Annotated in this window: 52 protein-coding genes, 3 tRNA genes and 1 pseudogene (1 of these 56 running past the window's edge); 25 read left to right on the plus strand and 31 right to left on the minus strand. The window is 57.2% G+C overall.

Going from position 1 to position 56,405, the window contains the following annotated elements; all coding sequences use genetic code 11:
* Positions 1 to 2,439 carry the 3' portion of a hypothetical protein gene (locus ATI02_RS31110; protein WP_146166106.1) on the plus strand. 1,311 nt of this gene lie to the left of the window's left edge, so only the last 2,439 of its 3,750 coding nucleotides appear in the window; its start codon lies off the left edge, out of view; its stop codon occupies positions 2,437 to 2,439.
* 38 nt (positions 2,440 to 2,477) lie between these two features.
* On the opposite strand, the gene ATI02_RS31115 is transcribed toward ATI02_RS31110, so the two are convergent.
* The 10 genes from ATI02_RS31115 to ATI02_RS31160 all read right to left on the minus strand — a co-directional run bounded on the left by ATI02_RS31115 (position 2,478) and on the right by ATI02_RS31160 (position 15,541).
* The gene (locus ATI02_RS31115; RefSeq protein WP_100848312.1) at positions 2,478 to 4,433 is read right to left on the minus strand and encodes an acetoacetate--CoA ligase; all 1,956 of its coding nucleotides are present in this window, start codon (positions 4,431 to 4,433) and stop codon (positions 2,478 to 2,480) included.
* A 153-nt stretch (positions 4,434 to 4,586) separates the two neighbouring features.
* Positions 4,587 to 5,360, minus strand: coding sequence for a 3-hydroxybutyrate dehydrogenase (hbdH, locus tag ATI02_RS31120; RefSeq protein ID WP_095187288.1), 774 nt, complete (start codon positions 5,358 to 5,360; stop codon positions 4,587 to 4,589).
* Between the two features lie 7 nt (positions 5,361 to 5,367).
* Positions 5,368 to 6,759: a GntP family permease gene (locus ATI02_RS31125; RefSeq protein WP_100848313.1), complete on the minus strand. Its 1,392-nt coding sequence runs from the start codon at positions 6,757 to 6,759 to the stop codon at positions 5,368 to 5,370.
* 286 nt (positions 6,760 to 7,045) lie between these two features.
* A complete protein-coding gene (locus ATI02_RS31130; protein ID WP_095187286.1) occupies positions 7,046 to 8,461 on the minus strand; it encodes a sigma-54 interaction domain-containing protein in 1,416 nt (471 codons plus the stop codon).
* Positions 8,462 to 8,628: 167 nt separating this feature from the next.
* Positions 8,629 to 10,203: an ABC transporter ATP-binding protein gene (locus ATI02_RS31135; RefSeq protein WP_100848314.1), complete on the minus strand. Its 1,575-nt coding sequence runs from the start codon at positions 10,201 to 10,203 to the stop codon at positions 8,629 to 8,631.
* Positions 10,204 to 10,212: 9 nt separating this feature from the next.
* Complete coding sequence (locus ATI02_RS31140) at positions 10,213 to 11,235, minus strand: ABC transporter permease (RefSeq protein WP_100848315.1); 1,023 nt, start codon at positions 11,233 to 11,235, stop codon at positions 10,213 to 10,215.
* Positions 11,235 to 12,296 carry a microcin C ABC transporter permease YejB gene (locus ATI02_RS31145; RefSeq protein ID WP_095187283.1) on the minus strand — a complete coding sequence of 354 codons (1,062 nt, stop codon included), beginning with the start codon at positions 12,294 to 12,296 and terminating at the stop codon, positions 11,235 to 11,237. Before ATI02_RS31145 ends, ATI02_RS31140 begins: the two co-directional genes overlap by 1 nt.
* Positions 12,296 to 14,164, minus strand: a complete 1,869-nt coding sequence (locus tag ATI02_RS31150; protein WP_100848316.1) for an extracellular solute-binding protein — start codon at positions 14,162 to 14,164, stop codon at positions 12,296 to 12,298. Before ATI02_RS31150 ends, ATI02_RS31145 begins: the two co-directional genes overlap by 1 nt.
* Before the next feature lie 133 nt (positions 14,165 to 14,297).
* Positions 14,298 to 14,579, minus strand: coding sequence for a peptidylprolyl isomerase (locus tag ATI02_RS31155; RefSeq protein WP_007912303.1), 282 nt, complete (start codon positions 14,577 to 14,579; stop codon positions 14,298 to 14,300).
* A 98-nt stretch (positions 14,580 to 14,677) separates the two neighbouring features.
* Entirely contained in the window at positions 14,678 to 15,541 is an 864-nt protein-coding gene (locus ATI02_RS31160) for a lipase family alpha/beta hydrolase (protein ID WP_100848317.1), read from the minus strand.
* Between the two features lie 336 nt (positions 15,542 to 15,877).
* On the opposite strand from ATI02_RS31160, the gene ATI02_RS31165 reads away from it, so the two are divergent.
* Complete coding sequence (locus ATI02_RS31165) at positions 15,878 to 16,957, plus strand: hypothetical protein (protein ID WP_100848318.1); 1,080 nt, start codon at positions 15,878 to 15,880, stop codon at positions 16,955 to 16,957.
* A gap of 54 nt (positions 16,958 to 17,011) precedes the next feature.
* On the opposite strand, the gene ATI02_RS31170 is transcribed toward ATI02_RS31165, so the two are convergent.
* Entirely contained in the window at positions 17,012 to 18,088 is a 1,077-nt protein-coding gene (locus ATI02_RS31170; RefSeq protein WP_100848319.1) for a 3-deoxy-7-phosphoheptulonate synthase, read from the minus strand.
* A 618-nt stretch (positions 18,089 to 18,706) separates the two neighbouring features.
* Here ATI02_RS31170 and ATI02_RS31175 point away from each other — a divergent pair.
* The 7 genes from ATI02_RS31175 to ATI02_RS31205 all read left to right on the plus strand — a co-directional run bounded on the left by ATI02_RS31175 (position 18,707) and on the right by ATI02_RS31205 (position 22,916).
* Entirely contained in the window at positions 18,707 to 19,192 is a 486-nt protein-coding gene (locus ATI02_RS31175; protein ID WP_100848320.1) for a GNAT family N-acetyltransferase, read from the plus strand.
* Positions 19,193 to 19,319: 127 nt separating this feature from the next.
* Complete coding sequence (gacA, locus tag ATI02_RS31180; protein ID WP_095187277.1) at positions 19,320 to 19,961, plus strand: response regulator transcription factor GacA; 642 nt, start codon at positions 19,320 to 19,322, stop codon at positions 19,959 to 19,961.
* 2 nt (positions 19,962 to 19,963) lie between these two features.
* Entirely contained in the window at positions 19,964 to 21,787 is a 1,824-nt protein-coding gene (uvrC, locus tag ATI02_RS31185) for an excinuclease ABC subunit UvrC (RefSeq protein ID WP_100848321.1), read from the plus strand.
* A 32-nt stretch (positions 21,788 to 21,819) separates the two neighbouring features.
* Positions 21,820 to 22,380 (plus strand): CDP-diacylglycerol--glycerol-3-phosphate 3-phosphatidyltransferase, encoded by a 561-nt coding sequence (gene pgsA, locus ATI02_RS31190; RefSeq protein ID WP_095187275.1) that lies wholly within the window; start codon positions 21,820 to 21,822, stop codon positions 22,378 to 22,380.
* A 60-nt stretch (positions 22,381 to 22,440) separates the two neighbouring features.
* Positions 22,441 to 22,516: transfer RNA gene (locus tag ATI02_RS31195), tRNA-Gly, on the plus strand.
* A 44-nt stretch (positions 22,517 to 22,560) separates the two neighbouring features.
* A tRNA-Cys gene (locus ATI02_RS31200) sits at positions 22,561 to 22,634 on the plus strand.
* A 195-nt stretch (positions 22,635 to 22,829) separates the two neighbouring features.
* Positions 22,830 to 22,916: transfer RNA gene (locus ATI02_RS31205), tRNA-Leu, on the plus strand.
* A 138-nt stretch (positions 22,917 to 23,054) separates the two neighbouring features.
* On the opposite strand, the gene ATI02_RS32345 is transcribed toward ATI02_RS31205, so the two are convergent.
* Complete coding sequence (locus tag ATI02_RS32345; protein WP_167394902.1) at positions 23,055 to 23,216, minus strand: hypothetical protein; 162 nt, start codon at positions 23,214 to 23,216, stop codon at positions 23,055 to 23,057.
* Between the two features lie 129 nt (positions 23,217 to 23,345).
* A complete protein-coding gene (locus tag ATI02_RS32220; protein ID WP_157815162.1) occupies positions 23,346 to 23,534 on the minus strand; it encodes a hypothetical protein in 189 nt (62 codons plus the stop codon).
* 68 nt (positions 23,535 to 23,602) lie between these two features.
* Here ATI02_RS32220 and ATI02_RS31210 point away from each other — a divergent pair, with 68 nt between their 5' ends.
* Positions 23,603 to 24,934 (plus strand): IS4 family transposase, encoded by a 1,332-nt coding sequence (locus tag ATI02_RS31210; RefSeq protein ID WP_100848322.1) that lies wholly within the window; start codon positions 23,603 to 23,605, stop codon positions 24,932 to 24,934.
* Between the two features lie 90 nt (positions 24,935 to 25,024).
* A protein-coding gene (locus ATI02_RS31215) for an IS3 family transposase (RefSeq protein WP_095190254.1) occupies positions 25,025 to 26,247 on the plus strand; the annotation gives its coding sequence in 2 pieces (ribosomal slippage) (positions 25,025 to 25,376 and positions 25,376 to 26,247; 1,224 coding nt in all).
* Between the two features lie 41 nt (positions 26,248 to 26,288).
* Here ATI02_RS31215 and ATI02_RS33005 read toward each other — a convergent pair.
* The 10 genes from ATI02_RS33005 to ATI02_RS31265 all read right to left on the minus strand — a co-directional run bounded on the left by ATI02_RS33005 (position 26,289) and on the right by ATI02_RS31265 (position 36,707).
* Entirely contained in the window at positions 26,289 to 26,573 is a 285-nt protein-coding gene (locus ATI02_RS33005) for a hypothetical protein (RefSeq protein ID WP_100848323.1), read from the minus strand.
* Between the two features lie 263 nt (positions 26,574 to 26,836).
* The gene (locus tag ATI02_RS31225; RefSeq protein WP_095187268.1) at positions 26,837 to 27,067 is read right to left on the minus strand and encodes a hypothetical protein; all 231 of its coding nucleotides are present in this window, start codon (positions 27,065 to 27,067) and stop codon (positions 26,837 to 26,839) included.
* 120 nt (positions 27,068 to 27,187) lie between these two features.
* The gene (locus ATI02_RS31230) at positions 27,188 to 27,418 is read right to left on the minus strand and encodes a hypothetical protein (protein ID WP_100848324.1); all 231 of its coding nucleotides are present in this window, start codon (positions 27,416 to 27,418) and stop codon (positions 27,188 to 27,190) included.
* A gap of 71 nt (positions 27,419 to 27,489) precedes the next feature.
* The gene (locus ATI02_RS31235; protein WP_100848325.1) at positions 27,490 to 29,127 is read right to left on the minus strand and encodes an ABC-F family ATP-binding cassette domain-containing protein; all 1,638 of its coding nucleotides are present in this window, start codon (positions 29,125 to 29,127) and stop codon (positions 27,490 to 27,492) included.
* Positions 29,128 to 29,273: 146 nt separating this feature from the next.
* On the minus strand, positions 29,274 to 30,311 hold the full coding sequence (locus ATI02_RS31240) for a DNA topoisomerase IB (RefSeq protein ID WP_100848326.1): 1,038 nt from the start codon (positions 30,309 to 30,311) through the stop codon (positions 29,274 to 29,276).
* Between the two features lie 69 nt (positions 30,312 to 30,380).
* Positions 30,381 to 31,460: a molybdenum ABC transporter ATP-binding protein gene (gene modC / locus ATI02_RS31245; RefSeq protein WP_100848327.1), complete on the minus strand. Its 1,080-nt coding sequence runs from the start codon at positions 31,458 to 31,460 to the stop codon at positions 30,381 to 30,383.
* Between the two features lie 3 nt (positions 31,461 to 31,463).
* Positions 31,464 to 32,144, minus strand: coding sequence for a molybdate ABC transporter permease subunit (gene modB / locus ATI02_RS31250; RefSeq protein WP_100848328.1), 681 nt, complete (start codon positions 32,142 to 32,144; stop codon positions 31,464 to 31,466).
* Complete coding sequence (gene modA / locus ATI02_RS31255) at positions 32,145 to 32,912, minus strand: molybdate ABC transporter substrate-binding protein (RefSeq protein WP_100848329.1); 768 nt, start codon at positions 32,910 to 32,912, stop codon at positions 32,145 to 32,147. It abuts the gene before it with no gap.
* A gap of 166 nt (positions 32,913 to 33,078) precedes the next feature.
* Entirely contained in the window at positions 33,079 to 34,143 is a 1,065-nt protein-coding gene (locus ATI02_RS31260) for an NAD(P)H-dependent flavin oxidoreductase (protein WP_100848330.1), read from the minus strand.
* A 113-nt stretch (positions 34,144 to 34,256) separates the two neighbouring features.
* Positions 34,257 to 36,707: an autotransporter gene (locus tag ATI02_RS31265; protein ID WP_100848331.1), complete on the minus strand. Its 2,451-nt coding sequence runs from the start codon at positions 36,705 to 36,707 to the stop codon at positions 34,257 to 34,259.
* 187 nt (positions 36,708 to 36,894) lie between these two features.
* On the opposite strand from ATI02_RS31265, the gene acuI reads away from it, so the two are divergent.
* Entirely contained in the window at positions 36,895 to 37,878 is a 984-nt protein-coding gene (gene acuI, locus ATI02_RS31270) for an acrylyl-CoA reductase (NADPH) (protein ID WP_100848332.1), read from the plus strand.
* A gap of 8 nt (positions 37,879 to 37,886) precedes the next feature.
* On the opposite strand, the gene ada is transcribed toward acuI, so the two are convergent.
* The 5 genes and pseudogenes from ada to ATI02_RS31290 form a co-directional block, all read right to left on the minus strand.
* Positions 37,887 to 38,954 (minus strand): bifunctional DNA-binding transcriptional regulator/O6-methylguanine-DNA methyltransferase Ada, encoded by a 1,068-nt coding sequence (ada, locus tag ATI02_RS31275; protein WP_095187259.1) that lies wholly within the window; start codon positions 38,952 to 38,954, stop codon positions 37,887 to 37,889.
* An 87-nt stretch (positions 38,955 to 39,041) separates the two neighbouring features.
* The gene (gene alkB / locus ATI02_RS31280; RefSeq protein ID WP_100848333.1) at positions 39,042 to 39,707 is read right to left on the minus strand and encodes a DNA oxidative demethylase AlkB; all 666 of its coding nucleotides are present in this window, start codon (positions 39,705 to 39,707) and stop codon (positions 39,042 to 39,044) included.
* Positions 39,708 to 39,715: 8 nt separating this feature from the next.
* A pseudogene (locus tag ATI02_RS31285) lies at positions 39,716 to 39,991 on the minus strand (2OG-Fe(II) oxygenase); the annotation flags it as partial.
* Between the two features lie 35 nt (positions 39,992 to 40,026).
* A complete protein-coding gene (locus ATI02_RS32225) occupies positions 40,027 to 40,200 on the minus strand; it encodes a hypothetical protein (RefSeq protein WP_157815163.1) in 174 nt (57 codons plus the stop codon).
* A 28-nt stretch (positions 40,201 to 40,228) separates the two neighbouring features.
* Positions 40,229 to 40,531, minus strand: a complete 303-nt coding sequence (locus tag ATI02_RS31290; protein WP_100848334.1) for a DUF1883 domain-containing protein — start codon at positions 40,529 to 40,531, stop codon at positions 40,229 to 40,231.
* A 210-nt stretch (positions 40,532 to 40,741) separates the two neighbouring features.
* Between ATI02_RS31290 and ATI02_RS31295 the strand changes: the two genes are divergently transcribed.
* Positions 40,742 to 41,098 carry a hypothetical protein gene (locus ATI02_RS31295; protein WP_100848335.1) on the plus strand — a complete coding sequence of 119 codons (357 nt, stop codon included), beginning with the start codon at positions 40,742 to 40,744 and terminating at the stop codon, positions 41,096 to 41,098.
* 71 nt (positions 41,099 to 41,169) lie between these two features.
* Positions 41,170 to 41,400: a hypothetical protein gene (locus tag ATI02_RS31300; RefSeq protein WP_095187256.1), complete on the plus strand. Its 231-nt coding sequence runs from the start codon at positions 41,170 to 41,172 to the stop codon at positions 41,398 to 41,400.
* 2 nt (positions 41,401 to 41,402) lie between these two features.
* Here ATI02_RS31300 and ATI02_RS31305 read toward each other — a convergent pair whose 3' ends face one another.
* Positions 41,403 to 41,684 carry a hypothetical protein gene (locus tag ATI02_RS31305; protein ID WP_170947208.1) on the minus strand — a complete coding sequence of 94 codons (282 nt, stop codon included), beginning with the start codon at positions 41,682 to 41,684 and terminating at the stop codon, positions 41,403 to 41,405.
* Positions 41,685 to 41,831: 147 nt separating this feature from the next.
* The gene (locus tag ATI02_RS31310; RefSeq protein WP_007912238.1) at positions 41,832 to 42,017 is read right to left on the minus strand and encodes a hypothetical protein; all 186 of its coding nucleotides are present in this window, start codon (positions 42,015 to 42,017) and stop codon (positions 41,832 to 41,834) included.
* Between the two features lie 259 nt (positions 42,018 to 42,276).
* Here ATI02_RS31310 and galU point away from each other — a divergent pair, with 259 nt between their 5' ends.
* The 9 genes from galU (at position 42,277) to gorA (ending at position 53,520) form a co-directional block, all read left to right on the plus strand.
* Positions 42,277 to 43,116 (plus strand): UTP--glucose-1-phosphate uridylyltransferase GalU, encoded by an 840-nt coding sequence (gene galU / locus ATI02_RS31315; protein WP_095187254.1) that lies wholly within the window; start codon positions 42,277 to 42,279, stop codon positions 43,114 to 43,116.
* A gap of 433 nt (positions 43,117 to 43,549) precedes the next feature.
* The gene (locus tag ATI02_RS31320; RefSeq protein ID WP_095187253.1) at positions 43,550 to 44,983 is read left to right on the plus strand and encodes an NAD(P)/FAD-dependent oxidoreductase; all 1,434 of its coding nucleotides are present in this window, start codon (positions 43,550 to 43,552) and stop codon (positions 44,981 to 44,983) included.
* Entirely contained in the window at positions 44,980 to 45,831 is an 852-nt protein-coding gene (locus ATI02_RS31325) for a HemK/PrmC family methyltransferase (RefSeq protein WP_095187252.1), read from the plus strand. The genes ATI02_RS31320 and ATI02_RS31325 overlap by 4 nt, the downstream gene beginning before the upstream one ends.
* Before the next feature lie 21 nt (positions 45,832 to 45,852).
* Positions 45,853 to 47,118, plus strand: coding sequence for an aminotransferase class I/II-fold pyridoxal phosphate-dependent enzyme (locus tag ATI02_RS31330; protein ID WP_095187251.1), 1,266 nt, complete (start codon positions 45,853 to 45,855; stop codon positions 47,116 to 47,118).
* A 48-nt stretch (positions 47,119 to 47,166) separates the two neighbouring features.
* Positions 47,167 to 47,502 carry a chorismate mutase gene (locus ATI02_RS31335; protein ID WP_095187250.1) on the plus strand — a complete coding sequence of 112 codons (336 nt, stop codon included), beginning with the start codon at positions 47,167 to 47,169 and terminating at the stop codon, positions 47,500 to 47,502.
* Complete coding sequence (gene pabB, locus ATI02_RS31340) at positions 47,499 to 49,568, plus strand: aminodeoxychorismate synthase component I (protein ID WP_100848336.1); 2,070 nt, start codon at positions 47,499 to 47,501, stop codon at positions 49,566 to 49,568. The genes ATI02_RS31335 and pabB overlap by 4 nt, the downstream gene beginning before the upstream one ends.
* A complete protein-coding gene (locus tag ATI02_RS31345; protein WP_100848337.1) occupies positions 49,568 to 50,437 on the plus strand; it encodes a prephenate dehydrogenase dimerization domain-containing protein in 870 nt (289 codons plus the stop codon). The genes pabB and ATI02_RS31345 overlap by 1 nt, the downstream gene beginning before the upstream one ends.
* A gap of 91 nt (positions 50,438 to 50,528) precedes the next feature.
* Positions 50,529 to 52,055 carry an MFS transporter gene (locus ATI02_RS31350; protein WP_095187247.1) on the plus strand — a complete coding sequence of 509 codons (1,527 nt, stop codon included), beginning with the start codon at positions 50,529 to 50,531 and terminating at the stop codon, positions 52,053 to 52,055.
* A 106-nt stretch (positions 52,056 to 52,161) separates the two neighbouring features.
* Positions 52,162 to 53,520: a glutathione-disulfide reductase gene (gene gorA, locus ATI02_RS31355; protein WP_100848338.1), complete on the plus strand. Its 1,359-nt coding sequence runs from the start codon at positions 52,162 to 52,164 to the stop codon at positions 53,518 to 53,520.
* On the opposite strand, the gene ATI02_RS31360 is transcribed toward gorA, so the two are convergent.
* Positions 53,517 to 54,533, minus strand: coding sequence for a DNA-binding protein (locus ATI02_RS31360; protein ID WP_095187245.1), 1,017 nt, complete (start codon positions 54,531 to 54,533; stop codon positions 53,517 to 53,519). The two genes, gorA and ATI02_RS31360, sit on opposite strands and share 4 nt — an antisense overlap.
* 177 nt (positions 54,534 to 54,710) lie before the next feature.
* Between ATI02_RS31360 and ATI02_RS31365 the strand changes: the two genes are divergently transcribed.
* Together ATI02_RS31365 and ahpC are read left to right on the plus strand one after the other, a co-directional pair.
* Positions 54,711 to 55,643, plus strand: a complete 933-nt coding sequence (locus tag ATI02_RS31365) for a site-specific integrase (RefSeq protein WP_095187244.1) — start codon at positions 54,711 to 54,713, stop codon at positions 55,641 to 55,643.
* A 138-nt stretch (positions 55,644 to 55,781) separates the two neighbouring features.
* On the plus strand, positions 55,782 to 56,345 hold the full coding sequence (gene ahpC / locus ATI02_RS31370) for an alkyl hydroperoxide reductase subunit C (RefSeq protein WP_007958941.1): 564 nt from the start codon (positions 55,782 to 55,784) through the stop codon (positions 56,343 to 56,345).
* Positions 56,346 to 56,405 lie beyond the last annotated feature (60 nt).

Raw genomic sequence — 56,405 nt, forward strand, 5'->3', positions numbered from 1 at the left:
AATCGGGTGATCACTCGTGGCGAGCTTGAGCAGAAGGAGGAAGCCAGCACCCGACGTGCGATCGAAGCGTTCGAGCAGCACTCGGAGGCATTTGTCCAGATAGCCCGGGCTTTTTCGACAGCGTTACCCAGCAGGGCGAACATTGCCCGTGCCGCATTGAAAGTCGCCGCGCCGGGCTGCGACTCGCTGGATGAAAGAGCCCTCTCAGAGCAAGGTGGGCAGCGGGTCATGTCGATGGTCGATCTGCATCAGACGGGCGATATGGTCACTGGCAAATGGGACAGACGCACCTTACGCCTGCCTTCTAAGCAACCGATCAATTACAACCCTTCGGGTATCAGTCTCTACAAACGCTATCCCCAATTACTCAAGCTCACATCCTGTGAAGAGGAGATGGATCGGCAGATGGCTGTCTATCTGAAAGACCTCAACGGGGCCATGTTGTCGAGCGTAAAACTGGCGCTGGCGATGATGCCCGAGGAGGATTTGCGCGTATTCATGAGTGAGCGGATAAACTTTTTCACGGTGCGTGAATCAGCGATTTATAAGGCCGAACTGCCTCTCAGCGGTCCTCTTGGTTTAACGGTTGATAAAGAAACACAACAATCCAGAGATGCTGCCTCGGGGCGGTTTGGCCTTGTGATGTATGCGTCCTACAACAATACCTTCATCTGTTACGAGCTATTCACGTCTCGTGGGGAGTTCAGGAAAAACAAAGCGTTGGGTGACTGGATACTTCGCGAGCGGAAACTGGAACAACGTTCGAGGATGAACTGGCCGGCAGATCTGACAACCCAACTGACGGTAACTCACCCGCAAAACCTGCCGCTCAATGTGAAGTGTTATACCCATGCTGTTGCACCAGACCTGAAGGTCACCAACAGCATGGCCTTCATCGATAGGTTTGGTGCGCTGGAGGCCCCTGAAACACCTGCAAATCCCAAGCAAGGTTTTTATCAGCGGTTCAATGACCCGAGTATCGCGCGTATCGCCGAGTTCCTCGTCAACAACCGACCGTTCTTAAACGCTCAGGAACTCAGAACGCTGGTTCGCATACCTACGCCCCTTGAGGAATCCCTGGTGGAGGGCGAGCGATTGCTCACCTATTTCATCGACTTGGTGGTGCCGTTCAAGAAATGCATCGAGGACATTGCGTCCGGCGAGCGTGACAAAGTGATCGATGGGATCTATGGCTGTTTGATGGACGGTATCGGTCTGGTAGGAACGGTGGCAGGAGCAGGCTCGAAGGCGTTGAGCATTTCAGCCAAGGCCATTTCCACAACTTCAAAAGCAGCGCGTTTAACAAAACTGGCTTTCACTTCAGCGATTTCTCTTTTCAATCCGTTAGACGGCGTGCCGTCGGGCATTCAGTCGGGTTCAAAACTCGTCTACAAGGGCATGCTGCGCTTCAACGCCCATACGCACGAACTTCTCGCCCAGGCAAACAAACAGTTGCACAAGCTCAGTGGTCGCCGGCAATCCTGGGACTTGATCGAAAACGCCGGCAGCACGCATTTGGGGCTCGGCAGCTGGCGACCGCGCGGCGCCGCGAGCGACGCCGTTGCGGTTTTGGCCGCGCGCAGTGATAACAAATGGTACGCCTTGAATCGGCGCGGTAACCTGTGGGGCAAGCCACTGGATGGCTTTTCCTATAGCGCCCCCCTGCAAGTGCCTTACTCGCCGAAAACCCTGCCGGAAAGCTACACGCGAAGATTCATCGAGAAGAGTCTGCCCCGGGCTCGAGCGAAAATTGACAACGCCATTGACGCTTTTGCTCGACATGACTTCAAACGCGATTGCAGTCAGGTGATGACGACGTTATTCGGCGATACCTCCTCGGTTGCCACTGACCGTCTGGTGAATTATCTGCGCTTGATCCGTTTCGATTTTGCAGGATTTTCCCTGAGTAACATCGCGCTTGATGCCATCAAGGAACACAACACGCTCGCGGCGTTTGATGTGGACAGTTACAACCGCTGGAAAAACACGGGTGCCCGCAACGGGGCCGAGATTGCGTTTGTTGAAATCTATACAAAAAACCTCAACAAACACTTTGTCAGTCTGGGTTTCAACCACGATGTGGTGGCCGACGATCTGATCCACGAACTGTTCCACGCCAGCGCGCAAACCGACGATGTCGGCTATGCCACCGACGCAGAGATCGGCGGTGCAAACGGGCAACGACTGGATGTCACGCCATTGTTGAATATTGCATTGGGTTGCCTGCCGCTGTCAGAGGACGGGCCTGCCTGTCATGCACCGTCCAAAGCCTTTGCAAACGCTGATTCCCTGGCGGTGGCGACTTCGCTGCTGAGTCAGCTTTGCACCGATAAAGCCACCTATGACCGCAACATGGCGACCATCAGCGCAGCACTCCAGGCCAGGGGTGGCAAGGCCATTGCCCAGCCGGTAGTCATTACATTGAACAAACCGCAATGATTGTGCCGGCCTGCGGCTGACTCAATACCACTGCTGGCTCAAACCCTCAGCTCCGGCCGATCCCGAAACTGCTCCAGCGCTTCGGGATTGGCCAGCGCATCGGTATTCTTCACGGCTTGCCCGTGCACCACGTTTCTCACCGCAAGCTCCACCACCTTGCCACTGATGGTGCGCGGGATGTCGGTCACCGCGAGGATTTTCGCCGGCACATGCCGTGGCGTGGTGTTGGCGCGAACGACCTGACGGATCAGCTGTTGCAACGCTTCGTCCAGCTCGGTGCCATCCTTCAGACGTACGAACAACACCACGCGCACGTCATCCTGCCAGTGCTGCCCGATCGCCACGCTGTCGAGCACTTGCGGGACCTTCTCGACCTGACGATATATTTCTGCCGTGCCAATGCGCACACCGCCGGGGTTGAGGACGGCATCCGAGCGGCCGTGAATCAGCATCGCGCCGTGAGGCAGTTGTTCGGCGTAATCGCCTTGCGCCCATACGCCAGGAAACAGGCTGAAATAGGACTGGCGCAGGCGGCTGCCGTCGGGGTCGTTCCATAAGCCAATCGGTATGGCCGGGAAATGCCGGGTACACACCAGTTCACCTTTTTCACCGACCACTGGCTGGCCGGCGTCATTCCACACCTCAACCGCCATGCCCAGGCTTTTACCCATGATTTCGCCGCGCCGTACCGGCAGCAGCGGATTGCCATTGACGAAACACGAGACGATATCGGTGCCACCGGACATCGAGGCCAGGCACACATCCGTTTTGACGTCGCGATAGACGAAGTCGTAGCTTTGCGGCGACAACGCCGAGCCGGTACACAGCAGGGTTTTCAGGCTGCGCAGATCATGGCTGTCGCGAGGTTTGACGCCACTGCTTTCCAGTGTCGCGAGGAATTTGGGGCTGGTGCCGAACACACTGATGCGTTCATCGTCGATCAAATCGAGCAAACGTTCGTTGCCGGGGTGAAACGGCGAGCCGTCGTACAGCACCACGGCACTGCCGACGGCGAGCGCCGAGACCAGCCAGTTCCACATCATCCAGCCGCACGTCGTGTAATAGAACAGGCGGTCGCCGGGGCCGAGATCGACGTGCAAGCCGTGTTCCTTGACGTGCTGCAGCAGCACGCCGCCGGTGCTGTGCACGATGCACTTCGGCACCCCCGTGGTACCGCTGGAATACAGCACGTACAACGGATGATTGAACGGCACCGGGACGAAGCGCGGCTCATCGCCGGGCTGATAAAAATCACTCCACAGCGTCACATCGGCTGGCGTCCGGTAATCCTCGGCACGCGCCTCTTCGCGTGCGTAGGGCACGATGATCAACTGTTGCAGCGACGGCAGTTGCGCAAGGATTTCGTTGAGTTTGGCGGTCTGGTCGAGCGCCTTGCCTGCATAGCGATAGCCGGCGCAGGTGATCAACACTTTCGGTTCGATCTGACCGAAGCGATCGATCACCCCATGGGTACCGAAATCGGGTGAAGAGCACGACCAGATTGCACCCAGGCTGGTGGTCGCAAGCATCGCCACCAGGGTTTGCCAGGTGTTGGGCATGCACGCCGCCACCCGGTCGCCGAGTCCGATGCCGGCGGCTTGCAGACTGGTCTGAAAGCCGGCGACCTGATGCGCCAGTTCGGCCCACGTCAGTTGCTCGCGCTGACCGTTTTCCGCGACCGCGATGACAGCAACGGCATCGTCGCGGCGGCGCAGCAGATGTTCAGCGAAATTCAGGGTCGCGCCGGGAAACCATTCGGCACTGGGCATCTGTTGGCCTTCGCGCAGTACCGCGTCGGGCGGGCTATGAAAGCGGATATCGAAGAAATCGACGATAGCCTGCCAGAACGCTTCACGCTGCTCGACGCTCCACTGGTGCAGGGCAGGGTAGCCGTCAAGGTTCAGCGAATGACGCTGATTGATGAAGTGCCGGAACACGTCCATGCGCGAGTGGGCGATACGGTGGGCGTCGGGTTGCCAGAGGGCGTCGGACATTGCTTGCCTCTTGTTATCTGATTCGTACACACAAGCCAGGGTAGTCATCCCTTGTAGGAGTGAGCCTGCTCGCGATAGCGCTGTACCAGCCAACATCAAGATTGAATGTCAGTCCGCCATCGCGAGCAGGTTCACGCCTACAGGGATCGCAGGTTATTGCGCCAACCATCCGCCATCAATATTCCACGCCGCGCCACGTACCTGGCTGCCGGCTTCGCTGCACAGAAACAGCACCAGTTCGCCCAGATGCTGCGGCGTGACGAATTCCAGCGAAGGCTGTTTCTCCGCCAGCAGATCATGCTGCGCCTGCTGCGGATCAACCCCCGTGGCGGCGCGGTCATCGATCTGCTTTTGCACCAGCGGCGTCAACACCCAACCGGGGCAAATGGCGTTGCAGGTGACATTGCTGGTGGCGGTTTCCAGGCCGACGACTTTGGTCAGGCCGATCACCCCGTGTTTGGCGGCAACGTAAGCCGCTTTACCGGTTGATCCGACCTGGCCATGCACGGACGCAATGTTGACGATGCGCCCCCAACCTTTGCTGCGCATGCCCGGCAGGCTCAGGCGCGTGCTGTGAAACACCGAAGACAGGTTGATGGCGATGATCGAATCCCAGCGCTCGACGGGGAATTCTTCCACGGCGGCGACATGTTGAATTCCGGCGTTGTTGACCAGAATGTCGACGCCGCCGAACTCACGCTCGGCGTAGGCGATCATCTCGGCGATCTGCGCCGGGTCGCTGACATCGGCCGGGTGATGACCGACCTTGCCGCCAAACTGGCTGACCTCGGCAATCACTTTGGAGGCATCGCCGAAACCGTTGAGAATCAGGTTGGCGCCAGCCTTGGCCAGGCTCAGGGCGATACCCAGGCCGATGCCGCTGGTGGAGCCGGTAACCAGTGCGGTCTTGCCGGAAAGAGTGGTCATCAATACCTCACACAATGCCAGTGGCGTAGAAAGTGCCGATCACGACGAAAACCGCCAGGGTCTTGATCAGCGTAATACAGAAAATGTCTTTGTAGGCTTCACGGTGGGTCAGCCCGGTCACCGCCAGCAGGGTGATCACCGCGCCGTTGTGCGGCAGGGTGTCCATGCCGCCACTGGCCATCGCCGCCACCCGGTGCAGCACTTCCAGCGGAATGTTCGCTGCGTGCGCCGCACTGATGAATTGCTCGGACATCGCCGCCAGCGCAATGCTTATGCCGCCCGAAGCCGAGCCGGTGATACCGGCCAGCAACGTCACGGTGATCGCTTCATTGACCAATGGATTGGGGATTTGCTTGAGCCAGTCGGCCAGCACCAGAAAACCCGGCAACGAGGCGATCACCGCGCCGAAACCGTATTCGGACGCGGTGTTCATCGCCGCCAGCAACGCACCGCTGACCGCGCTTTTGCTGCCCTCGGCGAGCTTGCTGCGGATCGCCTGAAAGCCGAACGCCAGCACCATCACAATCCCGACCAGCAATGCGGCCTGCACGGCCCAGATCGCCGTCAGTTTGGCGATTTCGGTGGTTACCGGTGTGGTCATGCCTGGCAGTGCGAGGCTGTGGGTCTTGCCGTACCACTGCGGAATCCACTGAGTGAACAGCAGGTTCATGATGCCCACCGCCAGCAGTGGCGACAGGGCAATCCACGGGTTTGGCAGCTTGAGGTCTTCGGCGGTTTCCGGCTCGTTACGCAGTTCGGTGCCATAACCTTCACCGGCGCGCTGAGCCTTGTTGCGCTGACGCTGGAGGAACAGCATGCCGGCGCAGAACACGAAAATCGTGCCGATCACACCGAGCCATGGCGCGGCCCATGCGGTGGTATTGAAGAATGTACTGGGGATGATGTTCTGGATCTGCGGCGTGCCCGGCAGGGCGTCCATGGTGAACGAAAATGCGCCGAGGGCGATGGTCGCCGGAATCAGGCGCTTGGGAATGTTGCTCTGGCGAAACATCTCCGCCGCGAACGGATAAACCGCAAACACCACGACAAACAGCGAGACGCCACCGTAGGTGAGCAGGGCGCAGACCAGCACGATCACCAGCATGGCCTGCTTTGTGCCTAACAGGCGAATGGCCGCTGCAACGATTGAGCGCGAGAACCCAGAGAGTTCGATCAACTTGCCGAACACGGCACCGAGCAGGAACACCGGAAAATACAGTTTGATGAAACCGACCATTTTTTCCATGAACACCCCGGTAAACGCGGGAGCGACAGCGGACGGGTCGGTCAACAGGACAGCGCCGAGGGCAGCGATCGGTGCAAACAGGATGACGCTGTAGCCACGGTAGGCTGCCAGCATCAGCAGCGCGAGGGCTGCCAAGGCAATGATCACACTCATGGTGTGTCTCTCCAGGATTGTTATTTTTGTGGGTGAAACGGTTGTAGGCAAATCCGATAGCGAGATGCGTGCCAACTCATTAACTATCTGAAATATATGAATATTTTGTTATTTTTAAGAAAAAGATCGAGGTGTCTGTCTCAAATTGTGGATTTCTGTAGGCAAAAAAAGATCGCAGCCTGCGGCAGCTCCTACAGAGGGGATGCGAATTCCCATGTAGGAGCTGCCGCAGGCTGCGATCTTTTGATCTTCAATGGGGCATCTACAAGGAGAGATTGATATCTCCTTATTGAGACTCAGCAATCCCCAGCGCCACCATTTTTTTGTACAGCGTCGACCGCCCGAGCCCCAACCGAGCCGCCGCCTCCGGCACCTTACCCGCGCATTGCGCAAGCGCAGCCTGAATCAACTGCCGGTCAAAACGTTCCCGCGCCTGAGCGAATGTTTCCTCGGCCAGCGCTTCAACCAGCGGCTGCGAAGTACGCTCCACCGGGGTAAATGTGCCAATAGCCGCGCGGATGTCATGCTCGGTCAGCATCAAGTCATCACTGAGCAGCGCCGCCCGTTCCAGCACATTGCGCAACTCGCGAATATTGCCCGGCCAGGCATGCTGTCCCAGCAATGCCAACGCTTCACGGTGCAGTTCATGCTGACTGCGTAGCTCTTCAAGGATCGCTTCGCTGAGCGCGGGCAAATCGTCCAGGCGCTCACGCAGCGGCGGCACGTTGATCGGCAAGACATTGAGGCGGTAATACAGATCTGCGCGAAATTCGCCGCGTTTGATTGCCGCTTGCAGATCCGTCGACGTGGCGGCGATCACCCGCACATCGCTGTGAATCACTTCATTGGAGCCCACGGGCTCGAACTCCTTTTCCTGCAAGACGCGCAGCAATTTGCTTTGCAGTGGCAGCGGCATGTCGCCAATTTCGTCGAGGAACAACGTGCCACCCTGAGCGATCTGCAGTTTGCCGGTGCGCCCCTTGCGATCAGCCCCGGTGAAGGCCCCCGGCGCCGTGCCGAAGAACTCGGCCTCCAGCAACGCCTCGGGAATCGCCGCGCTGTTGATGCTGACAAACGCCTTGTGCGCCCGCGGCGAGGCGCTGTGAATCGCTTGAGCGAGCAGCTCCTTGCCGGTACCGGTTTCACCGAGCAGCAACACTGGCGAGTCAGCACTGGCGCTGCGCCGGGCGCGACGTTTGACTTCGAGGCTGGCGGCGCTGGTACCAATGAAGTGGGCAAAGTTGTATTTGGTCTGGCGCGCCCGCAGCAGGGAGCGGGTCGAGGCCAACTCTTCCTGCATGCTCAGGTAGCGTTTGAGCATCGGCGACAAGGTTCGCAACTCGTCGAACAGGGCAAAGCCGATGGCACCGATCACGCTGCCGGCGTCGTCGTGGATCGGCAGGCGCATGACCACCAGCGGTTCTTTCGGTGTGTCCTGCATGTCGAGCAAAATCGGTCGCCCGGTGCGCACCACTTCACGCAACAGGCTGCCGGGGATCACGCTTTCACAGGGCTTGCCGATGGCCCCTTCGGCCGACGCCAGACCAAAACGCCGGGCGTAACGCTCGTTCATCCAGACGATATTGGCGTCGCGATCAACAATCACCGTGCCTTCGCTGGACTGCTCGATGATCTCGAACAGCGAGCGGATCGCCAGGGTGCGGACTCGCTGGTAGTCCTTGAGGCTTTCGGTGGTGTTCATGGAGGCTGATCCTGATTATATGTTGCCAGTGCCGGCCTCTTCGCGAGCAAGCCCGCTCCCACAGGTTTCTCGGTTGCTCACAAAAATCGTGTACACGCGAAAATTCTGTGGGAGCGGGCTTGCTCGCGAAGGCCGCGCCGCGGTCCCAAGTCATGCGCAGATTATGCCTACCCCGGATGCGCCGCCGCCAACAGCTCTTTGGTATACGGATGCTGCGGCGAGTCAAACACCTCATGACTGGCGCCACGTTCGACCACTTTGCCGTCCTTGATCACGATCATGTCGTGAGCCAGTGCACGTACCACCGCCAGATCGTGACTGATAAACAAATAGGTCAGGCCATGTTTTTCCTGAAGCTGGCGGAGCAGGGCGACCACTTGTTTCTGTACCGTGCGATCGAGTGCCGAGGTCGGTTCATCGAGCAGGATCAGCGCCGGTTTCAGCACCAGCGCGCGGGCGATGGCGATGCGCTGGCGTTGCCCGCCGGAAAACTCGTGGGGATAGCGATGTCGGCTCTGCGGGTCGAGACCGACCTCTTTGAGCACACCGATCACTTGCTCGTCGCATTCGTCGGCAGTGGATTGGCAATGCACCTCCAGGCCTTCGCTGATGATCTGTGCCACCGACATTCGCGGGCTGAGGCTGCCGAACGGATCCTGAAACACTACCTGCATCTGCCGGCGCCAGGGTCGTAGTTGCTTCTGGTTGAGACCGTCGAGCGCTTCACCCTGAAAACGGATGCTGCCTTCGGAGTCGAGCAGGCGCAGGATCGCCTGACCCAGCGTCGACTTACCCGAGCCAGACTCACCGACGATGCCCAAAGTCTTGCCGCGCTGGATGTTCAGGCTGATGCCGTCGACCGCGCGCAGGTATTGCTTGCGCTGAAACAATCCTGCGCCGACGACAAACTCAACCTTCAGGTTTTCGACTTCGAGCACATTTTCGCGCTCATCCCGGGGCAGCGCTTCGCCTTCGGGTTCAGCGTTAAGCAGCACGCAGCTGTAAGGATGCTTCGGCTCGGTAAACAGGGTTTCGCAGGGTGCTTGCTCGACGATCTCACCCGCCTTCATCACACAGACGCGCTGGGCAATGCTGCGCACCAGATTAAGGTCGTGGCTGATCAGCAGCAGCGACATGCCCAAACGTTGTTGCAGGGATTTGAGCAACAGCAAAATCTTGCGTTGCACGGTGACGTCGAGTGCCGTGGTCGGCTCGTCGGCGATCAACAACTCTGGCTCGCAAGCCAGGGCCATGGCGATCATTACCCGTTGCCGCTGTCCCCCGGACAGTTGATGCGGATAAGCCTTGAGACGCTCCTTGGGTTTCTGGATACCCACCAGTTCGAGCAGTTCGACAATGCGCTTTTGCGCGGCTTTGCCGCCGAGGCCGCGGTGCAGCAGCAGGGTTTCGCCAATCTGCTTTTCGATTGTGTGCAGCGGATTGAGCGAGGTCATCGGCTCCTGAAAGATCATCGCGATGCGGTTGCCCCGCAGTTCACGCAAGACCTTGGGGTCGGCGCCGAGCAGTTCCTGCCCGCGATAGCGAATGCTGCCGGTGGTTTGCGCTTCGCTGTCGGGGAGCAGTTGCAGAATCGAATGGGCCGTCACCGATTTGCCCGAGCCCGATTCGCCGACCAGCGCCAGGCACTCGCCGGGGCGAATGTCCAGGCACAGGTCGCGCACCACGTTCTGGCCATGGAAGGCAACGTTGAGATTACGGATTTCAATCAGGTTGTCAGTCATGGCCACGCTTCAGGATCGAGGGTCGAAGGCGTCACGCAACGCTTCGCCGATGAACACCAGTAAAGAAAGAATCAGCGCCAAAGTGAAAAACGCTGTCAGCCCAAGCCACGGTGCTTGCAGATTCTGCTTGCCCTGGCCGATCAGTTCGCCCAGCGAGGCACTGCCGGCCGGCATGCCGAAACCGAGGAAGTCCAATGCGGTGAGGGTGGAAATCGCCCCGGTCAGAATGAACGGCAGGTAGCTCAGCGTGGCGTTCATGGCGTTGGGCAGAATGTGCCGCACGATCACTTTGCGGTCAGTCAAACCCAATGCTCGCGCGGCTTTGACGTATTCCAGATTGCGCCCGCGCAGGAACTCGGCACGCACCACGTCGACCAGTGCCAGCCAGGAAAACAACGCCATGATTCCCAGCAACCACCAGAAATTCGGCTCGACGAAACCGGAGAGGATGATCAGCAGGTACAGCACCGGCAACCCCGACCACACCTCAAGCAGGCGTTGCCCGATCAAATCGACCCAGCCGCCGTAGTATCCCTGTAACGCACCGGCGGCGATACCGATCAGGGCGCTGACAGCCGTCAGCATCAGGGCAAACAGAATTGACACCCGCGCGCCGAAAATCACCCGTGCCAGCACATCCCGCGACTGGTCGTCGGTGCCTAGCCAGTTGACTGCCGTGGGCGGACTCGGTGCCGGTTTGGTGAGGTCGTAATTCGGCGTGTCGTCGCTGAACGGAATCGGTGGAAACAGCAGCCAGCCGCCGTCCTTGCGGATCAGGTTCTGCACGTAGTCGCTGCGGTAGTCGGCCTGGAACGGTAGTTGTCCGCCGAATTCCTGCTCGGTGTAGCGCTTGAACACCGGGAAGTACCACTGGCCCTGATAGCTGACCAACAGCGGCTTGTCATTGGCGATCAACTCGCCACCCAACGTGAGGATAAACAGACCGATAAACAGCCACAGCGACCACCAGCCACGGCGGTTTTTCTTGAATCGCTCGAAGCGGCGACGGCCCAACGGCGAGAGCTTGAACATCAGGCGTTCCTCGCGGCGAAGTCGATGCGCGGATCGACCAGGGTGTAACAGAGGTCGCCGATCAGTTTTATCAGCAGGCCGAACAGGGTGAAGATGAACAACGAGCCGAATACCACCGGGTAGTCCCGGGAGACGGCGGCTTCGTAGCTCATGCGGCCGAGGCCGTCGAGGGAGAAGATCACTTCGATCAGCAAGGAGCCGGCGAAGAACACGCTGATGAAGGCCTGGGGAATGCCCGAGACCACCAGCAGCATCGCATTGCGAAACACATGCCCGTAGAGCACGCGGCGTTCGCTCAGGCCTTTGGCCCGGGCAGTGACCACGTACTGGCGAGTGATTTCATTAAGGAACGAGTTCTTGGTCAGGATCGTCAGAGTCGCAAAACCACCGATGACCAGCGCCGTCACCGGCAACACCAGGTGCCAGAAATAGTCGGCGATCTTGCCGAGGGTCGACAGCGAGTCGAAGTTGTCCGACACCAGCCCACGCACCGGGAACCAGTTCAGCGACGTGCCGCCGGCGAACACCACGATCAGAAACATCGCAAACAGGAACGCCGGCATTGCGTAGCCGATGATGATCGCCGTGCTGCTCCAGATATCGAAATGACTGCCGTGGTGCACGGCTTTGCGGATGCCCAGCGGGATCGACACCAGGTAGGTGATCAGCGTCGCCCACAGTCCGAGTGAAATGGTCACCGGCATTTTTTCCAGGATCAGGTCAGTGACCGTGGCACCGCGAAAGAAGCTTTTGCCGAAGTCCAGTTGCGCATAGTTCTTGAGCATCAGCCACAGGCGCTCATGGGCGGGCTTGTCGAAGCCGTACTGTTTTTCGATGTCCTTGATCAATTGCGGATCGAGGCCCCGGCTGGCGCGAGAGGTGCCGCTCATGGTTTCGCTCGCGCCGCCGCCGACACTGGCGCCGCCGATGCCTTGCAAGTGCGCGATGGCCTGTTCGACCGGACCACCAGGCGCGGCTTGAATAATCACGAAATTGACCAGCAGGATGATCACCAGCGTCGGAATGATCAGCAGCAGACGCCGCAGTATGTAACCCCACATCAGTGCGGCCCTCCGGGTCTGCCGCGCGAGATCTTTTCAGCGGTCATCTGTTGATTGGTCAGCGGTGTGCGGCTGATTTCCCACCAGCTCTCGATTGCCTCGTCATTGCTCGCCTGCACCGACGGAATGCCGAAACGGTTCCACCAGACGGTTGAAGTGCCCGGCGGATAGTAGTTGGGGATCCAGTAGTAGTTCCATTGCAGTACGCGGTCCAGCGCATGGGCGTAGTGCAGCATGTCGGACTGCGTCGAGGCGCGGATCAGGCCGTTGATCAAGGTGTCGACCGCCGGATTTTTCAACACCATGTAGTTGTTGGCCCCCGGATCGTTGGCCGACGCTGAACCGAAGTAGTTGAGCAACTCGCCACCCGGAGAAGTGGTGACGGGGTAGCCGGTGACGATCATGTCGTAATCGCGGCTCATCAGGCGATTGACGTATTGCGAGGAGTCGATGCGGCGGATATTCAACTCGATGCCGATCTGTTTCAGCGTGCGCTTGTATGGCAGCAGCAGGCGATCCAGGCCGTTCTGGCTGACCAGAAAGGTAAATCTCAGTGGCTCGGCTTCGGCGTTTACCAGTTGATCACCCTTGGGTTTCCAGCCGGCCTGCTCAAGCAGCTCAAGGGCTTGCAACTGCTTGTCGCGGATCAGGCCGCTGCCATCGGTTTTTGGCGCTTCGAAAACTTTTGTGAAAACTTCGTCGGGAACCTGTCCGCGCAGCGGCTCAAGGATTTTCAACTCTTGCGCATCGGGCAGTTCCCGAGCCTCGAGTTCGGTATTGGAAAAGTAGCTTTGCTGGCGGATGTACAGGTTGCGCATCATCTGCCGGTTGCTCCACTCGAAATCCCACAGCATGGCCAGCGCCTGGCGCACACGCCGATCCTGGAACATCGGCTTTTGCAGGTTGAACACAAAACCCTGGGCGGACTGCGGGGCCTCAGTCGCCAGGTGGGCCTTTTGCAGGCGTCCGTCGCTAAGGGCAGGGCTGTCGTAGCCGATGGAATAACCGGTGGCGGAGAACTCACGGTTGTAATCGTAGGCGCCCCCGCGCAGCACTTGGCGCGCAACGTCGGTGTCGCCGAAATACTCGATGCTGAAGTGGTCGAAATTGTACAGGCCGCGACTGACCGGCAGATCTTTGCCCCACCAGTCGGGATTGCGTTCGAACGTGATGCTGCGCCCCGAATCGACTTTGCCGACGCGATAGGGGCCGCTGCCCAAGGGCGGCTCGTAACCACCGCCGCCGGCGAAGTCGCGACTCTTCCACCAATGTTCGGGGAACACCGGCAGGGTCGCGATATCCAGTGGCAGGGTGCGGTTTTCGTTGCTCTTGAAGTCGAAGCGCACGGTCAATGGCGCTTCCACTTCGACGCCTTTGACGTCGGCGAACTGAGTGCGATAACGCAGGCTGCCCTGGGTCATCAACAGATCGTAGGTGTAGCGCACATCTTCAGCGGTGATCGGTTTGCCGTCAGCGAAACGCGCCTTGGGATTGATGAAGAAGCGCAGCGACAGGCCGTCGTCCGAGCGTTCCATCTTTTGCGCGACCAGACCGTAAACGGTATAGGGCTCATCCATCGAACGCTGGGCCAGCGGCGAATACAGCAAGCCGTCAACCTGGGTGACGCCGATGCCTTTATCTATATAAGGAAGGATGTGGTCGAAGTGACCGATTTCGATCGCCGAGCGGCGCATCGTTCCGCCCTTGGGGGCCTGCGGGTTGGCGTAGTCGAAGTGACTGAAGCCTGCGGGGTACTTGGCGGGTTCGCCATACACGGTCAACGCATGTTGCGCTGCAGCGTTCACACCGGCGGCGCCCGACAGCAGGGCGAGGGCGGTGAGCATCAATGTGGGGAAAACCAGTCGCATTGTCAGCCTTGGAACCGGGTAATCGATAAGCGCAAGTTGTACGCGAGAGGCGCGTCAGTCGCCAGCCGTATGTGTAACTGAAACACAACGGCCCACCATAAGGCGGGCCGTTGGACAGCAATCAGGCGACGGATCAGTCCTGACGGCTGGTGACTTCCAGCAGGTGATAACCGAACTGGGTCTTCACCGGGCCTTGCACGACGTTGATCGGCGCGCTGAAAACCACGGTGTCGAATTCCTTGACCATCTGGCCAGGACCGAACGAGCCCAGATCACCGCCCTGACGGCTGGACGGGCAGGTGGAGTTGGCCTTGGCGACTTCGGCGAAATCAGCGCCGCCTTCGATCTGGGCCTTGAGTTCGTTGCACTTGTCTTCGCTGGAAACCAGGATGTGGCGGGCAGTGGCTTTAGCCATGATGAAACTCTCCAATCTATTTCAGTAAAGTGCGGAGCCTACCGGATTCAGTGGGCGAATTCTCGGCAAAGTTCCGTTCGGTCGCTTCGAAGGTTTGTTCATAGATAAGCTGCCTGCAAGCGGGCGGCGTGCTCGACATAGAGCTCGATCGGGTCGAGATGGGCGGAACTCTTGCCGGCAGTACGACGCAGGCTGCCCAGATGGTCGAACGGATAGTCGGAGCGAATCACTGTGCCCAGGTGCGAGCTGAAACGGCCGACGAAGCCGTCATTGTGTTGCGCTTCGGTGGTGAAAAAAGCCGCCAGCCCCTGACACGCCTTCTGGATCGGATCGAGTGTTTGAGTGGTCTGCAGCGTGCCGCTCCAAGAGTAATAATAGACACCGTTGACTTCCCCGGCCCCGTTCCCGCCCCATGTGTCGGGCAATCCCTGCGGATATTTGTCGTTGAATTCGCCCACACCCTCGGTCGTCAATGCATTGAGTGCTGCCAGCGCATTTTGCGGCAAGGTCAGGTTGCCGCTGAGCAATGACAGAAAGTCGGAGAAGCGTGTTGCGACATTCTGCGCAACTACCTCTGGCAGGCGCCCGGGAATCAGCGCCTTGCGCAGGAAGTCCGCCAGCTCCGAGCCGTGGTTCGGACCGCTGACCGAAGTCACCGAGGCCACTGCGTGTGGTGCAAGCGCCGCCGCAAATCGAGCGGCCAATGCGCCTTGGCTGTGACCAATGAGATTGACTTTACTGGCGCCTGTGCCCTGCAGTACGCGATCAATCTGGGCGAGCAACTGTTCGCCCCGTACTTCATTGCTGTGGGTGGCCGAGAGGTGCGGTACAAACACTCGGTTGCCAGCGGTTTTCAACGCGTCCTTGACGTCTTGAAAAAGTTCGAAGCTGCCGATGCGTTCGAAGCCGAACAGGCCATGTACCAACAGGATGGGATAACGAGTTGTAGCATTCCGTTGCATGTTCTTACCTTTTTCGCAGAAGTTCGTCGGAGAAATCTGTTGGGCACTCTAAAACACTCATCTCGTTGAAGATGTACGAAGAGGCTTCACAGGGCAGTGGAATCCGCATTAGGGCTTGTAGGGGATTTCCGATATTTGCGAAATACGAATCGGAACTTCTGGACGTCCGCAGCTTGAATGCATGGTTTTTCGTGCCACTTGCCTACTTGAACAGATGCTTTTGCCGCGTGCCTGCGGTGCATCGAACTGACATCGATATCGCGAAGAGTGGCGTTCAATGGGCATTGCCGACGTCGTCAATGAAGACGGCGCCTTATCCAAGGAATGGAACCACTCATGACCTCTCATGAAATCGAATCCCGCTACCGCACCTGCCATCCCGTCAACCTGTGTGTGTCAGCCGATCTGCTGCCCGCCGCCACCCTCGACGCCCTTGAAGGAAGTGTCCTTGATCCTTCCCTGAGCAAAGTCGTGGTTCGCGTGGCGCCTTACACAGACATGGCGTGTGGCGATCAGTTGATACTCCGATGGGACGGCCTGGATATCGAAGGCTTTTCGTATCAGTACGAGAGTGTCCGATACGTCAGCGAGGCTCAGGTTGGCAAAGACGTCATATTCGTGATCAAAGGCCTGCACGTTGCTGCTCTGGATGGTGGTTCGCTCCAGCTCTACTGGATGCTTGTCAGTACTCGATGGCCGGAGCCGATACCGTCTGTTCGCCAGCAACTGACTGTCGGGGATGCCCGGATCCAGCTTCGCGCGCCACAGGTTGAAAGCGTGATGAGTGGCGCACTGAATCCGGACACGGTGGTCGAGGGCGCGCTGGTCACGCTTCAGCCATACGCCCGCATGGCGCCAGGAGACAAGGTGTCGCTGTTTTGGCGAGGAGAAACATCGCCCGTGTCTTTCAATGACACGTTGAGGGTTGAAGCCTTTGCCGTTGGCGAAGTGCTGTCATTCTGGATCGATCCGCTGTGTATCGTTGCCCATCTAGGCGGCGAGGTGAGCGTAAGTTATCGAGTCGAAAAAACATCCGGAACGCTTGAGGAATCCGAGGTGTCGAGGATTCTCGTTGGTCCGGTCCTGCGCGAGGAACCAGGCGCACCCGAGGTACTTGAAGCGGCGGATGGCGTGCTGTCGGTGGCGGACGCGATCGATGGGGTGACCATCGTGATCGGCAATGTACAGGCGCAAGAAGGGGAGCTGATTTATCTCAAGTGTGACGGTGAGCTTTTCAATCACCGGGACGACCGGGAAATCACCCGTGACACGGCTGGCCAGCCGCTGGTATTCATCGTGCCTCACCGATTCTGGCGTGAACATCTGAGCTCAACGATACGCGTGAGTTATACGGTGGAGCGTTTGGACGATGTCAGTCAGACGTCTGCGGTAACGCTGGTACGCGTAGACGGCTGATAACCCCATGTCCGTCCTCCGGTTTTGAATGATGCCGGAGGACGGCTGGTGGCGTCAGCCCTGTACGTTTGCGGCGAGGCGCTGCGCCGCATCCAGAAGCAAGCGCTCCGTTGCGTTGAAGCCAAGGCAGCCATCGGTCACCGAAACTCCGTAGCGCAGTGAAGCGCTCAAAGGCTGGCAGCCCTCGAACAGGTGGGACTCCAGCATCATGCCGATCAGCGAGCGATCGCCGCGCAAGCGTTGTTCGAGTACATCGTTGAAGACTGCAGGCTGGCGCAGGGGATCCTTGCCACTGTTGGCGTGGCTGCAATCGACCATGATTCGGCCCGGTATTTTCAAACGGATGAGATCGGCGTGAATCCGTTGGACGCTGACGCGATCGTAATTGGGCCCCTGATGACCGCCGCGCAATACCAGATGGGTGTCCGGATTGCCGGGAGTTTGAATGATCGCCGGATGGCCCTGGCTGTCGACGCCAAAGTGACGGTGCGGGTGGGCTGCCGAGCGCATGGCATCAGCAGCAATGGCGACACCGCCGTCGGTACCGTTTTTGAAACCGACCGGCATGCTCAGGCCGCTGGCCATTTCACGATGGATCTGCGATTCGGTTGTCCTTGCACCGATGGCCACCCAGGTCAACAGGTCGTCGAAGTAGCCGGCCGCCATGGGTTGCAACAATTCGGTAGCTACCGGCAAGCCAAGGCTGATCATTTCCAGCATCAGTTCGCGCGACAGCGTCAGGCCTGCGCCCATGTCATCACTGCCATCCAGATGCGGGTCATACGCCAGGCCTTTCCAGCCGACGGTGGTTCGTGGTTTTTCGACATAGGCGCGCATCACCAGGAGCATTTCGTTGCTGACCTGCTCGGCGAGGCGGGCGAGTTTTTCAGCGTATTCGCGGGCGGATTGCGCATCGTGGATCGAACAGGGGCCGACGATCACCAGCAGACGCTGGTCTTCGCCATTGAGAATCGCGCGGACCGCCTGGCGGTGGGCGGCGATCTGATGACTCAAGGCATTGGTCAAAGGCAATTGCTGCTTGAGTTGCAACGAGCTGGGTAGACGCAATGTCAGTGCTTCGTTGGCGCAGTCACGGGTGGTCAGTGGCAGAGCAGAAACGGACGAGTTCATATTCGGTCTTCCTGGGCTGGCGGCGGGTACTTCCCGCTCATTCGGCCGCTATTGGGATGTTCGACAATTTGCCGTATTGGCTGCGTGTGTGCGTTTGCCACCTGTGGGTGACCGATCGGAGGCGGCAGGCTGTCCCGAGCGGAGGCTGGTAAATCGCCAGGCGGTAAAAGTGTCGTAACGGTAATAAGTGGCGTAGTTCATTTCGTGATTCCTCAAAGTGTCTGGTGTCTTGCTGAAAAGTCTGGAGCCTGAAAAAACAAAACCCCCGGTCGGGAGGCCGACCGGGGGTTGAGAATTCTCTGGTAGGCGACCCGTTATCATGGCCGCCGTTTGGGTATCAGGCGCGCCAGTGGCTAAACCAATACCCAAAATAAAAGCTGACTGGAGCGCAGACGTCATTTGCCCGGGCAGCCGCAACCGAGCGCAGGGCGCTGGCGGTACGAAGCTGTGAGAGGGCGTTGAACATGATGATCTCCAATGAATGCGCCGAGCTTACTAGAGGCCGGTGCGCATCAGCAATCAGAAATTGCTATCGCGTATTCAACACAAAGCCTATTGCTTGAGTGCCTTCAGCGTTGTGACACACTCTGTGCTTTGCCTGAGCACCCAGGATCGATCATGTCGACACTGACTTATCGCAGCTGCCCGAACGCCGTGGATACAACCTTTGAGTTGCGTCGAGCCACTGCCGCTGATCTGGCATTTGCGCGCGAACTGACCTGCCAGAACATGCTGCGCTATTACATCGATCACGACTTGTTGTGGCAGGATGAGGCGTTCGACGTGGCGTGGGCCGGGCGTGAGAGCTGGCTGATTATGCGTGGCGACGCAGCAATAGGCTTTTTCAGTCTGAGTCAGGATCTTCGGGCACTGTACATTCGAGAATTGCAAGTGGCACAAACCTTTCAGGGGCAGGGCGGCGGATCCTGGGCGATCGATCAGGTTATCGCCATGAGCCACCGCTACCGCCGACCGGCGTTGCGCCTGACGGTGTTCAAAAACAATCCGGCGAAAAATTTGTATCTGAGAAAAGGAATGCGGGTACAGGGTGAGGACGAGTGTTTCCTGAGGATGCAGCTCGATTTCAGTACACCTGTGCTCTGAAAGCCACGGCCAACAAGCCCTCAATGATGAATTGAAACTTTTTAAATGCTGCTTGCCGCTAGGTCTGTCTGGCTCTTTTTGCTAAGGTGTCCGGCATCCCAATAAGACCATATCGCGAGGTGTCTGCTTGATTAGGGTGCTAGTGGTCGATGACCATGATCTCGTTCGTACAGGCATTACACGTATGCTGGCCGATATCGATGGCCTGCAAGTGGTGGGGCAGGCCGAGTCCGGGGAAGAATCCCTGATCAAGGCTCGTGAGTTGAAGCCCGACGTGGTCCTGATGGACGTCAAGATGCCCGGCATCGGCGGCTTGGAAGCCACGCGTAAATTGCTGCGCAGTCATCCTGATATCAAGGTGGTGGCGGTGACTGTGTGTGAGGACGATCCCTTTCCGACTCGCCTGTTGCAGGCTGGCGCCGCGGGGTATCTGACCAAGGGCGCAGGGTTGCCGGAAATGGTGCAGGCGATTCGCCTGGTGTTTGCCGGTCAGCGCTACATCAGCCCGCAGATCGCCCAGCAGTTGGCAATCAAGTCTTTCCAGCCCACCAACGATTCGCCCTTCGACGCCTTGTCCGAGCGAGAGATTCAGATCGCATTGATGATTGTCGGATGTCAGAAAGTACAGATCATTTCCGATAAGTTGTGTCTGTCGCCGAAAACCGTCAACACCTACCGTTATCGCATTTTCGAGAAGCTCTCTATCAGCAGCGATGTCGAACTGACGCTCTTGGCGGTTCGTCACGGTATGGTTGATGCCAGCGCCTGATCATGACTGAAACATTTGATTCCGGCGCCTTTCTATCGACCGTGAGCGGGCGCCCCGGCGTGTATCGGATGTTCGACAGCGATGCGCGTCTGCTGTACGTCGGCAAGGCCAAGAACCTCAGGAAACGCCTGGCCAGCTACTTCCGCAAAACCGGACTCGCGCCGAAAACCGCGGCGCTGGTGGGGCGTATCGCCCAGGTCGAAACCACCATTACGGCCAACGAAACTGAAGCGCTGCTGCTGGAGCAGACGCTGATCAAGGAGTGGCGGCCGCCGTACAACATTCTGTTGCGCGACGACAAATCCTATCCCTACGTGTTTCTGTCAGACGGACAGTTCCCGCGCCTGAGCATTCATCGCGGCGCAAAAAAAGCCAAGGGCAAGTATTTCGGTCCGTATCCAAGTGCGGGTGCGATTCGTGAAAGTCTCAGCCTGCTGCAAAAAACCTTTTTCGTCCGACAGTGTGAAGACAGCTATTACAAGAACCGTACTCGTCCTTGTCTGCAATACCAGATCAAGCGTTGCAAGGCGCCTTGTGTCGGTCTGGTCGAGCCGGATGTATACGCAGCCGATGTTCGTCACTCGGTGATGTTCCTTGAGGGGCGCAGTCATGCCCTGACCAACGAACTGTCAACGGCGATGGAGGAGGCGGCCATTAACCTGGAGTTCGAGCGGGCTGCCGAGTTGCGTGACCAGATTGCCCTGCTGCGCCGGGTTCAGGACCAGCAAAGCATGGAGGGCGGCACGGGTGATATCGATGTCATCGCAGCCTTCGTCAACCCGGGTGGCGCTTGCGTTCATCTGATCAGCGTGCGGGGCGGACGGGTCCTTGGCAGCAAGAATTTCTTCCCGCAAGTGGGGATTGAAGAGGACGTGTCTGAAGTCATGGCCGCGTTTCTCGGTCAGTATTTCATCAGCAGCCCGGAACGCGACTTGCCGAGCGAGTTGATCGTCAATGTGATGCATGAAGACTTTCCGACACTGATCGAGGCCATTCACGAGTTGCGTGGCCGTGAATTGACCATCAGCCATCGGGTGCGAGGCACCCGGGCACGCTGGCAACAACTGGCCGTGACCAATGCCGAGCAGGCGCTGGGCGCGCGTCTGGCCAACCGTCAGCACACCGCTGCGCGATTCGACGCGCTGGCTGAAGTACTGAACCTGGACGAGCCCCCGCAGCGCCTTGAGTGTTACGACATCAGCCATTCCAGCGGCGAGGCGACGGTCGCCTCTTGTGTCGTGTTCGGGCCGGAGGGCGCGATCAAATCCGATTACCGTCGCTATAACATTGAAGGCGTAACCGCGGGCGACGACTATGCCGCCATGCACCAGGCGCTCACACGACGCTTCAGCAAGCTGAAGGACGGCGAGGGCAAATTGCCGGACATATTACTGGTAGACGGTGGCAAGGGTCAGTTGTCGATGGCGCGTGATGTGCTCAACGAATTGGCGGTGCCGGATCTGATCCTTCTTGGTGTAGCGAAGGGGGCGACGCGCAAGGCTGGCTTCGAAACGTTGTATCTGAATGATGCCGCGCATGAGTTCACCTTGCGTGGCGACTCGCCGGCGCTGCACCTGATTCAGCAGATTCGTGACGAAGCCCACCGTTTTGCAATTACCGGACATCGCGCCCGCCGTGGCAAAACCCGCCGAACGTCAACGCTGGAAGGCGTTGCGGGAGTAGGGCCAACGCGACGTCGGGATTTGTTGAAACATTTTGGTGGATTGCAGGAGCTGTCTCGTGCAAGCATCGAAGAGATCGCCAAAGCCCCGGGGATCAGTAAAAAGCTCGCAGAGTCGATTTATGCGAACCTGCATAGCGAGTAGAATGCCCCTTCACCTCGTAGCCAGTTGTGCCGATGAATATCCCTAATCTGATTACCGTTCTACGCGTCCTGCTCATTCCGATCTTCATTTTGCTGTTCTATCTCCCTTACCAGTGGAGTTATATGGCCTCCGCCTCGGTATTTGCCTTTGCGGCGGCTACCGACTGGCTGGATGGTTATCTGGCCCGTCGTCTGGAACAAAGCACGCCATTCGGTGCGTTCCTCGATCCGGTCGCCGACAAGTTGATGGTGGCCGTTGCATTGGTGCTGCTGGTGCAGGAGCATGGCAACTTGTGGCTGACACTGCCTGCCGCCGTCATCATCGGTCGCGAGATTGTTGTATCAGCCTTGCGTGAATGGATGGCCGAACTCGGTGCCCGCGCGCATGTCGCCGTGTCCAACCTCGGCAAATGGAAAACCGCCGCGCAGATGCTCGCGCTGGTGATCCTGCTGGCCAATCCGCGAGACTTCAGCTTCTGGGTTGTGCTCGGTTATGCCTTGCTGTTGATCTCCGCAGGCCTGACGTTGTGGTCGATGGTTCAATACCTGCGCGCTGCCTGGCCACATCTGAAGACTGACGTTGAAAAGAAATAAAACTTTTTTGAATCAAGGGGTTGACCAGCGTTCTTAATTCTATAGAATGCGCACCACCAAGCGGGAATAGCTCAGTTGGTAGAGCACGACCTTGCCAAGGTCGGGGTCGCGAGTTCGAGTCTCGTTTCCCGCTCCAATTTGTACGCGGTTGTTGTTGTGCTACTGACAGCGATCGTTTGAGGCCGAGTAGCAAAATGGTTATGCAGCGGATTGCAAATCCGCCTACGCCGGTTCGATTCCGACCTCGGCCTCCACTATAAACAAGCTCCGTAGATCCATGATTTACGGAGCTTTTTTATTTCCAGTGTCCTGCAAGATTTTGTCTTGAAAATGGCCACTGTGAACTTGCTTCACCGGGAACGGATGTATATATTTCCCGCTCGACTGTTAAAGCCTGGATCCTGTCAGGATCGCGACTCAGCGGTTGAACAGAGCAATACCGCGCTACCGCCCGAATGGCGAAACTGGTAGACGCATGGGACTTAAAATCCCCCGCTCGTAAGGGCGTGCCGGTTCGATTCCGGCTTCGGGCACCATGAATATCAAGGGCTCGCATGAGATTTCTCATGCGAGCCCTTATTTTTTGCTCAGTAAAAATCCTCTGATTCATCCAGTCGCTCGCCCCATCAGCAAGCAAATAGCCCGCACGGGGCTAGCCCTGTCAGGATAAGCATTCAGCGCAAATCCACGTCTTCTGCGATCTCGGCAGCTAATCTTTCCCTCCGTCTGCGAAGCCAGCTATACAGCGCATGGACCGGGTGCAGAAAGGCCGCAAGCACGCCAAGCAGCATGATGATGAAGATGATAATCAGCGGGATGCTTTCGTGCGAGAACATGGTGGGTACTCCTGTAGTCACTATGTCGGAAACCGCAGGGTAGACGCGTTGAACCATGTTGTCGGTGAACGTATGTTCATCCTCGCACGCTCGATATGTGCTACAGGTCGTAAAAAAATGGATAACTTGTCACGCTTGAACCAACTCTTCTTCCAGCACAACGGTGTCGTATCGATGAACATCGAAATGCTGGATTTCAAATACCAACTGACACTGACGTCGTTTTATTTCTTTACTTTCAGCGAGCCAGTCCGCATAGCTTTGGAACGGCCCTGCGTATGACGAAAAAAGGGCCGATTCAATCGTAATGCTGTTCACTTAAGCATTTGAATCCTCGCCGGGCTTCTCCGAAAATCCGATGTCAGATCTCTGGCATCGGATTTTTTATGTCTGTTCAACAGGACTTGCTCGACCTCGGCGACCTTTTCAACTTCTGTGACTTGAGCACATTCACTCAAAATATTCCCATCGAGTGGGTCGCGTCTGCGCTGGATCTGTCCAGCCAGGCCACTATCCGACGGCGTCGCTTGCCTGCCGACCAAGTGCTCTGGCTGGTGCTCGGCATGGCACTGTTTCGTGACGAGCCGGTTCATGAGGTTGCCCGACGTTTGAACATCTGCGCCCAAGGTCTGGCTTCTGACCATCTATTGGCCCGTAGCGGTGTAACCGAAGCCCGCAAGCGGCTGGGGGCCGACCCGGTTGAGTGGTTGTTTCGCAAAACGGGTACTCAATGGGGCGCGCAGCGCTATCCCGATGATGCCTGGCAGGATCTGCAAGTATTTGCAGTCGATGGTGCGCTTCTGCGCACGCCGGATACGCCGGAGTTGCGAGACCATTTCGGTTCTGGAAACACCTCGACCGACCGCCAGACTCCCTTTCCCATGCTGCGCCTGGTGGCGCTGATGAATGTGCGTTCACACCTGATCCTGGATGCACAGCTTAGCCCTTACCGACGCAGCGAAATGCGTCTGGCCGATGAGTTTTTGCAGCAGATCCCCGACCACTCCGTGACGCTGTTCGATAAAGGGTTCTGGAGCGCCGATCTCATGCTCAGCCTGAGCGGCGACGGCAGTCACCGTCATTGGCTGATTCCGGCAAAAAAGGGATTGGTTTGCGAGGAGGTAGCCCGTTACAACGAGCATGATCGTTTGGTGCGTATGAACGTGTCGCCGCAAGCCAGAAAGCGAAATCCGACTCTTCCTACACACTGGGAGGCGCGTGAAGTCAGTTATGAAATTCAAGGCAAAGTAAAAACAGTCATGACGTCGTTGCCGGCCAAGATCTACAGCACCAAGTCTGTTGCCAAGCTTTATCAGGAGCGCTGGGAAATCGAATTGGGCTTCAGGGATATCAAAAGCTCAATGCAGCAAAACGCAATGACCTTGCGCAGCAAAAAGGTCGATCTGATCTACCAGGAAGTGTGGGGGTTGTTGCTGGCTTACAACGTGATTCGTCGGGAGGCAAGTCAGGCAGCAGTCGCGTTTGGTCGAGCGCCGTCGGACATCCGTTTCAAGCCGGCTTGCCAGTACATCGCCGTGCAGTTGATCGTGATGGCAGCGGCCAATCCTGTTTCAGCGACGGGTAGACGGTTGGCGGAACTTAGAAAAGGCGTTGGCGGGCTATTTCTGGATCACCGCCCAAGGCCTTCGAGGCCAAGGACGGTGAAGATTTCAAAAAACCGGTTTCCGGTGGACCGTAAGGCTGCTCCGCTTAAGTGAACAGCATTACGATTCAATCGGCCCTTTTTTATGAAGATGTCCCGTCCTGAATAAGGTTTACACCTTCTGACCCATTCTCAGGAGGGAGTAATGAATACGGGAGAAAGGCGCAGTCAGCGTGATTACACGCTGACCTTTAAATTGTCGGTCGTCGATCAAGTCGAAAAAGGTGAGCTGAGTTATAAAGAGGCTCAAGAGCGTTATGGCATTCAGGGTAAAACGACCGTACTGAACTGGTTACGCAGGCATGGTCGGCAGGACTGGAGTCAAGGCGCGTCCATTCGCTCCAAGAGACCCCGTTCCATGGATAAGCCCGATAAACCGCTGACACCCGAACAGCGAATCAAAGAGCTTGAAGAAAAGCTTGCCCAAGCCAACCAGAAAGCTCAGTTTTTCGAAGCCGTCGTTGATGTTTTGAAGAACGACTTCGGTGTTTCTGTCGTAAAAAAGCGATCCGGCAAGTCCTCTCCCAAGAGCAGATCCAAGGCCTGAGCATTAGTCGGGCTTGCCAATTCATGGGGATTTCCCGTCAGGCTTATTACAAGCGCAACCGGGCGTGTGATGCCCGGGCCCGTCATGCTCAGGAAGTGATGGGATTCGTGAGGGAAAAGCGACTCAGGCAACCGCGCCTTGGCACCCGAAAACTTCACAATCTAATGCGCACTGAGCCAGAAATGTCCGTAAAGGTTGGTCGAGACCGTTTATTCAATATCTTGCGAGATCGGCGCGAACTGGTTCCTCGCAGGCGGGCCTATCACAAAACAACAGACAGTCATCATCGCTTTCGCCGGCATCCAAACCTGCTCAAAGATGGGCCGATTCAGGTAGTCGCCAAGGCACCAGAGCAAGTATGGGTTGCGGACATCACCTACTTACCAACGCAAACGGGTGTGGCTTATCTGAGTTTGATCACCGATGCGTACTCTCGAAAAATCGTGGGTCACCATGTCCATGAAAGCTTGCACACCGAATCGGTGATCCAGGCGTTCAACAAAGCCCTGAAGCAGCGGACAACGGAACAACACTTGGTGCACCACTCGGACAGAGGCGTTCAATACTGCTCCGAGCTTTATCAGCGGCTGCATGCCAAGTACGGCATCACCTGCTCAATGACCGATGGCTACGACTGCTACCAAAATGCATTGGCTGAGCGTGTGAATGGAATTTTGAAAAACGAGTTAATGCTGCATCGGCCCAAAGATTTTGCAGATGCCATCCGGATGGTGGACGAGTCGGTGCAGATCTATAACAACGAGCGGCCTCATCTGTCGCTGAAATACAAAACGCCCGATGCGGTGCATCGGGCGTTTTGAGGTTGAAACAGGTGTAAACCTATTTCAGGACTAGACAAGATCTAAACAAATGCCTGCCCGGCAAATCCGCGAGGCAATCGCTGACGTCCAGCTATCGCCGTCAGCCGTTCTATCCATGCTGCGCGCCAGTCTGTTGCGCCATGACTGGTTTTGGCGTGCCTTGCACTGCGGCGAGCTGCGTTGCGCTGGTCTTTTCTCGCCTGTTTGAAGGCATCGGTATTGCGGCAACTGCGGCACTTCACGCGATTGAGCTCTTTGCTCGCGGTGAGTTGCTCGCCGTTGTGGCCACAAGCCAGATGGCCGTCGACGTTGAAGTGGATAACCATGAACTGTCTCCTTCAGTGACGTGTACAGGTTATGACAACTTCCACATGGCGCCGTTCGGTAGCTGGAACTGCAGGCAAAAAAACACCCGCATGCGGGCGGGTGATAAACGTTGCTTTGCAAAGGAGTGATTTGAATGTACACGCACCGATGTGATGATTACGTGAAAAAAACCTCGCCCTTATGCAAAGACAATAAATCGCGAACGCGCAGCAATGCGGTGGCACATGGGTCACCGTATACAAAGCCTTATTGCCAACCGCTGTTATCTGAATCGAGGTAGCGGCCGATCAATTGGCTTGAGCGCTGTCAGCGTGCTGCGGATCAGCGGCGCATCTTTTTCGATATCGTTCAGCCGATCACGGATGCGCAGCGCGGTGGGGTGCCCGCCCTGGTGATCGACCCAGTCGGCGATCTCTTTGCAAGCTGCCGCGAGCCGCGCCTGGCGGGCGTCGAGCAGGGTGAGGAGGGTGGTGATGGACTCTTTCTCGGACATGGAACACCTCCGTTCATGAAACCGCTGAGGGGCAGCAAAAAGCCCGCGAGTCGCGAGCCTTCTGCCGTTGGGGCGCTGCTCCCTCAGCTGGTTTCAGTATAGACCCGCTGCGCAACGGCATCAGCCGGAAGACTCGCGGGCCGGTATGGGTGAACTGACTGCGTTGAGACGCTTGCATTCGCGTCGGGCGTCTTCTTCGGCGTCGTAGCCATCGCCGATGAACCCCCCGGTGCGGGTATCGAGGATGCGAAACCAGCCAACGGGTTCAGCAGGATCATGCTGGCTGTCACCGGCGCGTCGACCGTGAATGATGATCTTGTTGCAACGCTTCACGACAAAAATGTCTTCCATGGCGTCACCGCAGCTGATTCGTGTCACATCAACTATAGAAGCCCTCGGCAATCGTGCAAAAAATAGACAGGTCAACTCGTCGGTTGCAGTTGCCAGCCTTCAGGGTGCCAGTGCAAAACATGGGTCGGGTTTAATGCCTGTAGAAATGCCTGATCGTGGGAAACCGCGACAATCGCTCCGGGAAATGCCCGCAGGGCGTGTTCGAAAGCTTCCACCGAAACCAGATCAAGGTGATTGGTCGGCTCATCCAGCAGCAACAATTGCGCTGGGTTCTGGCACCACAATGCCAAGGCGAGCGCGGCTTTCAGGCGTTCGCCGCCACTGAGTGAGGCACAGGGCAGCGTGACGCGTTGCGCATTCAATTGCAGGTGCGCCAGATAAGTGCGCAAGGTGCCTTCGCTCAGCGGTGTCTGCTGCGCTTGTAGCTGTTCAACAATGGAAGACCGCGCCTCCAATAACGTCAATTGTTGATCAAGGAAGGCAAACGGTACGTGAGTGGTGCACTCACCGGAGACTGGCACCAGCTCACCCGCGAGCATGTTCAGCAGGGTTGATTTCCCGCAGCCATTGGGGCCGCTGACAGCAATGCGCATGGGCCCGTGGATGGCGAAGGTGAGCCGCGACGATGGCGCATCCACCGGCAGCCGTGGCAGGCAGGCGTCGACTAACGTGCAGACCTGGCGCGTATTGGGGACGCCGCTCCCCGGCAAATTGATCAGGACTGCGCCGTCGGGCACAACGTTCGCATAGGCGTCGCGTACACGATTATCCAGATCGGATTTACGTACCAGGTGGCCGTGGCGCACCTTGCCCATGATTTCTCGCGCAGCGGCTTTGGCGGCCACCCGTTCGAAACTGGCGACGTTGGCGGTTTCAGCTTTACGCCGACTGGCGGCAGCATGGCGCTGGATCGCATCGTGCTCGCGTTGCAGTCGCGAACGCTCGCGCTGGCGTTCAATCCGGGCTTGATCAAGTTGAGCCTGCGCAGCGGCTTGATGGATTCGGCGCTGTTCGACAAATTCCGAATAACGACCGCTGAAGACGTTGGCGCCCAAAGGTGTGAGTTCGACGATTTTGCGCATTCGCTCCAGCAACTGCCGGTCATGGCTGACGATGATCAAGCCGCCGCGCCATTGTTCCAGCTTTTTTGTAAGCCACTGCCGGCCCGCGCTGTCGAGATGATTGGTCGGCTCATCCAGCACCAGTAATTGCGCCTCGCTCAGCAGCGCGCCAATCAGGGCGATCCGGGCTTGCTGGCCGCCGCTGAGGGGTGCCGTCAAATCGCTCGCCGCGATACCGGTTAGTCCAGACTCATCGAGTAACTGGCGCAAGCGTTCCGCTAAGTCCCAGTGTTCGCCAATGATGTCGAAATCATCGGCACTGACGTCGCCTTGGTTGAGTCGCCCCAGGGCCGCCAGAACGGAGGCCGTCCCCACTGCGTCCGCCACCGTTTGCCCCGGCGATGGGATGAAGGTTTGTGGTACGTAATGCACTGATGCTGAGCGCACGACGCTGCCGGTAGTTGCCCGTAACTGCCCGGCAATCAGCCGCGCGAGTACGCTTTTGCCGACACCGTTGCGGCCGACAATAGCGGTCGGCAGATGATCGAATTTCAGATTCAGGTCGTTGAAAATCGTCTCGCCATTGGCGAATTGAAAACCCAGTTGATTCAGCGAGACGAGTGCGGGCGTACGCGAGACGTGAGTCATCGGCACCTCCAGAAAAATGTCGTGAAAACTGACAAGCGCCGTTTACGGCGTGCCGCGATTACATTTTCAGAGGGCTGGGTTGTTCACTTCTGCGGTCGTCCTGAGGAGGGGAAAGGTGGCTAGCCTAGAGGACGACGCTATATCAATCAAGGCGTAGCCGTCATCTCGCTCATGCGTTCAAGAAACATTGCCAATGCGACTTCCTCGGCGCGCAGGCCCTTGCGCACACGTGGCCGGGGCAATTCGGCGAGGGCACCGAGCATGAATTGTTCCACCACTGCCGGGTGGATGTAGCACTTGCGGCACACCGCCGGCGTGTTGCCTAACTGTTTGGCGACGCCTTTGACCATTTCCACCACGTGCCGTTTGGCTTCTGTTTCGGATTCATGTTTAAGCTCGCGCAAAACCGCCAGTGCCAAGGCGCTGCCAGCCCAGGTGCGATAATCCTTGGCGGTGAAGTCGGCGCCGGTCAGGGTTTGCAGGTAGGTGTTGACGTCGGAAGAGCTGACGGTGTGCCGTTCGCCGTTTTCGTCCAGGTACTGGAACAGGTTCTGGCCAGGAAGCTCCAGGCAACGCTTGATGATCCGCGCCAGACGGCGATCCTTCACGGTGATCTGGTGTTCGATGCCGCTCTTGCCGCGGAACTGGAACAGGATCGCACTACCGTTGACTTCGACATGCCGGCTGCGCAGGGTGGTCAAACCGTAAGAGCGATTGTCTCGCGCATATTGCGTGTTGCCGACATGGATCAACGTAGCGTCGAGCAGGGTGATCACCGTGGCCATGACCTTGTCGCGGCTGAAACCGGGGGCCGCCAACAGGGTTTCCAGCTGTTTGCGCAACTTTGGCAGCGCCATGCCGAACTCGCGCAGCCGCGAGTATTTGTCGGCGTCACGCACTTCGCGCCAGCGTGCGTGATAGCGATATTGCTTGCGGCCCCGGGCATCGCGGCCGGTCGCTTGCAGATGACCACGCGGGTCTGGGCAGATCCACACATCGACATAGGCCGGCGGCACGGCGAGGGCATTGATACGTTTGATTTCATCGGCATCGGTAATGCGCTGGCCCGACGGTTCGAAATAGCTGAACTTGCCACGCAGTTTTTTGCGGGTGATGCCTGGCTGCGTGTCATCGACATAATGCAGGTCGGATGGCAATTCGACGGTCAACTCGGTGTCGGGCATGGCGGCTTCCTGTAGCGCGGCGGTCTGTAAAACGATTGACCGCACGCCGAAGCCGTGGTGCCGAATGATTTAGGCGAGCACCGCGACTGCCTTGATTTGCGCCCAGAGTTGCTGGCCCGGATGTACGCCCAGTTGATCGCGCGAGTAGCGCGTGATGCGCGCCAGCAACGGGGTGCCGCCGGCGTCGAGACGGATCAGCACATGGGCTGCGTTGTCTGCCGCTTGCTCGCTGATCACGGTCACCGGCAGGCGATTGAGAATGCTGCTGAACTCGTCGTTGTGCAGGGCCAGGCTGATGTCCCGGGCGTGTACCTTGCAGCGCAAGGCCTGGCCCAGCGCCAGCGGCGCGTGAGTCACGCGGATGTTCATTTCGGTGGTCGGCAGTTGCAGGCTCAATAACTGATAATCGGCATCGTAGGCACTGACCTGGCCCTCGATGATCACGCCGGCGTCGTCGCCCATCGCCATCGGCAGATCGAGACGGGCGAGGGTTTCGCCGATCGGGCCACTGGCCAAGACTTTGCCGTCGCTGAGCAGCACCAGATGATCGGCCAGACGTGCGACTTCATCCTGCGCATGACTGACGTACAGCACCGGAATATCCAGTTCGTCATGCAGACGTTGCAGATACGGCAGGATTTCATTTTTGCGCTGGCTGTCGAGCGCGGCCAGCGGCTCGTCCATCAGTAGCAATTTCGGACTGGTCAGCAACGCGCGGGCGATGCCGACACGCTGCCGTTCGCCGCCGGACAGATGCTGCGGATGCCGCTCGAGCAAATGACCGATCCCCAGCAATTCGGTAGCGTGCGTCATGTCTACGCGACGCTGCGCCTTGGCAATGCGCTTGAGGCCGAATTGCAGGTTGGCCAGCACCGACAAATGTGGAAACAGGCTGGCCTCTTGAAACACATAGCCCAAGGCGCGTTTGTGCGGCGGGACGAAAATACCGTTTTCGCTGTCTTGCCAGACGTCGTCGTTGATCTGCACGAAGCCATGCTCGGCGCGCTCAAGCCCGGCGATGCAGCGCAGGCACGTGGTTTTCCCCGAACCTGAATGACCGTAGAGTGCGCTGACACCACGGCCTGGCAAACGTAGATCGACATCCAGGCTGAAGCCTGAATAAGTGATGTTCAGACGTGCATCAATCATCGATCAGCTCCAGCCCGCGCGGGTTTTGCGGCTGGAGTACAGCACCAGCAACACCAGAAACGAAAACACCAGCATCGCGCCAGCCAGCCAGTGGGCCTGGGCGTATTCCATCGCTTCGACGTGGTCGTAGATTTGCACCGAGACCACGCGGGTCTTCTCAGGAATGTTGCCGCCGATCATCAGCACGACGCCGAATTCACCGACGGTGTGCGCAAAACCCAGGATCGCCGCGGTGATAAAACCGGGGCGGGCCAGCGGCAGGATCACGCTGAAAAACGTGTCCCACGGGTTGGCGCGCAACGTCGCGGCCACTTCCAGCGGGCGGGTACCGATCGCCGAGAATGCGTTTTGCAACGGTTGCACTACGAACGGCATGGAATAGATCACCGAACCGATCACCAGTCCGGTGAAGCTGAAGGTCAGCGTGCCCAGGCCCAGCCATTGGGTGAACTGGCCGAGAAAGCCGTGCGGGCCCATCATCAGTAACAGATAGAAACCAATGACGGTCGGCGGCAGCACGAGGGGCAGGGCGACGATTGCCCCGATCGGGCCGCGCAGCCAAGAGCGGGTGCGCGACAACCACAGGGCAATCGGAGTGCCGACAACCAGCAGGATCACAGTGGTCAGGGACGCCAGTTTCAGGGTCAGCCAGATCGCCGCGAAATCGGCACTCGTCAGCGACATTTAGAGTTGGTAACCGTAAGACGTGATGATCGCCGCGGCTTTCGGGCCTTTGAGGTATTCAACCAGCGCCTTGGCAGCGGCGTTGTCCTTGCCTTTGTTGAGGATCACCGCGTCCTGTTTGATCGGGTCGTGCAGGCTGGCTGGCACGATCCACGCCGAACCGCTGCTGACTTTGCCGTCCTTGTAAATCTGCGACAACGCAACGAAGCCCAGCTCGGCGTTGCCGGTGGACACGAACTGATAGGCCTGAGTGATGTTCTGGCCCTCAACGATCTTGGCTTTGGTCGCTTCCGTCAGTTTCAGTTTTTCCAGCACTTGCGTGGCGGCCAGGCCGTATGGCGCGGCTTTTGGGTTGGCAATGGACAGATGCTGGTATTCGTTTTTCTTCAGCACATCACCCTTGGCATCGACGTAACCGTCCTTCGCCGACCACAGTGCCAGCGTGCCGATGGCGTAGGTGAAGCGCGAGCCTTTGACGGTGTCGCCTTCTTTTTCGAGTTTTTCCGGGGTGGTGTCGTCGGCCGAGAGGAATACTTCGAATGGCGCGCCGTTTTTGATCTGGGTGTAGAACTGGCCCGTGGCGCCGTAGGCTGCGACCAGTTTGTGCCCGGTGTCTTTTTCGAAATCGGCAGCGATGGCCTGGATCGGCGCGGTGAAGTTGGCAGCAACCGCCACCTGCACTTCATCGGCGTGAACTGCGCCGACGGCGAACGTTGTGATCAGAGAGGCCAGCAAGGCAGGGGCAAAACGTGAGGCACGAATGGTCATGTAACAGCTCCGTTATTGGCGGTGCAGAGGGCAGTTTTTATTGGAATGGACTGCGCCGATGCAGAGGTGAAATCGCTATATAGAGGAATATATAGCGAAATGCCGCCGAACAGGAAGCGCTGGTGAGAAGCGGGTAAGGACTTTTGATCGCTTACCTTGATTGCCGTCAACGTCGAACCAGTTTGGCCAATGCACCTTCGGCCAACTGCCGCGTCAGTTCGGCGCTGCTGACATCCTGGCCCAGTGCGAATGCCTGGCCGGCCCACAGGTTGGCGAACTGTGCCTCATCTTTCGCTCGCAATGGCATCAATGCACCGCCGGCCAACGGAAATGCCGGGGCTTTCGCCGACATCGGCCCCAGTTCACGCATGACGCGGTTGAGAATGCCGCGAGCGGGACGCCCGGTGAAAAGGTTGGTGATCGCTGTTTCGCTTTCCTTGGCAGTGCGCAATGCCTTGTGATGCGAGGCGCTGACTTTCGCTTCGGGGGTGAACAGATACGCGGTGCCGACCTGTACTGCCGAGGCGCCCAGCATGAACGCCGCCGCCACACCGCGGGCATCGGCAATTGCGCCGGCAGCTATCACCGGTACTTTCACCGCATCGACTATCTGCGGCACCAGCGCAAATGTGCCGACCTGGCTGTTCAAGTCATCGCTGAGAAACATCCCGCGATGGCCACCCGCCTCGTAGCCCATGGCGATGATCGCGTCGCAGCCGTTCTGTTCCAGCCATACCGCTTCATCGACAGTGGTTGCAGAAGAGAGGATTTTTGCTCCAGTGGCCTTCACCCGATCCAGCAAGGTTTTTTCCGGCAGGCCGAAGTGGAAACTCACGACTTCAGGGCGGAACTCTTCAAGCACTTCGCACGCCGCCGCATCGAATGGCGCCCGATTGGACACGGGTGTTGGCGCATCGAAGTCGACGCCCAGTTCGCGGTAGTACGGTTCCAGCAAGTTCTTCCAGTCGCGTGCGCGCTGCTCATCGGCTGCGGGTGGCTGATGACAGAAGAAATTCACGTTGAAAGGCTTGTCGGTGTTGGCGCGAATCGTCTGCAACTCTTCACGCAATTGCTCAATGCTCAGCATTGCCGCCGGCATTGACCCCAAACCACCGGCGTTGCACACCGCGATCACCATTGAAGAGTTCGTGGCGCCGGCCATCGGGCCCTGGATGATCGGTAATTCAATGCCGAGCAGGTCGAGAATGCGGGTATCTGGCCATTGGCTCATGGAAGCGGTTCTCCGAACGATGAAACGGGGCAGGGACGGCGCAGCCGGTTTTTTAACAGTAAAACCGAATGCAGGGCCACTCTGAAATTCAGAACATCGCCCAGCGCGGGCTCTCAGCGTCGATGAAGTCGGCCACCGCCGCCTCCTCCATAGGAACGGTTCATGTTTCGTGAGGAGTTTTGAACGTTATGGGTGCGCTGGTTGCCGAAATTACGAGCGGCGGACTCACGGTTCAGGTTTTGTAACTGGGCGTTGTTATTGATTGGAGCGGTGCGCGGAGCGCGGCTCTTGGCCACTGATTGCCAGCCATCATCGGTTTTCTTGTAGACATTGCCATCGCGGCCGGCATAGACGTTGTCGCCAACGCGCGCGGCGCCGCCGTTTTTCCCGCGAACACCGCCATATTGAGTGGTATTGCCTGTATTGGGGTTGTACGCCGCGCCGCGACTGGCAGTGACCTGCGTACCATTACGCACATTACCTGCAGTGGCTTTCTGACCGGCAATCGCGCCACCGTTCGGCCCGGTCGCCACACCACTGCGTCCGGCTGCATAGTTGCCGGTGTAGACATTGTGCACAGCGCCGCGCTGGCCAGCCGCCGCTACGCCGGTGCGTGAGTTATAGGAAGAGCCGACCTGACCCGCCCAACGATTGCCGGTCCATGCGTTGTAACCGGCGCCAGTGCGACTGACTGTCGCTCGATCACCCCACTGACGATAGATATTTCCAGTAGTACCGGCCCAGCCACCCGGCCCCCAGGCCACGGCACCGCCGCGATAGCCGTAAGCGGCGCCGCCCCAGGCTAAAGGTGCTGGATACAAGCGCGGGCCCCAGGCGTAACCCCAACCGTAATTGCCCCACCACGGATACGCGCCCCAGCCCCAACCCATGGCGACGGTGCTGCCGCCCCAGCTCCAGCCAAAGCCGAAACCGAAGGTCCAGCCAGTCCATGGCGTGTACCGGATGGCAACGCCGAAACCATAAGTTACCGGCGGCCCGTACCAGACATTGCCGACCCATGGCGTGTACGGGTAACCGGTGCCATACACCACGGCACCGGTAGCCGGGTCAAGATTCGAACCCTGATAACCGGGGGTGTAGCCGACGACCACGGTGTCGCCGCTGGCCTCATAGACTTTGACGTAAGTGAGGTAATGCATGGGTGAACTCGGCGGGATCGAATAGATCACCGCTGGCACGGAACTGGCCACGACCCACGGGCCGTTGACTGTGGTAGCAGTGAACCAGATACCGTTCTCCACTGCATACCAACTGCTGTTGTCGACCCGGATAATTGGCGTAGCACTGTTGATTACGTATTGCAGCGATGTGGTGTTGATGGCCTTGAGTTGCGGCTCGCCATCGAACTGCGGGTCGGTCAGTTTTACTGCGCTTTTCTTTATCGCCGAGGTCTGCGGGATGGTTGCGGCAATCGCTGCTTCCTTGGCTTGTGGGGTACCGGCAACCGAAGCTTTGACGTTTTCTTTCGGGCTGTCGTCGGGGATGTTGGCAAAATCTGCCGGCAGTTTGTCCGCCGGGGTAAATGTCCAGGGCCCGTTCATGTCGCTGGCGCGAAACCAGCGACCTGAGATCAGCACGTAACTGTTCTGATCGGCGATTTCCTTGAAGATATGTCCTGTGGTATTGCTGACATACAACAGGCTTGTGCCCTGAATTGGCTGCCACTGCGGAGCTCCGTCGGTGACCAGTAGCTCGGTGGGCGTGGAGGCAACAAAAATTTTCGGCTGCGGTGGCTTGGTCAGGCTTGGGATCTTGTCTTTCGGGTCACTTTGTCCGGTCAGCAGATCCACCTGCCGGCTCTTGATGGCAGCCTGCATGGCTTTTTCGAGGTCTGCGGATGGCGTGGCCAGACGCGTGTAGTCACCATCGATCTGGCCAGCGACCATCCAGCCATCGAATACATGCAGGTAATGTTTGCCCTGCGTGTCCTTCAGCAATAGCGGGCGAGTGTTGATCACCCGTTGCAGCGTCGTTCCATCCACCGGCCGATAGGCTGCATCGCCGTCGATATAAACGAGCAGGGCGGGTACATCGGCGCTGATGACAGTCGGTGGCGCGTTCTCCAGCGGTGCGCTGTCAGCCCTCTGTTCTGCCGAGAGCACGCCGACGGCGGCCTCCAGTTGATCAAGCGAAATGGTTTTCTTGCGATTGGCCGCATCTTTCTGCAATGTAGCGACCCACATGTCGGCCTGGCGGGTGTCAGCCGGGAAGTCGGCCTTGATGATTTTGTATTGATCGAGCGCGACCCAACGCGTGGCCTTGTCGACCAGCGTGTTGGCACTGAACTGGACGATGCCGTAAGTAGACTTGCCATCGGCGCCCCTGGCTTCGACGGCCGCGCGGGCATTGAGGGTGTAGCCGTCCCAACTGTCGAGTTGTGGCTGATACACGGTCAGCGTGGCCTTGCCGCTGGTGATGACTTGCGGCCATGTCGGTTCGCTTGGCGCCGCTTCCGCGTTCGTGGTAGCCGGTGTCGCCCAGGCATTGGCACAGGCCATCAGGCACAGCATCAGTATCACCGAAAGCGAGCGTTTGTAAAACATTGTCAGCTCCATCGACAGACCGGTTTCTGAAAGAAAACAGCAAAAGCAGCATCGTCGAAAAAGCATAGTCGCCTGCCTTGAAAACATCCGGTGGATTGGCGGATTGGCGGAAAGTCGAGTGTGGCAACAGGTTGCGATGTGATATTTGAAAGGCATGAAACCGCAAACCCATCCATGAGAGGCCATCATGTTCAACGGTATTTTGATCAATAAAGACGACAGCGGTTATCGCGCCAGCCTGCAACAAATCAACGAAGAGCAGTTGCCAGAAGGCAATGTGGCGGTGAACGTCGCGTACAGCACGCTTAATTTCAAAGACGGCCTGGCGATTACCGGCAGCAGCCCGGTGGTGCGTAAATTTCCGCTGGTGCCGGGAATCGATCTGGCGGGCACGGTCGAAGTCAGTTCGCATCCGGATTACAGGGTGGGCGATCAGGTGCTCCTCAACGGCTGGGGTGTGGGCGAAAGCCATTGGGGCGGTCTGGCGCAAAAGGCCCGGCTCAATGGCGACTGGCTGATTCCGTTGCCCGAGGCGTTTTCTGCGGCACAGGCAATGGCGATTGGCACGGCTGGCTACACCGCCATGCTGTGCATTCTGGCCCTCGAACGTAACGGCGTGACGCCGGATCAAGGCGAAGTGCTGGTGACGGGCGCCAATGGCGGCGTCGGCAGCTTCGCCATCGCACTACTGAGCAAACTCGGTTATCGGGTCGTGGCTTCCACTGGCCGGGTATCCGAGCATGAATATCTGAAACAATTGGGTGCGGGGGAAATCATCGACCGGGCAACCTTGTCTGAACCGGGCAAGCCGCTGGCCAAGGAGCGTTGGGCGGGGGTGATCGACTCGGTCGGCAGCCACACCTTGGCCAACGCCTGCGCCAGTACGCGCGCAGAAGGCACCGTCGCTGCCTGCGGTCTGGCTCAGGGCATGGACTTTCCAGCTTCGGTGGCACCGTTCATTTTGCGCGGAGTCACGCTGGCCGGTATCAACAGCGTGACTCAGCCCAAGGCGCGTCGCCTGCAAGCTTGGGATCGTTTGGCCAAGGATCTGGACGTTGCCTTGCTGCCATTGATCAGCCATGAAATCGCCTTGAGCGAAGTCATCGATGCCGCGCCGAAACTGCTGGCCGGACAACTGCGCGGGCGGGTTGTGGTTGACGTCAACCGCTGACTCAATCGTTAAGGCTGCGTTTCACGTTCAAGCAATTGCCGTTTGCGCTCCACGCCCCAGCGATAGCCGGAAAGATTGCCATCGCTGCGCACCACGCGGTGGCAAGGGATCGCCACTGCCAGGCGATTCGCCCCGCAAGCCTGGGCCACGGCGCGCATCGAAGTTGGCGCGCCGATGCGCTGGGCAATCTCGGCATAACTGGCGGTGCTGCCCACGGGAATTTCCCGCAGCGCCTGCCACACGCGCTCCTGAAACGCCGTCCCGCGCACGTCCAGCGGCAGATCCAGGCCAAGCGCGGGAGCTTCGATAAATCCCACCACTTTGGCGATCAGTTGTTCAAACCCGGTGTCGGCGCCAATCAGATTGGCTTTGCGGAACTGATCCTGCAGATCGCACACCAGTTGGTGAGGATCGTCACCCAATAGAATCGCGCAAACCCCGCGGTCGCTTTGCGCCACCAGAATCGCTCCGAGCGAGCATTGCCCGACGGCGAAACGAATGTCGTTGTTTTGCCCGGCGGCACGATAGTCACCGGGTTTCATGCCTAGCAGTTGATCGGCGGCTTCGTAGAAGCGGCTGTTGGAATTGAAGCCTGCGTCGTACAGCGCTTCGGTCACCGAACCACCGTTGGCCAAGCGCTCACGGACTCTGCGCGAGCGGTGGGCGCTGGCGTAACCCTTGGGCGTCAGTCCGGTCACGGCTTTGAATACCCGGTGAAAATGAAAGGGGCTTAACCCGGCCGTTTCAGCGAGTTCGTTGAGTGCCGGCAGGGCTTCGGCGGACTCGATCTGCCGACAGGCTGTTGCCACCGTGGCGGCATGCTGAACGCTCACCTCACTCTGGTCTTTACTCGCGCGTTTGCTGGGGCGATAACCGGCGGCCTCAGCCTGTTCGGCGGTGTCGAAGAACTCGACATTCTGCGGTTTCGGCAACCGCGCAAGACTGCTTGGGCGGCAGTAGATGCCGGTGGTTTTCACGGCATAGACAAATTGCCCGTCTGCCCGTGGATCCCTTGCCAGCACGGCGGCCCAACGTGGATCGTCTGCAGTGTTGAGATGGCTCGAAAGCGTATTCATGTCGGGTAATCCGTTGACCTGTTTGATACAGGTTAACCAGGGTGGGTGAGCGCAACACTCCGGGCCTTGCGGTCAAACTTTTGCCGCTTAACCCGCTACACGAAAAGTCAGGTTGATCCGTTGCTCACCCAGTCGCGAATGCCGACCCTGTCTGATCGGCAACACCCCGTGAAAACGTAAACGATCGACGCCGCCCCAGACCACCATATCGCCGTGCAGCAAGGGAATCCGCTTGCTCTTGTCGCTCCGCGCGAATCCGCCAAACAGAAACATGGCCGGCAAGCCTAGCGACAGCGAAACGATGGGTGCCGCGTAGGCGTTTTCGTCTTTGTCCTGATGCAATGACATCTTGGCACCGGGGACATATCGGTTGATCAGGCAGGAATCTGCGTTGAAGTCGGAAAACCCCGCTTCCATCGCCGCCGAATGCGCCAGTTTGGCAAACACCGCCGGCATCTGCGGCCAGGGCGATCCGCTGAGCGGATCGACACGCGAGTAACGATAGCCACTGCGATCGGTGATCCAGCCCAGTTCGCCACAACTGCTGGTGCCCACAGACATGCTGAAACCGCCGGGCGTGATCATGTGTCGGAGCGGGGCCGTGGCAAGAATGGCATCCAGCGCCGGCAACAACGGGTCGATAAGCGGCAGGGCGAAACCGCGCAGCAGCCACGATTGTTCGCCAATCTGTTCGGCGCCGGGTTGCTGTTCGGGTTCGCTGTCGGCGAACAGATCGAAGGTGTGAGGGGGCATGGCGGTGATGTGGCGTCGTGAAGGATGATGCCTAGGGTATGCCTTTTTCCACTGTGCAGGCGACTGACGCCATGACGCATGGTCACCCGATAATCGCCGCGCACGCCTGTGACCGGACGTAGGTTGGCGGCGAAAATCACCGCGTCGCCTTTCTTCAAGTCCAGCGCTTGCGGCCGGGACTGCGTGCGCGGGCGCTGCCCGGTGAGCAAAAAACTCGCCACCGGTAAGTCCTGGCCGGGTTCCGACAGAAGAATCGCCACTTGCAGTGGAAATACCCGTTTGCCCCTCCGCCGCCTGCGGTCGAATTCCGGTCGGTGCCTTACAACGCTTTGCTGACGGCGATATCGCTGATCACGTCGCTCTGGTCGTGAATTGCATCCAGCGCAGCCTTGGCTTCTTCTTGGGTGCCACTTTCCAGTTGCGCGAACTCGAAGCGGCGCTCACCGTTGAGTTTGTACTTGATAACGTATTTGGTCGTTTGGGCCACGGTCATGAATACCTGTCTGTGTGGGCGGGGCGGCTCAGCTGAGTTTGGAGCTGGAGCGACGGATGATCTTGATCGAATGCGTCAGCGTCGGTTTGCGTGTAACGCTGATTGCCCGGTTGGTGACGGTGTCGATAGTGATGTTCCAGAAACCGGTGCTCGGTGCGGTGATGCGCGCCGGGAACGTGTCGAAAGCGCCGCCGTGGTAAGAGTGACGACCGCCATTTTTGAAGCTGCGGAAGTTGGCGTCGCTCATCAAACGGATGTTGCAGGTTTGCGAGCACTGGATGACGACGATGTCGTCTTCGTTGAGGTGCTCGCGCTGGTGAATGAATTTCATGGGCGCCTCCAGAAGGGCTTTTTCTACTAAATCAAAACGATAGCTTGTAATTGCGCGCAGTTTATCAGCCCGCACGGGTTATTATCTGGCCGTCGGGCGTTGGTTTGACAATTTTGAACAGATATTCGCGATTGGATGCGGGTTAAATGCAGAAGACCCCGGAGAAAAACGGCATTTGTGCTGTCGGACGGTCTTTAACGGAGGTTTTGTATGAAGTGGGGTGTGGTGTGTCTGCCGTTGGTTTTGGCTGTGGGTGGTTGTGCGAGCGTTTCCGAAATCAATGAAACTCTACCGACCGTGAGCGTAATCTCCGGCAAGAAGCCCCATGAATACGCTCAGTGCCTGACAGAGAAACTGGCTGACAGCCGCGGTGCGTTGCAAATGCAGCCGTTCAAGGATGGCGTCAGGGTCATCGTGCCGGGGAAACTATCCTCCGGCCCGGCCGCCGTGTTCGATATCGAAGACCGCTCGGGAGGCAGCAGCATCAAGCTGCATGAACGCATGTCAAATGTGCCAGTGCGCCCGCGCGATGTACGTAACGCTGCCAATGCGTGCATTTCCGGCTGATAGACTATTGGTCATCAGCATCAATGCCGTCGCAGCCAGGCTGTGACGGCATTTTCATTTCTGGAGTCGCGATGAAGCGAGAGCAAGTACGGGAACGCCATGTAGAGGGCCTGATCTCTGCCACACACGTTATCCAGAACCCGGCAAATCCGGGCGAGTGGATCGTGTTTTTCAAGAAAAGCGCCGGCCGCAGCTACTTTCTGGTGGACGAAAACGACGAAGTCGAGTCCTTCAGCAGACTCGACGATCTCATTGAGGTTGTGCGCGGCCTAGGGATCAAGTTCGCCGAAATCCACATGTAGGTCTACTTGCAGACGACGACCACGCTGCGGTTCTTGTAGTTGCCGACGTCGACCCCCAGGGTCTTGTCGCTTTCTTTCGGCGCAGGTGTTCCGTCAGTGCCAACGATGCGATAACCGGTGCCGGCACACGAGGCGTCTGCCTTCTCATAGCAGGTGGCCCAGGAGTTGGCTTCACCGGAACAGTCGATGGTCAGGCCCTGTTCGCCGTTGTTCAGAGTGGTCGGCTCTGAAGTGGCACAGCCGCCTAACGCCAGTACCGCAATCAGTGGCAAAAATTTGTTCATGTTCATATTTGTCGTCTTCAGCGAGGGGGGGGGACTAGACGCTCTGACAGCGCCGCGGTGAAAAGGTTATAGCGATTGGCCACTTGTTTGTACCTGAGCACAAAAAAGCCCTGCTCAAGGGCAGGGCTTGGCACGCGCCGCAGTTGATCAGTCCTGATCTTTGCCACGACGTTTGGCCGATGCTGGCGTGTCCGTGAACACCGACGCTACATCAGTCGCCATCTGCTCGCTGTCGAAAGGACCGGCGATGTGCTCGCCATTGGTAGTGGTCAGTGTCCACTTGCCGTCTTTCTTGTCGATCACGTACCCGTTGATGATTTTTACCGCGGCCATCTAGTCTGTCTCGTTCGCTGGTTCAAAGTCGCCATGATACCGGCAAATGCTCACATTGGGGGACGATGAGCGTATGGTGGGGCTGCTTGCCGGCATCTTTGAGCTACGCTGATCGGGTTACGCAAAATTGCCGATGGAACTATCAGCGAGAATATTTCTCTATGTTGGCATCGGTTAGCCAGTGCGGGGCATTGTAAGGTGCACGCCGCCTGATTAGACTGCGCCGAAACTCGTACACACAGCCCTTTCAAGGACTTATATGATCAAGAAATGCTTGTTCCCAGCAGCCGGTTACGGTACTCGCTTCCTGCCAGCGACTAAAGCCATGCCCAAAGAAATGCTGCCGGTGGTAAACAAGCCACTGATCCAGTACGGCGTTGAAGAAGCGCTTGATGCTGGCCTGACGGAAATTTCCATCGTCACCGGTCGTGGCAAGCGTGCTCTGGAAGACCACTTCGACATCAGCTACGAGCTGGAAAACCAGATCAAGGGCACCGACAAGGAGAAATACCTGGTTGGCATCCGCAAACTGCTGGATGAGTGCTCCTTCTCCTACACCCGTCAGACCGAAATGAAAGGTCTGGGCCACGCGATTCTGACCGGTCGCCCGCTGATCGGTGACGAACCGTTCGCCGTGGTGCTGGCGGACGACCTGTGCGTCAACCTGGAAGGCGATGGCGTACTGACCCAGATGGTCAAACTGTACAAGCAGTTCCGCTGCTCGATCATCGCCATTCAGGAAGTCGACCCTCAGGAAACCAGCAAGTACGGCGTCATCGCTGGCGAAATGATCCGCGACGACATCTACCGTGTTCACAGCATGGTCGAGAAGCCAAAGCCGGAAGATGCGCCGTCGAACCTGGCCATCATCGGTCGTTACATCCTGACCCCGGATATCTTCGACCTGATCGAACAGACCGAGCCAGGCAAGGGCGGCGAAATCCAGATCACCGACGCCCTGATGAAGCAAGCCCAGAACGGCTGCGTGATGGCCTACAAGTTCAAAGGCAAGCGTTTCGACTGCGGTGGCGCTGAAGGCTACATCGACGCGACCAACTTCTGCTTCGAAAACTTCTACAAGACTGGCAAGGCTTACTGATAGCGCTTGATTGGTTTGTAGGTATGTCACACGGCTCGGCTCGTGTGACGCAAAAAAACAAACGCCCCGACTTGTTCGGGGCGTTTGCGTTTGTGCAAGAAGGAAAATTAGTCTCCAGTCTTTTCCATATCTAAGTTCGGCCAGCGTTAGTGGTTTTTCCGAAAAAACGATATTTTGTAACTTAACATTTAAGTTTGGTGTGCGGTCGAAAAAATATTTATTTAAGTTATCGATGATTAACCGATTGGTTAGTCGTCGTATTTGTTAGGCTTTGCTGGCTTTTTTTAGATGAGTATGTGAAATTATTTCAAAGATACAATATGAAACAAATGTGCTGTTGAGCTGGTATGTAACGAAACTATAGAAATGTTTTGTTTTTAAAAGGTGGAAATTCAATTCTCTTAAGCCGTAAGTAATATTTTGAGGTCAAAACATGGAGTTCGACGTCATTGTTGTAGGGGCGGGTGCTGTGGGTGGTTCAATCGCGTATGAGTTGTCATCGCGAGGTTTAAAAGTCTGTCGGGTCGGCGAAACCGATCGTGCGAATGCAGCATCGAGGGCTGCCGGGGCAATGAACGGTTGCTTTGGTGAGGTTACCAGTGGGTTGCTTGCGAGTGATTTTGGCCGGCTGAAGCTGGATATGGATCGTCAAGCCCAGCAACTATGGCCAAGCTGGGCGGAACGTTTGGCCGTTTCTTCTGGTAATACGACATCCCTGTTCACTGCAATGGGGACTCACGTTTTGCTCAATACGGCGGGCATGGACGAAGTCGATAGCGTCAACTACGACACCATCGAGAGCACGTTGACTGAGTATGGCGAACCCTTCGAAGTCATCGATCCACGTAAAATGGAGTGGCTTAAGCCGAATCATCTCGTTCGTCCTCTACGAGGGTTGTACATTCCGAACGAACATTCAGTGAATTCCCACCTGTTACTGGAAAAACTGGATGCTGCATTTGTCGCTGAGGGGGGCACTCTGAAGAATGAGAATGCCGAGCGAGTGCTGGCAGAGGGCGGTGTAGTCACTGGCGTGGAGTTGGGCAGTGGGGAGGTACTTTGGGCACGAAAAGTCATCGTCGCTGCGGGCGTTCACTCTCTGGATCTGCTGAGTCACTTTGACGAGGTGGTTAAGAGGATTCCACCATTGTTCAGTGGGTATGGCGTGTCCATATTGGTGAAAATGCCGGAGGGGGGCGATCTGCCTAACTCCGTCATTCGTACCCCGAACCGTGCATTTGCCTGCGGCCTGCACTGCGTCCCCCGTGGTGATGGAATTCTTTACCTTGGGGCGACCAATATTATTTCCGAGCAGCCTAAGAAGCACGCACTGATTTCGGATGTGCAGTTCTTACTTGATTGCGCTGTCGATCAGTTGAGTCTGGATCTCCATGGAGCAGAAGTCATTTCCATTCAGGTCGGCAACAGGCCCATTCCGGCAGACGGATTCCCATTGATAGGTGAGTGCGGTATAGAGGGGCTTTGGCTCGCAACAGGCACTTATCGGGACGGGTTGCATCAGTCGCCGTTATTGGCAGGCTATATAGCTGACTGTTTGACTGGCATGAAAAGTAATAGTCTTGATCTTAGTCCGTTTACGCCAGTGCGCGCTCCGCTGGCCGGATTTGCCCGCGAAAATACTGTTAAAGAAACCGTGCAACAGATGTTTGCCACGGGCTATGAGTATCGCTGGGATATAAAGCCTTATTGGTTTCCACTGCTGGATGAGGGGTTGTCGCGCAACTATCAAAAGTTGATAGATGATTTGCACCCGTCGTTTACTCCGCCACCGGAGTTGGTAGCGTTTTCTTATCTATACGAGTCAATCCTGAATAAACTCTCCCAATATTACCGGGAGTGGACATGAGTCTTACTGAACGTGAATTCCTCGCTATTGACCAGGCACGAGAGCTGCTGCAAAAGTCCGGCGTCTGGAGTCTGGAAGAAGACCTGAGTTGTCTTGTGGATCGCTTTATCGAGCGCGCGGATAAAAGTTTGGCACTGGAGGAGTTCATGTTGGCGGTCAAAGAGCGCTGCAACCGGATTCCGCTCGGACATATTGTCGGCAAGGTGGACTTTGACGATTTGTCGCTTGTCGTCGGGAGTGGGGTGTTCATCCCGCGACCTCATAGCAGAGTCATTCACAAATGGATCGAGCGCAGTGCAGCGCTGGAGTCGGGCTCAAAGGTTCTGGATCTGTGTGCGGGCAGCGGAGCCATCGGTCTGGCGATTGCCCGGCGCAGACCTGATCTCGACGTCACTTGCGTAGAGTTTGATCCGATAGCCATCCAGTATCTCAAACGCAATATTGATCGCTTGTCGTTCAAGGGCGTACACGCAGACCACCTGCAGGCAGATATTCGCGACGGAAAGGCGTTTGCGCAATTCGATCAGCAGATCGACCTTATTGTCGCCAATCCTCCCTACGTTCCGCAGGCCCAGGAGTTGCTGCCCGAATGGGGTGAGCACCATCCTCATACGTCTGTTTATTCCGGGTCCGATGGTCTTGAGTTGATTCGGCAGATTATTGCTCTCGCCGACCGATTGCTCGTTCGCGATGGCTGGCTTGTGATGGAGCACGGCGAAGATCAGGCCGAAGCGTTGCGAGAACTGTTCAGGCGCGCTCATCTGGCAGAGATACAAACAGTGATTGACAAGGACGAGTCTGATGCGTCGGGCAGCTCGGTAATGACTATCGGCCGCAAGTCTAAGTGAATTTGGAAAGGAGCTTAAGCAATGGATGTGCAAGTCAAGCAAGACTGGATGAGCATTCGCCGTGGCAACACCACCGGTGCACTGACAACTGCCTATGAGGAAGGGCTGACGGGTTTTACAGTTACGAGTCGTATCGGCAAGCAGATCACCCTTCAGGAAGGAGGTGTGTACACAGAATTTGTGTCGTGCTCGTATTTGGGGCTCGAAACCCATCCTGCACTGATTGAGGCTGCACAACGGGCACTCAATAAATGCGGGCTGCACCTGTCCTCTTCTCGGAGTGCGATGCGTCCACATTATCTGCCTCATTTGGAGGATCTGCTTGGTCAGGTTTACAGAGGTAGCGCGGTTGCAGTGTTCACCTCTACCAGCAGTGTGCATCTAGGTGTTCTGCCTCTGTTGGGCAGTGGGTCATTGGCGGGCTATCCCGTCAGAAAGAGAGTGCATTGGCTAATGGACAGAACTGCCCATGCTTCGATGCAAGTTCTGAGGGGGATTCTTGAGCAATTCGGTTCTGTTTCCAGAGTTGAATCGACTGACCTGGAGTCGCTGACCGACACGCTGAAAGCGTGCTCGAACAGGGGCGAAACCCCAGTGCTCTTGATTGATGGCATTGGATCAATGAGTGGTCTGGTACCCATTGCCGAACTTTCCCGGCGATTAGAGTCTGCGCAGGGATATCTATATGTAGACGATGCGCACGGTATTTCTATTGTCGGCCGACATGGTGCGGGTTATGCGTTTTCTGCGGTAGATCATTCGTTGCCTGCAAATATTATTCTGGCCGGGTCACTTTCCAAGGCTTTCGGCGGTGCAGGTGGTTTTGTCGTGGTCTCGGAATCGCAGGATGTCGAGATCATCCGAACTTCAGCAAACCCATTGATATTTGGTCATTCCATTATGGTGCCGATGCTCGCGGCGAATGTTGCCTCGGCGCAAATTCATCTCACTGATGAAATTGAGGTGCTGCAACGACGCCTCTGGAACAACGTCAGCCTTTTAGATTCTGTCACCGATCACCAGTTGCTCAATGCGGGCATCCAATCGCCAGTCAGGGGGGCCTTCTTTGAAACTGAAGAGGCCGGATTACAGGCTGCACGGGCCCTGCGCGATCAGGGCATGCTGCTGTTCCCGGTCTTTTACCCGATCATCGCCAAAGGTAAGGCAATGCTGCGATTTGCAGTGTCGGCTGACCACAGTGAGCAAGAGATCAGATCGCTCGGGGTTGCGTTGCAAGAGTTGTCGCGAAACGGGACGTGGGCACCGAATCTCAGCGAACCAGCCTGAATATGACCGTCGTATACCTTGTAGAGATTGGCTAATGGAGGTGCATGTATGCAACAACATGGACAGTTAACACAGACAGGAACGTCAAACATTTTGCAACCATTGCGAGAAAGGCTCGATTCGATAAATTTGCAGGTGGTTGATCTGCTTTCGGAGCGCATGAAGTTGTGCATGGATATTGCCGAGCTTAAAGCCGCACATGGCATAGCGATGATGCAACCCGGGCGAATTTCCTATGTGCTCGATATGATCAAGGAACGATCATTGGCTTCGGGGCTCAGGCCGGAATACACCGAATCGATATTCAATCTGATCATTGCGGAGACGTGTGTGCGGGAAGACGTGCTGATAAATCAGCGTCTGAGCCAGAGCGTGTCCTCATGAAAATACTGTTGATTGATAACTTCGACTCCTTTACCCATAACATCGCCCAATATCTGTTCGAGGTAACGGGGGTATCTGCAGACATCGTAAAGAACTCTGTTTCCTACAGCGAGCTGGGCATCGAACGATATGACGCTGTGGTGCTGTCGCCGGGCCCCGGACATCCCGCCGAAGAGGAGGATTTCGGTGTCTGTGGTAGCGTCATTTTGCATTCTCCTGTACCGATACTTGGTATATGCCTAGGGCATCAGGGTATTGCACAATTCCTTGGCGGTTCTGTCGGGCATGCCCCAAGTCCCGTGCATGGCTATCGCAGCCCCATTACGCATACAGGTAAAGGGCTTTTTCGGGACTTGCCTGAGCAGTTTGATGTGGTCAGGTACCACTCGTTGATGTGCACAAGTTTGCCATTAGAGCTTCAATGCACAGCCTGGACGCCCGAAGGCGTGGTGATGGCAATCGAGCACATCACTCGGCCTATATGGGGCGTACAATTCCACCCGGAGTCCATAGATTCGGAATATGGGCATGCGTTACTGAGCAACTTCATACGCATGGCGCTTGAACACAATGTCAGCGTGAGAAGTCGGCTGGAGTCCGATACGGAATGCGCTTCGTCAAAAAGCGCCTATGTCGCGGTGGGGGGCGAGCTGAATATGCAGCTCGCGTACCGCGAGCTGCCCGAAAACCTGGATCCCCAGGCGGTATTTTCGTCCCTTTATGCAAATGACCGTTTCGCGTTCTGGCTGGACAGCGAAAAGTCGGAGAGACCGAATGCTCGTTACTCGATCATGGGCAGTGGGGAGGGGCAGGGCACTATAAGGCTTGATTACAATGTCACTGATGAATACCTGACACTCGATGGGCCAAAAGGCAAAAAAAGTATCAAAGGCGACTTTTTCACCTTGGTTGCACAAATTTTCGAAGCCGTTCAGATCGCCACTCCGCAGTACTTACCATTTGGTTTCAAGGGAGGTTTTGTCGGTTACCTAGGATATGAGTTGAAAGCACTGACCGGGGGAGGAAAGATCTATCGGTCGAGTCATCCGGATGCGGCATTCATGTTTGCGCCGCACTTTCTGGTCTTCGATCATCAGGACGGTAAAGCTTATCAGTGCATGATCACTGCCACGGGAGAGGCGGGCGTTTGGCCGGCGCTGCCTCGCATCGCCGAGCTTGTAGAAACGCCCGCCCTCTTTGGTGAAAAGTTCGTTCCAGGGGCTGTAGATCAACTGAAGCTTTCACTTGATGATGGACCGGATGATTACATTGCCAAGATCACTCAGTCGCTGCAGTACATTACCGATGGCGAGTCTTACGAGATTTGTCTGACTAATCGCGCAAAAATGGCATACGACGGTGTTCCATTGAGTGCTTACAAGCGAATGCGTCATGCCAGCCCCGTACCTTATGGGGCATATCTTTCATTTGCGCAGTTCTCGGTGCTCAGTGCATCGCCGGAGACTTTTCTTAGAATTGATGACAGCGGGATGATCGAGTCCCGGCCTATCAAAGGAACCAGACCGCGCAGTAAGCTGCCTGTTGAAGACCAGAGGCTGCGTGATGAACTGCAGGCTTCATCTAAGGACAGAGCCGAGAACCTGATGATCGTCGATCTGGTCCGCCATGACTTGAATCAGGTGTGTCGTCCAGGAAGCGTACATGTTCCCGAGATTTTTTCGGTCGAAAGCTTCTCGTCGGTACATCAACTGGTATCCACTGTTCGCGGGCACCTTAGATCTGAAGTGGCAACGCTGGAGGCAATTCGCGCCTGTTTTCCGGGCGGCTCTATGACCGGAGCACCTAAGAAGCGCACGATGGAAATCATTGACGTGTTGGAATCCTCGGCACGAGGTATCTATTCTGGCGTTTTGGGATGGTTATCTTTCAGTGGTGCTGCAGAGCTCAGCATTGTCATACGCACAGCGGTTGTCCAGGACGGCGAGGCGACCTTTGGTATTGGCGGCGCGATCGTTGCACACTCTGATCCGCAACAGGAACTTGAAGAGACATTGGTAAAGGCTAGCGTGCCTTACTACAGTTTTATCGCAGGGAGCGAAGCGTGATGAACGACACGGTAGTCGTGCTGGGTGGTGCGGGGCTGGTGGGGTCCCTCATCACCCGCATACTTATGCAATACGGATGCAATGTCCGCGTGGTAGATCGTAGGCCTCCAGAACAGTCCAGTGGTTTTCATGAGGTCGATGTCACCAGTCCGTTCAATAATACCGGATACATTTTTGAAGGGGCGACGGCGGTTGTTTTTGCTTTGCCTGAGAGTGTGGCGATTCGGTCAATACCTTGGGTGCTTGGGGCTGTTTCGAGCAATGTTGTATTTGTTCCGACCTGTTCTGTTCAGGATCCGTTTTACCGAGCTCTGAAGAATGAGTCTCCTCAACAGCCCTTTGTCGGGATTAACCCGATGTTTTCACCCAGGCTTTCCGTTCAGGGGCGTACCGTTGCTGTTTGCTTGGATAAGGAGGATTCGCCTTCAACCTTTATCGAGCAGTACCTGCTCGGCGCAGGAATGAAGATCAAGCGAATGACGCCTGTTGCCCACGACGAATTGATGGCGCTTTGTCAGGCGTTGCCTCACGCCGCCATTCTTGGCTTTGGCCTTGCGTTGTCCAAGTGCTCACTGGACCTTGAAAGCGCGCTGGAAGTGATGCCGCCACCTATGCGCACAATGATGGCGTTGTTGTCTCGCGTATTGGTGAATCCACCCGAAGTTTATTGGGATATTCAGCTGGAAAATGACCACGCCATCAAACAGCGCGAGGCGTTGGCAGAGGGAATGAGGCGCTTGATGGAGAGTGTTAGTAGCCAAGATTACGATGGATTTAGCAATGATCTGCAAGGTGTTTCAAATGCATTGGGTCGCCGTTTGAATTCGGGGGCAGTCGATTGTCAGCACGTGTTTTCACTGCTGAACTAATCCATATACGCCGGGGAAGTGCGTAGGAAAAAGTTTCACGGGGTCATCAAAAATGCTCCGTGAAATTATCTTTGTCTAAGGAGCTTTATCCATGGCATTAACAAATGAGTCTACCGGCAGTAATACATCAAAACGCTGGTTCGGCCTCGGCGTATTAATGTTGCCAGTCCTGCTGGTGACCGTTGACAACACAGTGCTGGGTTTCGCCTTACCCAAAATCGCAGAAGCGTTGCGTCCGACTGCCAGTCAGCAGTTGTGGATGATCGATGCCTACTCATTGGTTCTCGCCGGGCTACTGGTGTCCATGGGAAGTCTGGGAGATCGGGTCGGGCACCGCAAGTTGCTGCTTATCGGTTCGCTAGGATTTGCTGTGGTATCGGTGCTGACCGCCTATTCCGAGACGGCCTTGCAGTTGATTATCGGGCGTGCCTGCATGGGGATTTTCGGGGCGATGCTGATGCCTTCCACGTTGGCATTGATACGCTCGGTGTTTGAGGATCGAGAGGAGCGCAGGCTGGCTGTCGCGATCTGGGCCACGACATTGACCGTCGGTTCGGCTCTGGGGCCTTTGGTGGGCGGAGTGTTGTTGCAGTTCTTTGATTGGGGCGCGATTTTTCTGTTGGCGGTCCCCGTTCTGATTCCGCTGTTGGTGTTGGGTCCACTATTGCTTCCTGAGTCGGAGCGTGATGTATCTGGGCCGTTGGATCCGATCAGCATTCTTCAGTCGATGGCCGCCTTGGGTGGCATCGTTTACGGCATCAAGCATGCCGCCAGTGAGGGTTTTGACGGGGTCGTACTGGGGGCCTTTCTGGTCGGCGTATTGGCGGGCTGGATGTTTGTCCGGCGCCAGTTACGTCTTCCCGTGCCGCTGATGGATATGACTCTGTTCCGCAACGGGACTTTCAGCGGGTCTGTTCTGATAAATTTGATGAGTCTTGCGTTCCTCGTCGGTTTTGTTTTCTTCACCACTCAGTTTTTGCAGATTGTCCTGCAGATGTCGCCTTTGAGTGCGAGCCTGGCGTTGGTGCCGGGTCAAATTATGGCGATTGTGGTTGGAATGGCGGTCGTCCCGGTCGCTCAGCGTCTGCCTGTGCATGTGCTGATACCGATTCTGGTCGCCTTCGCCGCTGCGGCGTTTTTACTCGTGGCCAGCGTGGGCAGTAGTCTTGCGGTACTGGTTGCGGCGTTCGCGTTGCTGAATATCGGCGTGGGCGCGATCGCTACGGTTTCCAATGACGTGATTTTGTCGGCGGCGCCCCCAGCTAAGGCCGGTGCAGCTTCCGCTATCAGTGAAACAGCCTATGAGGTCGGAGTCGTTTTGGGGACGACCCTGCTTGGCGGCCTGGTTACGGCTCACTATCGGGCAGACTTGCAGCTTCCAGCGTTTTTGAGCGATGCCCAGACGATGCTGGCAAGTGAAACGCTGGCTGGCGCTCATCATGTGGCGACGGGGTTGGCGGGGGATCAAGCGCAACAGTTAATGCAACAGGCGGGAAGTGCATTTGAAGGCGCAATTGCATTGGTATCGTGGGTCGCTTTCGGTTTGGCATTCATAGCAGTTTTGATCGCCTGGCGTACGCTGCGGTTACCAAAGGCTCAGTCCGCAGAATGTCACTGATCAAAAGCTTGCTGCTCGAACCCTTGGCATTGGTCATCGGCATAACGGCAGAGGCTTGCTCAATGAGCATCTGCAGGTATGCTGATCGCCTGCCGAGGAGATAGAAATGGCCTACGATTTTGACCTTTATGTAATTGGTGCCGGTTCCGGCGGTGTGCGCGCTGCGCGGTTTGCGGCCGGTTTCGGCGCGAAAGTGGCGGTGGCTGAAAGCCGTTATCTGGGCGGAACCTGCGTCAATGTTGGCTGTGTGCCGAAAAAGCTGTTGGTCTACGGCGCGCACTTTGCCGAAGACTTCGAGCAGTCTGCAGGTTTTGGCTGGAGCCTGGGCGAAGCGAATTTCGATTGGGCCACGCTGATCGCCAACAAGGATCGCGAGATCAATCGTCTGAACGGCATTTATCGCAATCTGCTGATCAACAGTGGTGTGACCTTGCACGAAGCACACGCGAAGATCGTCGGCCCGCACGAGGTTGAGGTCAACGGTGAACGCTTCACCGCGAAAAATATTCTGATCGCTACCGGCGGCTGGCCGCAAATTCCGGAGATTCCGGGGCACGAGCATGCGATCAGCTCCAATCAGGCTTTCTTTCTCAAAGAATTGCCGAAACGTGTTCTGGTGGTCGGCGGCGGTTACATCGCGGTGGAGTTTGCCGGGATTTTCCACGGTCTTGGCGCTAACACCACGCTGCTGTATCGCGGTGATCTGTTCCTGCGCGGTTTCGACGGTTCGGTGCGCAAGCATTTGCAGGAAGAGCTGACCAAGCGTGGCATGGATCTGCAATTCAATGCCGACATCGCACGAATCGACAAACAGGCCGATGGCAGCTTGAAGGCCACCCTCAAGGATGGCTGCGAGCTGGAAGCGGATTGCATTTTCTACGCCACTGGACGCCGTCCGATGCTGGACAATCTGGGGCTGGAAAACACCGACGTGCAGCTAGATGACAAGGGCTTCATCAAGGTCGACGAGCAATACCAGACCAGTGAGCCTTCGATTCTGGCGCTGGGCGACGTGATCGGTCGCGTGCAACTGACGCCGGTGGCGTTGGCCGAAGGTATGGCCGTGGCGCGCCGTCTGTTCAAGCCCGAGCAATATCGTCCAGTGGACTACAAGATGATCCCGACGGCGGTGTTCAGTCTGCCGAACATTGGCACGGTAGGTTTGACAGAAGAAGAGGCGCGCAAAGCGGGTCACGATGTGGTGATTTTCGAAAGCCGCTTCCGGCCGATGAAGCTGACCCTGACCGAGTGCCAGGAGAAAACGCTGATGAAGCTGGTGGTCGACGGCAAGACCGACAAAGTGCTGGGTTGCCACATGGTCGGTCCAGATGCCGGCGAGATCGTGCAAGGCCTGGCGATTGCGTTGAAGGCTGGCGCGACCAAGCGCGACTTCGACGACACGATCGGGGTGCACCCGACGGCCGCCGAAGAGTTTGTCACCCTGCGTACGCCGGTAGGCGCTTAAGCGTCTTTCGGTCTGGCTGAGTCTGGCGCTGCCGCAACGGTAGCTGCCAGACGCAGGCTGTCTTCCAGGCTTGCCTGAGCCTTGGTCAAATCCTTTTCCAGTGACTGATTGAGTAGCGTCTGCTCCTCGACGCTCTGTTTGAGTGTCTGGCTTTCCAGTGTTGCTACGCGCAGACGCTCCTGGAGGAGAGTGCGCTCGCTGTCGACGCGGGTCGCTTGCTCCAGCAGTTGGTCCTGACGCTGATTGCTTTGCTTGAGTTGATCCTGCATCAGGCTCAGTTCGCGCTGGGTACCACGGTTTTCGGTGAGCAGGCGTTCGTTGTCGCGGTGCAACTGAGTGATCTCATCCTGTCGTACCAGTGCACTCTGTTGCGCCTGACGCAGTTCCGCCTGCAATTGCTGCACTTGCCCTTCGTGGCGACTCTGTTCCTGTTCGCGCTGTTCTTTCGTGGCGTTGCGGTAATGCTCCAGCGCATCACGGGCGTGCAGGTGTTTTTCTTCCAGCGAGCGGATCTGCTCGTCCTTGTCCTGCAAGCGCAATTCGAAATCGGCCAGCGCCTGATTCAGCCCGGCGTTGCGGGTTTGCTCAGTCTGCAGCATCGAGCGGGTGTTGCTTAGCACCTCGGATTCACGCTCCAGCGCAGCGCCTTGAATGTCGTGCTGGTGCTCCAGTAGTTCCAGTGCCTGACGCACCTGCTTGAGCTCTGATTCGAGCGCGTCGCGCTGTTCCTCAAACTGCTCGCGAGCCTGCTCGATGGGCTCTTGGGCCTGCTCCTTCAAGCGCTGGGCGAGGCGCGAAACCAGCGCTGTCAGCTCGTCATCGATGGGTTCGGCTGAAGCTTCGATCGGCTGAGCGCCGTCATCCAGCTCTTTCAGATAGCGATGGATCGTGGTTTTCGAGCCGGTATTGCCCATTTCAATGCGTACTGCATCGATGCTCGGGTGTTCGCCGCGGGCCAGGATCGCTGTGCGCGCGATCTGAACCAATGCTTTGGTAATGCCGCCACGGGCCATGTGAACTCCTACGGTTACGTACTGTGGTACATGCCACTAAAGTACGCAGTGTACCATGCCAGTTATAAAGGTAAATATTTGATAATAAAGGGGCGGGATATACTGGTATTACCCCGTGTCAGGCGGCAAAATGCATTGTTGCATCCCAGAACCAGTACGCCAGCGAGAAAACAGCCCATGAGCGATCTGGATCGCTATCTGCAAGCCGCCACCCGTGACAACACCCGCCGCAGTTATCGCGCAGCCATCGAGCATTTCGAAATCACTTGGGGTGGGTTCCTGCCGGCCACGGCTGACAGCGTCGCGCGTTATCTGGTCGAGCATGCGGGGGTGTTGTCGATCAACACGTTGAAGCTGCGCCTGTCGGCATTGGCGCAGTGGCATAACAGTCAGGGGTTTGCCGACCCCACCAAGGCGCCGGTGGTGCGCAAGGTGTTCAAAGGCATTCGTGCGTTGCATCCGGCGCAGGAAAAGCAGGCAGAACCCCTGCAACTGCAGGATCTAGAGCGAGTCATCGACTGGCTGGAGCAGGAAGCGCAGGTGGCGAAGGCGCAACAGGATCGTCCGGCACTGCTCAAGGCTTATCGCGACCGTGCGCTGATTCTGTTGGGCTTCTGGCGCGGTTTTCGTAGCGATGAGCTGTGCAGATTACAGATCGAGCATGTAAAGGCGCACGCCGGCAGCGGCATTACGTTGTATCTGCCGCGCAGCAAGGGTGACAGAGAGAACCTCGGCCAGACCTACCAGACCCCGGCACTTCTCAAGTTGTGCCCGGTGCAGGCTTACATCGACTGGATCACTGAAGCGGCACTGGTGCGCGGCCCGGTGTTTCGTGGCATCGACCGCTGGGGCAATCTGAGCGAGGAGGGCTTGCACGCCAACAGCATCATTCCGTTACTGCGTCAGGCGCTGGAGCGTGCGGGGATTGCTGCCGACCGTTACACCAGTCATTCCCTGCGCCGTGGTTTCGCCACCTGGGCGCATCAGAGTGGATGGGATCTGAAATCGTTGATGAGTTACGTTGGTTGGAAGGATATGAAGTCGGCAATGCGCTATGTTGAAGCCAGCCCCTTTCAAGGAATGGCTCGGATTACGGATAAACCGGCCTAGATAACGTTTTCTTCTATTAATACAGTCAGCTAATAGCGAAAACAAATCAGCAGCATCAGGTTTGCCAATGAGCCATCCGTCGAGTGAGTGGGTAGGATTCACCCCATCAACTTCTTAACCCCTGACGGAGAGTCATCAATGCCTATCATCAACAGCCAGGTAAAACCGTTCAAAGCTACCGCGTTCAAAAACGGCGACTTCGTTCAAGTCTCGGACGCTGACCTGAAAGGCAAGTGGTCGGTCGTGTTCTTCTACCCAGCCGACTTCACCTTCGTTTGCCCAACCGAACTGGAAGACCTGGCTGACAACTACGCTGCCTTCCAGAAACTGGGCGTAGAAATCTATAGCGTTTCCACCGACACCCACTTTGCCCACGCTGCCTGGCACAACACTTCGCCAGCCATCGGCAAAATCCAGTACACCATGATCGGCGACCCGACTCAGGTCATCTCCCGCAACTTCGACGTGCTGATCGAAGAAGCCGGTCTGGCTGACCGTGGCACCTTCGTGATCAACCCGGAAGGTCAGATCAAAATCGTTGAACTGAACGATGGCGGCGTTGGCCGTGACGCTTCCGAGCTGCTGCGCAAGATCAAGGCTGCTCAGTACGTTGCTGCTCACCCAGGCGAAGTTTGCCCAGCCAAGTGGAAAGAAGGCGAGGCCACTCTGGCACCGTCCCTGGACCTGGTCGGCAAGATCTAAGTCTGTGACACGCAACGCAGGGCGGAACTCCGCACCTACTTAAGTAAGCTGCACCGCCCA

The sequence above is a fragment of the Pseudomonas baetica genome, assembly GCF_002813455.1.
In the GTDB taxonomy this organism is placed as follows: Bacteria; Pseudomonadota; Gammaproteobacteria; order Pseudomonadales; family Pseudomonadaceae; genus Aquipseudomonas; species Aquipseudomonas baetica.

What these genes read in the sequence shown, in the direction of transcription:
- ATI02_RS31230 (WP_100848324.1), bottom strand. Translation starts at nt 27,418, where the DNA reads ATGGAAGACATTTTTGTCGTGAAGCGTTGCAACAAGATCATCATTCAC.
- ATI02_RS31240 (WP_100848326.1), bottom strand. Translation starts at nt 30,311, where the DNA reads ATGCCCGACACCGAGTTGACCGTCGAATTGCCATCCGACCTGCATTAT.
- ATI02_RS31300 (WP_095187256.1), top strand. Translation starts at nt 41,170, where the DNA reads ATGAAGCGAGAGCAAGTACGGGAACGCCATGTAGAGGGCCTGATCTCT.
- modA (WP_100848329.1), bottom strand. Translation starts at nt 32,912, where the DNA reads ATGACCATTCGTGCCTCACGTTTTGCCCCTGCCTTGCTGGCCTCTCTG.
- ATI02_RS31350 (WP_095187247.1), top strand. Translation starts at nt 50,529, where the DNA reads ATGGCATTAACAAATGAGTCTACCGGCAGTAATACATCAAAACGCTGG.
- ATI02_RS31210 (WP_100848322.1), top strand. Translation starts at nt 23,603, where the DNA reads ATGTCTGTTCAACAGGACTTGCTCGACCTCGGCGACCTTTTCAACTTC.
- uvrC (WP_100848321.1), top strand. Translation starts at nt 19,964, where the DNA reads ATGACTGAAACATTTGATTCCGGCGCCTTTCTATCGACCGTGAGCGGG.
- ATI02_RS31155 (WP_007912303.1), bottom strand. Translation starts at nt 14,579, where the DNA reads ATGGCTAAAGCCACTGCCCGCCACATCCTGGTTTCCAGCGAAGACAAG.
- ATI02_RS31290 (WP_100848334.1), bottom strand. Translation starts at nt 40,531, where the DNA reads ATGAAATTCATTCACCAGCGCGAGCACCTCAACGAAGACGACATCGTC.
- ATI02_RS31145 (WP_095187283.1), bottom strand. Translation starts at nt 12,296, where the DNA reads ATGTGGGGTTACATACTGCGGCGTCTGCTGCTGATCATTCCGACGCTG.
- gorA (WP_100848338.1), top strand. Translation starts at nt 52,162, where the DNA reads ATGGCCTACGATTTTGACCTTTATGTAATTGGTGCCGGTTCCGGCGGT.
- ATI02_RS31330 (WP_095187251.1), top strand. Translation starts at nt 45,853, where the DNA reads ATGGATGTGCAAGTCAAGCAAGACTGGATGAGCATTCGCCGTGGCAAC.
- ATI02_RS31325 (WP_095187252.1), top strand. Translation starts at nt 44,980, where the DNA reads ATGAGTCTTACTGAACGTGAATTCCTCGCTATTGACCAGGCACGAGAG.
- ATI02_RS31360 (WP_095187245.1), bottom strand. Translation starts at nt 54,533, where the DNA reads ATGGCCCGTGGCGGCATTACCAAAGCATTGGTTCAGATCGCGCGCACA.
- ATI02_RS31175 (WP_100848320.1), top strand. Translation starts at nt 18,707, where the DNA reads ATGTCGACACTGACTTATCGCAGCTGCCCGAACGCCGTGGATACAACC.
- galU (WP_095187254.1), top strand. Translation starts at nt 42,277, where the DNA reads ATGATCAAGAAATGCTTGTTCCCAGCAGCCGGTTACGGTACTCGCTTC.
- pgsA (WP_095187275.1), top strand. Translation starts at nt 21,820, where the DNA reads ATGAATATCCCTAATCTGATTACCGTTCTACGCGTCCTGCTCATTCCG.
- ATI02_RS31365 (WP_095187244.1), top strand. Translation starts at nt 54,711, where the DNA reads ATGAGCGATCTGGATCGCTATCTGCAAGCCGCCACCCGTGACAACACC.
- ATI02_RS32345 (WP_167394902.1), bottom strand. Translation starts at nt 23,216, where the DNA reads ATGTTCTCGCACGAAAGCATCCCGCTGATTATCATCTTCATCATCATG.
- ATI02_RS31135 (WP_100848314.1), bottom strand. Translation starts at nt 10,203, where the DNA reads ATGACTGACAACCTGATTGAAATCCGTAATCTCAACGTTGCCTTCCAT.
- ATI02_RS31295 (WP_100848335.1), top strand. Translation starts at nt 40,742, where the DNA reads ATGAAGTGGGGTGTGGTGTGTCTGCCGTTGGTTTTGGCTGTGGGTGGT.
- modB (WP_100848328.1), bottom strand. Translation starts at nt 32,144, where the DNA reads ATGTCGCTGACGAGTGCCGATTTCGCGGCGATCTGGCTGACCCTGAAA.
- ATI02_RS31225 (WP_095187268.1), bottom strand. Translation starts at nt 27,067, where the DNA reads ATGTCCGAGAAAGAGTCCATCACCACCCTCCTCACCCTGCTCGACGCC.
- alkB (WP_100848333.1), bottom strand. Translation starts at nt 39,707, where the DNA reads ATGCCCCCTCACACCTTCGATCTGTTCGCCGACAGCGAACCCGAACAG.
- ATI02_RS31170 (WP_100848319.1), bottom strand. Translation starts at nt 18,088, where the DNA reads ATGAACTCGTCCGTTTCTGCTCTGCCACTGACCACCCGTGACTGCGCC.
- pabB (WP_100848336.1), top strand. Translation starts at nt 47,499, where the DNA reads ATGAAAATACTGTTGATTGATAACTTCGACTCCTTTACCCATAACATC.
- ATI02_RS31260 (WP_100848330.1), bottom strand. Translation starts at nt 34,143, where the DNA reads ATGAGCCAATGGCCAGATACCCGCATTCTCGACCTGCTCGGCATTGAA.
- ATI02_RS31335 (WP_095187250.1), top strand. Translation starts at nt 47,167, where the DNA reads ATGCAACAACATGGACAGTTAACACAGACAGGAACGTCAAACATTTTG.
- ahpC (WP_007958941.1), top strand. Translation starts at nt 55,782, where the DNA reads ATGCCTATCATCAACAGCCAGGTAAAACCGTTCAAAGCTACCGCGTTC.
- acuI (WP_100848332.1), top strand. Translation starts at nt 36,895, where the DNA reads ATGTTCAACGGTATTTTGATCAATAAAGACGACAGCGGTTATCGCGCC.
- ATI02_RS31115 (WP_100848312.1), bottom strand. Translation starts at nt 4,433, where the DNA reads ATGTCCGACGCCCTCTGGCAACCCGACGCCCACCGTATCGCCCACTCG.
- ATI02_RS31345 (WP_100848337.1), top strand. Translation starts at nt 49,568, where the DNA reads ATGAACGACACGGTAGTCGTGCTGGGTGGTGCGGGGCTGGTGGGGTCC.
- ATI02_RS31150 (WP_100848316.1), bottom strand. Translation starts at nt 14,164, where the DNA reads ATGCGACTGGTTTTCCCCACATTGATGCTCACCGCCCTCGCCCTGCTG.
- ada (WP_095187259.1), bottom strand. Translation starts at nt 38,954, where the DNA reads ATGAATACGCTTTCGAGCCATCTCAACACTGCAGACGATCCACGTTGG.
- ATI02_RS31320 (WP_095187253.1), top strand. Translation starts at nt 43,550, where the DNA reads ATGGAGTTCGACGTCATTGTTGTAGGGGCGGGTGCTGTGGGTGGTTCA.
- hbdH (WP_095187288.1), bottom strand. Translation starts at nt 5,360, where the DNA reads ATGACCACTCTTTCCGGCAAGACCGCACTGGTTACCGGCTCCACCAGC.
- ATI02_RS31165 (WP_100848318.1), top strand. Translation starts at nt 15,878, where the DNA reads ATGACCTCTCATGAAATCGAATCCCGCTACCGCACCTGCCATCCCGTC.
- ATI02_RS31140 (WP_100848315.1), bottom strand. Translation starts at nt 11,235, where the DNA reads ATGTTCAAGCTCTCGCCGTTGGGCCGTCGCCGCTTCGAGCGATTCAAG.
- ATI02_RS31265 (WP_100848331.1), bottom strand. Translation starts at nt 36,707, where the DNA reads ATGTTTTACAAACGCTCGCTTTCGGTGATACTGATGCTGTGCCTGATG.
- ATI02_RS33005 (WP_100848323.1), bottom strand. Translation starts at nt 26,573, where the DNA reads ATGGTTATCCACTTCAACGTCGACGGCCATCTGGCTTGTGGCCACAAC.
- ATI02_RS31310 (WP_007912238.1), bottom strand. Translation starts at nt 42,017, where the DNA reads ATGGCCGCGGTAAAAATCATCAACGGGTACGTGATCGACAAGAAAGAC.
- ATI02_RS32225 (WP_157815163.1), bottom strand. Translation starts at nt 40,200, where the DNA reads ATGACCGTGGCCCAAACGACCAAATACGTTATCAAGTACAAACTCAAC.
- ATI02_RS31130 (WP_095187286.1), bottom strand. Translation starts at nt 8,461, where the DNA reads ATGAACACCACCGAAAGCCTCAAGGACTACCAGCGAGTCCGCACCCTG.
- ATI02_RS31125 (WP_100848313.1), bottom strand. Translation starts at nt 6,759, where the DNA reads ATGAGTGTGATCATTGCCTTGGCAGCCCTCGCGCTGCTGATGCTGGCA.
- ATI02_RS31305 (WP_170947208.1), bottom strand. Translation starts at nt 41,684, where the DNA reads ATGAACAAATTTTTGCCACTGATTGCGGTACTGGCGTTAGGCGGCTGT.
- modC (WP_100848327.1), bottom strand. Translation starts at nt 31,460, where the DNA reads ATGATTGATGCACGTCTGAACATCACTTATTCAGGCTTCAGCCTGGAT.
- ATI02_RS31160 (WP_100848317.1), bottom strand. Translation starts at nt 15,541, where the DNA reads ATGCAACGGAATGCTACAACTCGTTATCCCATCCTGTTGGTACATGGC.
- ATI02_RS31235 (WP_100848325.1), bottom strand. Translation starts at nt 29,127, where the DNA reads ATGACTCACGTCTCGCGTACGCCCGCACTCGTCTCGCTGAATCAACTG.